Genomic DNA, 55,758 nt, shown 5'->3' on the forward strand with positions numbered 1-55,758 from the left:
GAAAATCCTCCCTGTCGCGAAGCGATGGGGAGGGGGACCGCCGACGCAGTCGGTGGTGGAGGGGAGAAGCCCCCTCCGTCAGCCCTGACGGGCTGCCACCTCCCCATCGCTGCGCGACAGGGAGGATAAGGCGTTACCCGAAGAGGTCCGCCTGCGCTTCCGCCGAAGGCCCCGCCAGCTGGCGATGCACCTGCGCGATCACCGCCACGAAATACACCGCCATTACCGTCGCCAGCACCGCCTCCACCGCCGCCGCGACGAAGCGTGCGACTTCGGCCGGAGCGAGCAGCGTGATCGGTATTGTCAGAACGTTGCCGAAGATCAGCAGCACGATCATGGCCGCCGCGAGCAGCGCGTAGAAGCCCAGCAGCCGCGCGGTATTGCCCTTGGTCAGCTTCCACGAGCGCACCAGTGCCGCGACCGGGTTGAACACGTTCTCCACCGCGATCACCGGCGCCGCCACCGACAGGCGCACGCCCATGACGATGGCGAAGAGCAGCACGATGGCCAGCCCGATCACCCCGCCGACGACGCCTCCGACGACGCCCAGCAGCCCCGCAACCACGAGCGCGATCAGCGCCAGCGCCATGCCGGTGAGGATCTGCGCGAGCAGATAAGGCACCACGCCCTTCAGCCCGTCGCGGATCGCACCGCCCACGGTCGGTCGCCGATCGCTGTCGAGCAGGCACAGGAGCGAAAGCGAGCCCAGCGCCTGGAACAGCGCCATCGGGATCAGCACCGGCGCGACCGAGAGATAGTAGGTGCGCAGCATGGTCATCATCTGCGTCTCGTTCATTCCCGCGCCGGTCTCAGGCGGCGGGAAAAAGATCGAGAACATCAGCTGCGGCAGGAGAAAGAACACCCCGGCCAGCGCCAGCACGACCTCGCGGTTGGCGGAAACGGCCTGGGACGCCTGGCTCCAGGCCCGGCTGCTGTCGAACTTCATCAAGGGTTCCATGATCTCGCCATAGACGCCGGTTGGCGCGTTTGCACTTGATAACCGCATGGAATGACGCCACGCAACGCGGCATGACTTCGCTACCCGGTGATATCGAACTGCGCATCTCCGCCGATCCGGTGCCCTACCGCGAGGCGCTGGAGGAGATGACCGCCCGCAACGCAGCCATCGCCGCCGGAGAGGCGCGCGAACTGGTCTGGCTGTTGGAGCATCCGCCGGTCTACACCGCCGGCACCAGCGCCGCCGTCGCCGAACTGCTCGACCCTCGCTTCGAGGTGGTCGAGGCCGGACGCGGCGGGCGCTATACCTACCACGGCCCCGGCCAGCGCATCGGCTATGTGCTGCTCGACCTCAAGAAGCGCGCCCGCGACGCGCGCGGCTTCGTCCACGGCCTCGAAGGCTGGGTTATCGAGACCTTGCGCGATTTCGGCGTCGAGACCTTCCGCTCCGAAGGTCGCATCGGCATCTGGACCACCGACGTCGATGGGCGCGAGGCGAAGATCGGCGCGATCGGCGTTCGCATCCGCAAGTGGGTGACGATGCACGGCTTCTCGGTGAACGTCGCGCCCGACCTTTCGCATTTCACCGGCATCGTGCCTTGCGGCATCGAGGAATTCGGCGTCACCAGCCTCAAGCGACTCGGCAAGGACGTGAACCTCGCCGCCTTCGACGCCGCGCTGATCGCACGCGCCCCGGCTTTCCTCGCCTCACTGGAAAGCCCCTGCCCGCCTTCCGCACCGGAGACCGCGTAAATGAAGTCCGCGCACCTGATCCTGCCCGTTGCCCTGACGGCGCTGGCGCTCGGCGGCTGCAGCAAGAAGGCGGACGACCAGCCCAAGGCGGCGGCGGGCGGCGAATTGCTGCCGCGCTCGGTCAGCGATGACATGCTGCCTTACGATACGGTGAAGTCGCAGGCCTCGCTTGTCGACCCGAACGCCGGGCTCGGCCTTCCGCGCGCGGGCGGCCCTGCGGTTCCGCCATCGGAAGTGGCGGATGATGTGGTCGAGGGCGACGAGCCCGCGACGGTGATCGAAGCCCCGCCGCCTCCGGCACCTTCCGCGACGCCGACGCAGCCTTAGGCAAAATCCTCCCTGTTGCGAAGCAATGGGGAGGTGGCAGCCCGCAGGGCTGACGGAGGGTTTCTACCCCCTCCACCACTCGCTCCGCGAGCGGTCCCCCTCCCCATCGCTTCGCGACGGGGAGGATGCCCCCCTTGCGCCCCAATCCCCATCAGGCGCATCATCGCTCCCAAACCGGAGCCACCCGCGATGCTGCCCACCCTCACCGTCTTCGAAACCTCGCCCGACCGCGGCCGCGGCCTTGCGCGGGACATGCCGGTTCGCTGGGCGCTGGAGGAAGTGGCACAGCCTTACACCGTACGCCTCGTCTCGTTCACGGCGATGAAGGAGGCCGCACACCGCGCCCGCAACCCTTTCGGCCAGATCCCGACGTATGAGGAAGGCGGCCTCGTGCTGTTCGAATCGGGCGCCATCGTGCTGCACCTCGCGCAGAGCCATACCGGGCTGCTGCCGGAGAACCCGGAAGCTCACACCCGCGCGGTCACATGGATGTTCGCCGCGCTCTCCACGCTGGAGCCGCCGATCGTCGAACGCTCGATGGCCGCCCTGTTCGAGAGCGACAAGCCCTGGCACGAGGAGCGCCTGACCATGCTCGACGCCCGTGTGCGCACCCGCCTGGGCGACTTCGCCGCGCGGCTGGGCGATACGGAATGGCTGGACGGCGCCTTCAGCGCGGGCGACCTGATGACGATCTCTGTACTGCGCCGCCTCGCAAGCTCGGGGCTGCTGGAGGACTTCCCAACGATCCGCGCCTACGTCGCACGCGGCGAGGCCCGCCCCGCCTTCCAGCGGGCTTTCGCCGCGCAACTGGCGGTGTTCGAACAGGCCGGGCGGTAAGCGATCGAATCCGCAGCTCTGAGCAGTATAGACAATGGATCGCCCCTCCCTTCGTCATTACAAGCGCAGCGAAGCAATCCAGTGCGGTTTGCGCGGCCCTGGATTGCTTCGCTGCGCTCGCAATGACGATTCAAGGTGAAGCTCGAAACCGTTTTCCTACAGCGTCAGCACGGCGGTATTCTCGCCCGATGCGCCCCCTGCCCCGCCTTCTCCGTGCACGATGTCCAGCCGGTTCATCGCGCAAGGTTACACTTTTCACGCACAAGGTGACACTTTCCGCGCGCAAAGTGACACATGGCGCCCCAAGGTGACACTCTCCCATGGAAAGGTGTCACCTTGTGACAGGCGCCTCGGCCAGAAAACCCCGGAAATCCGCCACTCACCCTCGCAAGCAGCGGCCTGGCAGATCCCCCTGGACCGTGTAAACCGTGTAAACCTCCGGCGCTCAGAGCGCCTTGTCGTAGATCACGTATTCGCGGTTGACGGTGCTGTCGATGGCGTCGGCGATAGCGACCATGCCCTGGTTGTCCTCGAGAACCCAGCCGATCTCACCGCGCTTGGCCCCGAATTTGGCGACGGCGGCGCGGCGGATGTACTCGATCATCATGAAGGCCAACTGGCTGGCGAGCCGCGAGGACTGCAGCTTCTTGCGCACGCCCATCAGCGGCACGCGCATGTCGGCGGGCCGGGGCTTACGCAACCAAAGGAGCAGCTTGAGCAAGCCGAGGATGGACGGCTTGCCGGTGCGCTTGTTGACCTTCATCTGGATACCGTTGAGGTCCGGCAGCGTCATCATGAACGCCACCGGCTCGCCCTCGTACTCGGCGATCATGATCAGTTCGGGATGCACCAGCGGCTTCAGCGCCTTTCCGGTATACTCGATTTCCTTGTCGGTGAAGGGCACAAAGCCCCAGTTGTCCGACCAGGCATCGTTCAGGATCTCGCAGATGATCGCGGCTTCGCGGTCGAAATGCTTCAGCTCTACGCCGCGCACGTTGATCTTGGCGTTCTTCTCGCCGGACGAGACGATGCGCTGGATCAGCGGCGGGAACTGCTTGGTGACGTCGAGTTCGTAGGTCTTCAGCGTCTTGACGGCGGTGTAGCCCTGGCTCTCGATCCAGCCCTGATAAGCGGCGTTGTGGTGCGCCATCATGACCATCGGCGCATGATCGTGGCCCACCGTCTGGATGCCGGGCTCTTCCCAGACCGACAGGTTCATGGGCGCCAGCACACGGATCATACCCTGCTCGCGCAGCCACTGCTCGGCCTGGGCGATGAGCGCGTGGGCGACTTCGGCGTCCTCCGCCTCGATCGCGCCCCAGTTGCCGGTGCCCGGCCCCATCCCCTGCTCAAGCGGCTGTTTCAGCGCCTGTTCATCGATATGCGCCGATATGCGGCCGACGATCTGGCCGTCCCGCTTCGCCAGGAAAAGCTGGACGCGGGCATGCTCGAAGAACGGGTTCTTGCCCGCTGTGAACTTAGAGATTTCCTCCGAGCGCAGATTCGGCACCCAGTTTTGATCTGACGCATTGAGTCGATAAGCGAGATCGACAAAAGCGGCGATGTCGGCCTTGCTGGAGATCGGAGTGATGACTAGTTCGGCCACGATGCTGCCTTTGTTCTGGCGTAACGGAATATGAGCGCGACGTGCTGCCGATGGCGGCAGGTTGTCAAGTCGGACCGCACGGCGAATTGCGGTGGAGCGCGGACCGGGCGGCCTTATGCCCGGAAACACTTTGGAAATCTTGCACGATGAATGCCCAGAATGCGATCGACCTGCCCCCCGCCGATGCGCGTAATTCCGCGCAGGGATCGACGTGGCACTCGCAGATGCCCGACGACAAGGCCATGCTGCGCGCCGCCGTCGAACTGACGCGCGACATCGCGGCGGCCCGCCCCGGCATCTACTGGCCGGACATGCTGGGCAGCGCCGCGCTCGGCTATGCGGCGTTGGCGGGGGCGATTCTGGCAGGCAATCCGGTGGTCGCGGTGCTGCTGGGCGTGGTCGCATCGCTGGCGCTCTACCGCGCGCTGCTGTTCATCCATGAACTGACGCACATCCACAAGGACGCCCTGCCCGGCTTCCGCTTCGGCTGGAACCTGCTGGTCGGCGTGCCAATGCTGATCCCCTCGTTCATGTACGAGGGCGTGCATACCCAGCACCACGCCCGCACCCGCTACGGCACGGTCGAGGACCCGGAATACCTGCCGCTGGCGCTGATGAAGCCGTGGAGCCTGCCGGTCTTCGCGCTCACCGCGATACTGCTGCCGCCCGCGCTGCTGATCCGCTCGGCGGTGCTCGTGCCGCTGGGCGCAATCGTGCCGCCGCTACGTACGCTGGTGTGGGAACGTGTCTCGGCGCTCGCCATCAACCCGCAGTACAAGCGCCGCAAGCCGGAGGGCGACTTCGCCCGCATGGTGTTCTGGCAGGAACTCACCTGCTCGGTCTGGGCGATCGGCCTCGTCGCCGCGAGCTTTGCCTGGGGCTGGAGGCCGCTTCTGATCGCGCTGTGCGTCGTCTCGTTCACCGCACTGCTCAACCAGGTCCGCACCCTTGTCGCCCACCTTTGGGAGAACGACGGCGAAGCGATGACCGTCACCGCGCAGTATCTCGATTCGGTGAACGTGCCGCCGCCCGGCTTCGTCGCGGCGATGTGGGCTCCGGTGGGTCTGCGCTATCATGCGCTGCACCATCTGCTGCCTTCGATGCCCTACCACTCGCTGGCAGAGGCGCACCGCCGCCTGACCGCTCATCTGGAAGAGGGTTCGACTTACGGCAAGGCCAGCTATCCCGGCCTTGCCCCGCTGCTCGGAAGGTTGGCGCGCAGCACGATGAAGGTCAGGTAACCCTTTACTCCTCGGTACGGATCAACACAGTCTCGCCGATGAGCGCGAACAGCAGGAAAGGCGCCCAGGCCGCAATCAGCGGCGGATAGCCGCCGAAATTGCCCATCGCCAATGCCGCGTTGTCGAACACGAAGTAGGCAAATCCCAGCGCCATGCCGGTCACCGCGCGAATCAGCAGTGCGCCGGAGCGGGCAAGACCGAACGCCGCGACCGCCCCGAGCAGCGGCATCAGCGCCGAGGACAGCGGCCCCGACAGCTTGTGCCACCACGCGGCATCAAGCTCGCTGGTCCGCTGCCCAGCCTCGCGCACAGCCTGGATCGAGCCGGTAAGCGTGAAGATATCCTCCGCATCGGCATCGACCTTGGAGATGAAGATCTTGGCCGGCGTGATGCCCGGCGCAACGGTGGCCGCGACCAGCTTTGTCGTCGTCGTATCGGAAACCTGGAACTTCGTCGGCTTGTCGAGCTTCCAGCCGGGATTCGCGTAAGTCGCAGTGCCGGCGCGCATCATCTCGACGATCATGTCGTTAGCGTCGCGGCGATAGTAGGTGACGCCGTGCAGCATCATGGCATTGCCCTCGCCGGAGAGCGACTGCGCCAGCAGCAGGTCGCTGCCTTCGGCAAGATAGAGGTTCGCCTTGGGGCTCGCGTTCTTCGGGATCGGCCCGTAGTCCACCGCCTGCCAGGAATCGAGCGTCCGCGCCGCGCGGGTGACGACACGCTCGTTGAAAGCGAAACTGAAGCCGGAGATCACCAGCGCGGTCAGAATCAGCGGCGCCAGCACCTGATGCGCCGACAGCCCCGCCGCCTTCATCGAGATGACCTCGCTGTTCTGGTTCAGGGTCGCCAGCGTGATGATCGTGGCGAGCAGCACCGAATAGGGGAGGAACCGCGCCACCAGTTGCGGCACGCGCAGAGAGACATAATAGAGCAACTGCATCTGCCCGTTGCCCTTGTAGGCTAGGATATCGCCGCTCTCGCCCAACAGATCGAGAACCTGCAGCACCAGCACCAGCATGATAAGCACGGCGACGATGCGCGTCAGGAACAGCCGTGCAAGATAGAGTGTCAGGGTGCGCGACGGGAAGAATTCGAGGTTCATGGATCAGCTCTGGTCCGCTGGCGTCGGCAGGATAGGCCCGCGCCGGTTACGACGCAGCAGCGACTTCAGGCGCTTGACCACCTTGTCGGACGCGGTCTCGAGCCAGCCGATCGCCTGACCGCCCGGTATGTAGGCCACACGCCAGTACATCCAGACGATGATCGCCGCAAAGCCGAAGAACGGCCCCCACAGCCCGATGATGGGGTTCATCTTGCCCAGCGAGGCGACGTCGTTCGCGTACTGATTGACCTTGTGGTAGGCCACGACCATCACGATCGACACGAACAGACCCAGCGCCGACGTGGAGCGCTTGGGCGGGATCGCCAACGCAACGCCAAGCAGCGGCAACAGCAGCATCATCACGACTTCGACCATGCGGTAGTTGAAATTCGCCTGACTGGATACGCGCTCGTCGCTTGGCGCATTCTTGTCCCAGCCGAGCTTCAGAAGTTCGGGCAGAAGGTATTCACGCTCCTGCCCGCCGCGCTGGCGGAACTTCTCGATTGCGGGAAGCTCGATCGGCAGGTCGTGGCGCGTGAAGGTCAGGACGCGCGACGGCTGCCCGGGCTCGTCCTGAATGATCTGGCCCTGCTCGAGTCGGAAGATGATCGTGTCGGGATTGTCCTTGAGCGCAAGAAAACGCCCCTCCCGCGCGGAGATCGAGAGCACCTGGCCCTTGTCGTTCGAAAGGCGCGCGAAGATGCCCATGAGCTTGCGCCCATCGTCACGGCTTTCGTCGATGCGCAGGGCGATGCGGTCTTTGAGGGCGGTAAACTCGCCAACCTTGATCGAGGCCCCGAGCGCGCCGGACTTGAGCTCGTAATTCAGCTCTTCGTAGTAATAGCGGGACAGCGGCTGAAGATAGCCGACGATCGCGAAATTGGCGATCACCAGCGCGATCGTGATCATGTAGGGCACGCGCAGCATGCGGGTATAGCTGAGCCCCACCGCGCGCATGACATCGAGTTCGCTGCTGGTCGCCAGCTTGCGGAAGGCAAGCAGGATGCCGAGCATCAGCCCAAGCGGGATCGCAAGGCTGGCGTATTCGGGCAGCATGTTCGCCAGCATCTTGAAGACGACGCCGATCGGCCCGCCTTCGGTCGCGACGAAGTCGAAAAGCCGGAGCATCTTGTCGAGCACGAGCAGCGATGCGGCGAGCAGGAATATGCCCAGCATCGGCATTAGCACGAGGCGCAGGATGTAGCGGTCTAGGGCGCTGATGAACTTCACTTAGGCGTCGTCACTCAACCGTTCTCCCCCGCCCTTAACGGCTCACGCCAGGAGGGCAAAGCGATTTGTCGCTGGCGATCCGACATCTTCCTGAAAGTGTCGGGTGAGCCGTTGAACGTCGCTGGAGCGGCAAGGTTTCCGGCTGGAGAAAGAATGCGCTCAGGCCTTTTCCAGCGTGCATTGTAGTGGGTGCTGGTTCTGACGGGCAAAATCCATCACCTGGTTTACCTTCGTCTCGGCAATCTCGTATGGGAAGATGCCACAGACGCCTACGCCCTTCTGATGGACATGCAGCATGACGCGCGTGGCCTGCTCGAGGTCCATATGGAAGAAGCGCTTGAGGACCAGCACCACGAATTCCATCGGGGTGTAGTCGTCATTGAGCATCAGTACCTTGAACTGGCTCGGCTTCTTCGGCTTAGCACGGGTCTTGGTGGCTATGCCGACCTGATGGTCGTCGCCAGTACCGTGATCGGTGTCGCCATCGTCCGCCATCACAACCGGAAGCGGCGCGAACGGAAAGGGCGACAGGTCAGAATCGGCGATCGGGGGAATCATGGTGCCCAGAATATCGTACCGAGGCGTCCGATAACAAGATGCCCCGGCCTATATTCTCGGTTCAGCGGCTCAATCGGCCGGATAACTGCGTCATCCGACCGGTCGAACCTGCCTTAGATCAGAACGGAGCAGCCGAGCGCGCCTTCTCGACGGCGATGCTCACGCGGCCCGAGATCGGTGCGAACGTGTCGCTCATCAGCTTGAGCATCGCTTCGCTGTTCTTCGAGCTGTAGGCAACAGCCGTGTCGAAGTTCTTGCGAACGAGATCGCTCTGCAGCTTGAAGAAGTCGGTCGGCGACTTTGCGGCAGCGAGTTCCTTGATGTCACCCGACATCTTCTCGAACGCGGCGCGGCTCTCCGAGACGAGTTCCGAACCCATGGCCTGCACGCCCTCGGCGTAGATCTTGCCCGATTCGACGGCGGCCTCGACGTTGCCCTTGGCGAAGTCGCTGACTTCGCCCAGCACGCTGGTGCTCTTCTCGAAAGCAGCCTTGGCCTTGGCCTGAGCTTCGGTGATGGCGTCCTGGAATCCGGTGAAGTTAGCGCTCATGTCCATTGTCGTTTCCTCGAGCATGAAATTGGAGAACAGTCCTGCGAAGACGGGCTTGCCCGAAACGGGCTTCGGTGCGGTCTTTGGTGCCGCCGTTGGAGTGGCCGCCTTCGGAACCGGAACGGCAGCAACCGTTTCCTTCACGTCCTTGGCAACCTTGATGGCCGGCTTGGCCGTAGCGACTTTTGCCGGAACAACTGGTAAGACCGGCTTCGGCTTCGCGAGTGCGACCGGGGCGGTCTTAATCTTGGGCTTCGGCGCTGCAACCTTCGCTGCCGGAGCCTTTGAAGCGGGAGCCTTGATCGGAGCCGCTTCGGCGACCGGCACCTTAGCGGGAGCCGAAGCCACCTTTGCCGCAACCGGCTTGGGGACCTCAACTTTCGCGGGCGCTTCCACCTTTACCGGTGCAGGCACCTCAGGCTTTGCCACCTTCGGCACGACAGCGGCTACTGCAGGCTTTGAAACTTCCGCCTTCGGCTTTTCCGGCACCGCAGCTTCCGGCGCCTTGACCTGGGCAGCCGGCTTGGCTTCCACGGGCTTGGGTGTCGTTACCGGAGCGATATTGCTCTTCGGGTCTTCATTGTCGGCCATCTGTGCATCCAGCCTTATTTGAAAACTTCGAGTAGGAGCCGGGCGTCACCCCGGGCAATTCATGCGAAACACGAGTCGCATCAACCTTTGCTGCGTTGCAAAATAGGTTTTTGCAGACGCGAAGTCAACACTTCTATGCTGCGATGCACAATTTATGCTGCACCGCACAAATTCGCCTTGCTTTTCAGGTCCACGCAGAGTGTCTGTCGCAGATTACAGCCGTGTGTCAGCACGCCCGCACTCGCAGGTCACGTGATTAAACAGCCGGAATGGACCTTGTTTAGCGTGCGGAGACGTAGCGCCCCGGAGCGTCCTCGACGATTTTGTCACCGCGCCCGCCAGGCTTGCGCCTGCCCCGTGCCGGAACTTCCGCCGGATCGAGATTGCGCAGCCACTCGGCCCAATGCGGCCACCATGACCCGGGATGCTCGGTCGCGCCCTCGACGAAATCGGCCAGCGATTCTGGTGACCCATCGTTGGTCCAGTATTGGTACTTGCCCGTCGAGGGCGGATTGACGACCCCCGCGATGTGACCGGAACCCGCAAGAAGGAACGCCCAGTTCCCGGCCAGATAGCGCGTCAGCTTCCATACGCTCGTCGGCGGGGCGATATGATCCTCTCGCCCGGCCTGGATGTAGCAGGGCGTGGCAATGCGATGGAGGTCGATCGGCACGCCGCAGGCCGATAGCGAATCCGCCACCGCCAGCCGGTTGTCACGATAGAGGTCGCGCAAGTAGTTGCGATGCCAGAGCGCCGGAAGGTTGGTGACATCGCCGTTCCAGTGCAACAGATCGAACGCCGGGTAGTCCTCTCCCTTGAGGTAATTACGCTCGACGTAATTCCAGATGAGGTCGTTACCGCGCAGGATATTGAACGTCGCGGCAAGATAGCGCCCGTCGAGGTAGCCTTCGGGAGACAGACGGCCGACGGTCTCGATCTGCTGGTCGTCGATGAAGTTCTTGAGGTCGCCCGCATCCTCGAAATCGACCTGCGCGGTAAAGAAGGTCGCGCTGGCGATCTTGTCCGCCTCGCCCTTGCGAGCCAGCACGGCGAGCGTGGCCGCCAGCGTCGTGCCGGCGACGCAATAGCCGATCGTGTGCGCCGAAGGCACACCAAGACGGTTGCGCGCAAAGTCCACGGCCTCGATCTGCGCTGCGATATAATCATCCCACAGAAGATCGGCCATCGAGGCGTCGGCCGACTTCCAGGAGACCATGAACACTGTCACGCCCTGCTCGACTGCCCAGCGCACGAAACTCTTCCGCGCATTAAGGTCGAGGATGTAGAAGCGGTTTATCCATGGTGGGAAGATCACCAAGGGAGTCTTCAGGACCTTGTCGGTGGTCGGAGTGTACTGGATGAGCTGGTAGAGCGGGGTTTCGAAGACCACCTTGCCAGGGGTCACAGCGATGTTCTCGCCCAGCACGAAGGCGCCGGGCCGGGTATGCGTCAGTTGCCCCTTACGCATGTCGTCGAGCAGGTTCTCGAACCCGCGCACCAGGCTTTCGCCGCGCGTCTCCGACGCTTTCGCGAGAGCGACCGGGTTTGTCAGCGGAAAGTTGGCGGGGCTCAGGGCATCCACTACGGTCCGGGTGGCGAACAGCAATTGCGCCTTGCGCGCAGGCTCCAGCCCCTCGATCGATTCCGCGAGGCCGGTGACCTGCTCGCTCATGAGCAGATAAAGCTGGTGCAGCATCGCGAAGAACGGCTGGCGGCGCCACTCCGGATCGGAGAAACGATGGTCGCGGCGCGGCAGCTCCGGCTGTTCCCGGATTTCCTCGCCGCGCGGTCCGATGCCATATTGCCCGAACACGGCATTCACCAACGCCAGCCCCTCGTTCCACAGCTTCTGCTGCATCTCGGGATTGGCGAGCGGAAGCTGGCGAAAGACGCCCTCAACCGTGGCGATCCATTTCATGGGGTCGGCGTAGTGCGGAGGCTTGTCTGCCGATGCCTTGTTCAGCTGCTCGACCTGAAACTCAGTCCATATCGAATGCAGCCGGCCGGCCACCTCGGCCCATTGCACCGTCGCTTCGGCTTCAGGAGTGCCCTCCGCCGGGACCATCTGGCCAAACAACGTCGTCAGGCTCTGAACCTGGGACTTCATGACGTCGCTGATGAGGTCGGCGTCGGTAGCCATCGGCAATCGCTCTCCTTGGGATTCGCACGCAGGTTGGCAACCCTGCGGACTCCTGTCGAGCCCCCTTCGCTCGCTTCAGCGTGACATTTCCTGCAATTATCTTTCGCCAGTCCCCATTTGCGCGGCAGCCCGAATCCCTTACAGGGGCCAGGCGGCGATCCTGCCGCCAACGCTACTGGATACCAGAGGTCATGGAAGACGAGTTCTACCGCATCAAGCGACTGCCGCCCTATGTCATCGCCGAAGTGAACGCGATGAGGCACGCAGCCCGCCAGGCCGGTAAGGACATCATCGACCTCGGCATGGGCAACCCCGACCTGCCCCCGCCCCAGCACGTGCTCGACAAGCTGTGCGAGGTGGCGCAGAAGCCCGACGCTCACGGCTATTCGCAGTCCAAGGGCATCCCCGGCCTGCGCCGCGCCCAGGCGAACTACTACGCCAACCGTTTCAACGTGGAACTGGACCCCGAGCGCGAGGTCGTGGTGACCATGGGCTCGAAGGAAGGCCTGGCCAGCCTGGCAACCGCGATCACGACGCCCGGCGACGTGGTGCTGGCGCCCAACCCGAGCTACCCGATCCATACGTTCGGCTTCATCATCGCCGGCGCCACGATCCGCTCGGTTCCGACCACGCCTGACGAGAACTACTGGCGCTCGCTCGACCGCGCGATGGCCTTCACGGTACCGCGGCCCTCGATCCTGATCGTCAACTACCCGTCGAACCCGACAGCCGAAACCGTGGACCTCGCGTTCTACGAGCGCCTCGTCGCCTGGGCCAAGGAGAACAAGGTCTGGATTCTGTCCGACCTTGCCTATTCGGAACTCTATTACGACGGCAACCCGACCCGCTCGATCCTCGAGGTGCCGGGCGCCAAGGACGTCGCGGTGGAATTCACCTCGATGAGCAAGACCTACTCGATGGCAGGCTGGCGCATCGGTTTTGCGGTGGGCAACCAGAAGCTGATCTCTGCGCTGACCCGCGTGAAGTCCTACCTCGACTACGGCGCCTTCACGCCGATCCAGGCCGCTGCTTGTGCCGCGCTGAACGGCCCGCAGGACATCGTCCAGCGCAACCGCGACCTCTACCAGAAGCGCCGCGACGTCATGGTCGAGGCATTCGGCCGAGCCGGATGGGACATTCCCGCACCAAAGGCCTCGATGTTCGCCTGGGCGCCCCTGCCACCGGCCCTCAAGGACATGGGCAGCCTGGAATTCTCGAAGCAGCTCCTGACCCACGCCGAAGTCGCCGTCGCTCCGGGCGTCGGCTACGGTGAAGACGGAGAAGGCTTCGTCAGAATCGCCATGGTGGAAAACGAACAACGCCTTCGACAAGCCGCGCGCAACGTGAAGCGTTACCTCAGCTCGATGGGGGTTAATACCCCTTCATCCTGAGCGCCTGTAACGGCAAAAATTCAGGATTTCTGCGGAATATCGAAGTTAACGCACGCGTAGTCCTGTAATAATATACGTGTTGTAACAGAGGGTAAAATTACGCCATCTCGCCCCTCGCATTGGAATACTGAGCTATTTGGGGGGCAGATGGCTAACCTTCTTTCACGGCGAGAATCGCCGTATCATTTTCGATGGCTCGGGTCTGACAGAATCCCGATCGACTTCGATCTCAGGGTTTGCGGCTGGACACTCGACTTTGGTGGAGAGCCCTCCAGCGACAGCATGGGGGTCATGCACGCAGGTCATCTCGATCCTGCCGGATGGGAAAGGCTGCTGGCCGTCCGCAACGACGTACGCCGTTTCGTGCTGGTGATCGGCCCCGCATCCGCAAGTGAGCGCGCTGAACTTTTGCAAGCCGGCTTCGGCGAAGCCGTGCCCGATACTGTCGATCCCAGCGAGTTCGAGGCCCGTGCCTGCAGGTTGGCCGAACTGACACGCTGGCTACCCCGCCACCGTCGCCTCGGCGATCTGGAACTCGATCTGCTGGCCCGCGAGGCTTATGGGCAGGGCAAGTCCCTCAACCTCAACCCCCGCGAATTCGCACTTATCTGGCGCTTGGCGGACACGCCCGGAGAGCCGGTGAGCAAGCAGGACCTGATTCAGGACGTCTGGCGGATGGGCTTTGTACCCGAAACCAACAGCATTGCCGTTCACATGTCCCGCCTGCGCCGCAAGCTGGGCTTCGTAGGCATGGCGGGCATCATCGCCACAGCCTCGGCAGGCGGCTATTGCCTGAGATCAACTGCCGAGGACGAGGCGCGGACGACGTTCGTCCCGAACGGCGGACCATATTCCCATCCGCAACAGGCTGTCGCCTGAAACACGAACCTCGATCAGGACAAGGGGCTGTCGGCGATCCGGGCGAGGTCATCGGGCGTATTGATATTGGCGATCGGCGTATCGATCTCGACGAGACGCGCGCCGATCATTTCCGCGAACCGGCGCATAGAATGACGCTCCGTGCTCTCCAGCAAGGTTTCAAGTTGCGGGGCGGCCGACGCAGGCCACAAGCCGATGACCGGCTGCATGGCAAGGCAGGCCGGCGCTCGCCCCAACAGCAAGGGCAAATCATCCGGTAGCGGCCCTGCATCGACGCCGCAACTCAACACAGCCTCGTAACCCTCGTCCAGGGCATGATGCAAGGCAGCCGCCAGCCCGCCAAGCGGCCCCATCCCAGCGCGCGGCCAGTCGGGGAGCGTCGGGGCGGGTGCGGTCTCGCGCCCGGTGACGACAACATGTTCGCACCAGCCCGACAGCGTATCGACCGCCAGCGAAATCAGCGTGCGCCCTTGGATTTCGGCCAGCGCCTTGTCGCTGCCGAAGCGGCTCGACAGCCCACCTGCAAGCACTGCTCCAAGAATCATGCCAAAACCCCTTCATGCAAGGAAACGGCTATTACAGCGCTCCGTCCGCGCTTTCGGCAAGGGAAGAAGCGCACGAAACGGGTATCGAGAGCGATGAGGCACAAACAAAATCCGGCCACTTGCGCGAATCCCGTTGCACTCCCAGCGATCGGTTGCTAGGCGCGCATTCCTCCACACGGATGGCCCGATGGCGGAGTGGTGACGCAGAGGACTGCAAATCCTTGCACGCCGGTTCGATTCCGGCTCGGGCCTCCATACAACCCTCGGAAATCTCAGGAAAACCAGCCCTTCGGGGCATCGTGCCGGGTGTCACATCCTGTAGAGGGGGTGCGCCTGTCACGTTCGGCACGATACTTCCACTAGATTGATGATCGTGCCAAAAGAGCTATTAGCACTCACCCTTGGGGGGAAGATATAGGGAAGGAGTAACCTAAGGATTACCTAAGGAGGACCTTAGGACATCCTCAAGTGAGCCCTAGGTCGACACCCTAGGAGCACCCCTCCTCCTATCCCCACTCAATTACCCCTCACCATTGGCGGAGGAACACTCCCGCCCTTCAGCACTACCTGCAGCCCATCCTGAGGACGATCCTCGGGCTGCTTTCGTGCGCCCTCAGGAGACGCATTCGGCGCTCCCTAATCCCTGACCCGGAAGGACCATCTATGAACGAAGATTTCCGTGCCCGTCTCCGTCGCCAGCTCGACCTGGAGGACGAGAGCCGAGCCCTTGGTGCCAAGCGCTACGCGAGTCGCGAGCTGCCTTGGAAGTTCGAGGCCGGCACGGCCGAGGAGGAAGCCAACCTGCCTCCAGGCAAGAAGCTGTTGAAGGCTGCTGTCATCCCGACCGCGGAAGCCATCAAAGCGTTCATCGACGGTGCCTGCTCCGGCAAGGCTGGTCGTCGCCACTCCGCTGCCGACCTGCTCCTGCTGGTCGAGCCGGAGGAGGCCGCCTACATCACCTGCCGTGTCCTCGTGAACTGTGCGGTCGCCAAGGTGCAGCTCCAGCGCGGCGCCGTGATGGTGGCCGAGGCTCTCGACGAGCACCTGTCGATGGAGTCCTTCCGCGACATCAACAAGAAGGGCTACAAGGGCTTCCTGAAGCAGCAGGAGCAGCGCGGCTACAGCCGGCAGCGCAAGTCGGCCGTGAAAAAGCTCCTCACCGAGGAGGGAGCGCTGGTAGATAGTTCCACTAGCGAGAAGGTCACGAAGGGGAACAAGCTGATTGAGCTGGCGATCGAGGCCACTGGTCTCTGGACGCTGGAGCGCGTGAGCCGTTCGCGCGGGTGGGCCTACACGGTGCAGGCAAGCGAAACCCTGCAGGGCTGGCTGGACAAGCAACACGCACGTTGCTCCATGCTCGACCCCATCCACATGCCGATGATCGTCCGCCCCCGCCGCTGGAGGTCGCCCACATACGGCGGCTACCTGACGCCCCGCCCGGGCAACCGCCTCATCAAGCAGCGCAACAAGGTCTATCACGAGGAACTGCGCAACATCGACCTCACGGAGGTCTTCGACGCGGTGAACCACATTCAGGACACCCCGTGGCAGATCAACAGCCGCATCCTCGACCTGATGACCGAGGTTTGGGATGGCGGAGGCAATCTTGGTGGTCTCCCTCCTCGCGAAGACGAGCCCCTGCCGGCGCGCCCGGAGGACATCGACTACAACGAGGAGGCCAAGACCGCATGGAAGCGGGAGGCCGCGTCAGTCTACGCCCGCAATGCTGACCTGGTCTCCGCCCGAGTCGCGGTGCAACAGGGGCTATGGGTTGGCCGCCGGTTCACCGACGAGCCCGAGCTGTATTACCCCCACGAAATGGACTTCCGGGGCCGCATCTACCCGATCCCGACCTTCGGCCCCTCGCCGCAAGGTTCGGACTGGCAGAAGGCTCTCCTCCAGTTCGCCCACGGGAAGCCTCTCGGGGACGAAGGGCGGCGCTGGCTCTACATCCATATCTCCAACCTGTTCGGCGTCGACAAGGTGCCGTTCGAGGAGCGTGTGGAGTGGACCCTCGCCCACGCCCGGGAGCTGATCGACAGTGCCATGAACCCGCTCGACGGGGAGCGCTTCTGGACCACTGCGGACAGCCCGTGGTGCGCCCTAGCAGCGTGCTTTGAGTTCGTCGGCGCGCTCGACCAGGGCGAGGACTTCGTGTCCTGCCTGCCGATTGCCCTCGACGGCTCCTGCTCTGGCCTGCAGCACTTCTCAGCGATGCTGCGGGACGCCGATGGCGGGGCTGCCGTAAACCTGATGCCCGCTGAGCGTCCGCAGGACGTCTATGGCCGGGTAAAGGACCGTGCGCAGGAAGTTGCCGACACCACGCCGACCTACACCTACGTCATCAAGACCAAGGACGAGAGCGGCGAGGAGCAGGAACAGTGCTTCACGGTCGACAACCCTTGGATCGGCGGGAAGATCACCCGTGCCATCGCGAAGCGTCCGACAATGACCTACTGCTACTCGGCCACCCGTTTCGGGATGCAGGGGATGATCCTTGAGACCCTTCGGGGGATCGATAAGGAGCTGACGGCCAAGGGCGAAGGCCCATACCTCGGCGGTGCGGACAATTACCAAGCCGCTAACTGGCTGTCGCACGTCCTCTATCGGGCGATCGGCGACACGGTGAAGGCCGCCGAAGCAGCAATGGACTGGCTCCGCACCGCTGCTTCGGTAGCATCGGAGGAAGACCTACCGCTGTGGTGGACGACCCCGATGGGGCTTCCGATCCTGCAGGAGTACAAGAGGCAGAAGGGCCAGCGGATCGAGGTCCATTGGGCCGGTCAGCGGGTGCAGCTCATGGTCAACGTGGACACGGAGGGTCTCGACAAGCGCGCGCAGTCCAACGGGGTTGCCCCGAACTTCGTCCATAGCCTCGACGCAGCACACCTTCAGGCGGTCGCACTGCGCTGCCGCCGGGAAGGTATTCGTCACCTTGCGATGATCCACGACAGCTTCGGCACTCATGCCGCAGACACCGACCGGATCGCTGCCATCCTCCGTGAGACCTTCGTTGAGCAGTACACGCCCGACGTCCTGCGCCGGCTCTACGACGAACTCGTGGACCAGCTCGGGGAGGACCTTGCGGCCAAGCTGCCGGAGCCCCCGGCGATGGGCACTCTGGACCTCGCTCAGGTCCTCGAAGCCCCTTTCACTTTCGCATAATAGTTCCACTAGATAGAATATCTCAATTGCCCCTCACCATTGGTGAAGTGAACACCCGGAGACAACCCATGACCAATTCCAATGAGACCCTTCAGCAGCGCTTGGCCCGCCAGATGGCGGAGAACCATCCGGGCTGCGCAGTCCGCGTCGGCAGTGCTTCGGCCCCGGCGCAGGGCGAAGGCTGGGGCGGCACCCGCTCCGAGCGCTGATGCGCTGTCGAGCCCTTCTCAAGGGAGGACCCGCAGACGGACAGAAGATGGCTTGGAGCGGTGGCGAATACATTCGCGTGGCCGGAGCGCCAAAGCCCCCTCCTGTAACCCGCAAGCCTCCCGCCGACCTCGCCACCAAGATCAGCATCGTGACCCACGACTACCGTTTCGAGCGGGAGATCGGTCGCGGCTGGTGCCTGTTCAGGTGGGTCGCCCCCGCCTGACGCCGATTACCCCTCACCATTGGTGAAGTGAACCAATCTCAGGAGAACCCCATGAATTTCAACCGCACCCACTACCGTCGCTCGGACGGCCTCCGGGCTCAGTTGCTCGGTCGCCGCGAGGGCCGTGTGGTCTACCGCATCCAGCTCCAGCAGGGCCGCAACACGATGGTATCGACGGTGGCCGCCAGCGAGGCTCACTTCGACGCCAAGTTCACTGAGGTGGCCGCATGAGCATTGCTCGCCAGATGCGCCGCCGCCGGGGCCTGACCGGCACCAAGCAGTTCTCGAAGCTCCAACCCGACGGCTCGATCCTGACGCTCCACCCGACGAAGGGCTGGCGCCGGACCTCGGCCGCCCGAGTGGCACTGCGGATCGATCAGGCCAAGCAGCAGGTCGCGTTTCAGGCTGCGGTGCAGGCGGTCCTTGAGGGGTCGTTCGGCTCCGTCGATACCCCGCTGATCGAGGTCGCTGTCACGGCATGAGCCCCGCAGCGACCCGCGACCGGACCCTCCTGGCCTCCGACGTCGCCTCCCTGAAGGTCCCCGCGTTCCTTGTGATCGACGCCCTTCAGCACTCTCCCAAGGACGTCCAGCTCCGCGCACTGGCACTGACCTTGGCCGCCCTGTGCCGGCCCCTCGGCCTCGACCCGCATGAGCTGGTCACCCGGGCCAACCGGCAGCTCGTCCACGCAGACGCAGTCCACAACCCACACATCGAGGCGATCAGTGAGTACGCCTCAGGAGAACTCGCATGACCAAGGCAATCGACATCAAGAAGCCGGTGCAGCTCGACGACGGCACCGTAGCGACCTTCATCCGCGAAGTCGCTGACCCGTACCCGACGACGTCCAAGCGCCCCACAGGGCTGTTCAAGGTCGAAGGTAGCTTCACCAACGAATACGACTCCGGCATCTCCGAGTGGAACTACTATCTCGATACGGGTGAGTGGGTCGGCAGCTATGGCACCGAGAAGCGCCTCCAGAACGTCCCCGAAGTCGCCCCGAAGATCGACTGGACGAAGCCGATCGAATACGTGGATGGCACCCCGGCGTTCGTAGCGATCGAGCAGAAGTACGCACGTCAGAACGACCTCGTTTCTGTTTCGCCGCGCGGAGTGAAGGAGTCCGCTTACAGCGGCAACCATTATGACGACGCAGGGAACCACGCCTACGGGAACTTCATGGCGATCCGCAACGTGGCCGAAGCCGCCCCCGTACTCGACTTCACGAAGCCCCTGAGCACCCGCGACGGACGCCCCGTCTCCCTGCTGACGACCGAAGGTCGCGGCTCGTACTCCGTCCTCGGCTACGTCGGTGACAACGACAGCCTCTACGCTTGGACTGCTGCGGGCAAGTATTTGTCCCACACTGCAGCGCCTCTCGACTCCGACCTCGTGAACGTTGAGCCGATCGAGGAACCGGACGTCGTCCACGCATCGATCTACCGCTGCGGGACCGTCAACAAGTGGGACGCCGAGTCTGCGGGCAGGTTCCCCAGCGAGGAAGGGCGCTCGACCGTCAAGATCACCTTCCCGAAGGCTGGCAAGCCGACCGTAGAGGTTCTGTGAACGACTACGAACGTCTCGTCGAAAAGGCGGCCGAGGGCATCCGTGAGAACGGAGTGATCGACCTCGTGACGCAGGCCGAAGCGGCCGACGCCGGTTATGACATCGGCATCCTCACCCGCGACGCCCAAGGTGCCGCTCAGCTCGGCTGATATTTCCACTAGAAGGACACTCCGCCTAATGGCTAACAACTTCCCCAAGCGCGTCACCCCCAAGGGTGTCGCCATCTACCCCCGCCTCAACACGCCGGACGACAAGTTCAACAAGGCCGGCCAGTACAAGGTCAAGCTCGCCATCGACGGTGATGACGAGGGCCTGGTGAAGCTCCGTGAGGAGGTCGAGGCACTCATCGACACCAAGTACGATGAGGTCATTGCCGAGATCACCGAGAACCTCACGAAGCAGGGCAAGAAGGGTCTCATCAAGAAGACCACCGAAGCCGTCTCGAAGGTCTCGCCGTTCTCCGCCGAGGAAGATGACGAGACCGGAGAAGAGACCGGCCGCGTCCTCATCAACGCTAAGATGACCGCCTCGGGCACCGGCAAGAAGGGTCCGTGGACCCGCAAGCCGGCGATCTTCTCGGCCACCGGCAAGAAGCTGGCGAACCCGCCAATGATCGGCAGCGGCTCGACCCTGAAGCTCAACGTCGAGCTGTTCCCGTACTTCGCGGCGAACGACAAGACCGTGGGCGTGAGCTTCCGTCTCGAAGCGGTGCAGGTCATCACGATCGTCTCGGGCGGTGCCCGCGATGCCGCCGGCTACGGCTTCGGCGCCGAGGAAGGCGACGACATCGACGACATGGACGTGGGCAACGACGCCCCGTTCAACACCGACGATGACGGAGACGACGGCCTGTGATCGTCGGTGCCCTGTGGGGGTTCGCGGCATGGTTCGGGATCATTATGATGGCTACGGTCCTTGTCGTCGCGAAAGGTATGCCGAGCCCCCGGATTACCGGCACGGGTCTTGTTAAAGCTGCCGGATTCGCCCTCGTTGGCGCGTTGATCGGGCACTACCTCTGACGCAGGCAGGCTCCTTCGTCCTCCCCCTCGACCCCATGCCAACCCCCCGCCCCCGAGCCCGCTGTATTGCGGTGCCCGGGAAGCGGCCCATGGCGTCCTTCTATTCCCCCAAGGAGTACAAGGATTGGCAGAAGCAGGCAGCCAGCCTGCTCTCCAAGGTCGAGGCCCCCGCGGCTCCTTTCGAGGGGCCGTTGGAGGTCGAGGTGCTGATCTTCGCGGAACGCCCGAAGACCACCAAGCTCCCCCACCCCAAGCCCGACATCGACAACTACGTGAAGGCCGTCCTCGACGCCATCACGGTCGACGGCCGGTTCTGGTCGGATGACACGCAGGTCGCCCACCTCGTCGCCACGAAGAGTTGGCACGAGAGCGGTCAGATCGAGGTCCGCATCCGACCCCTGTGAAGTACCTCCCGCTTACCCGCATCGATCTTCTCGTTGTCCATGCCTCCGGCGCGACTGACGGGGACATCGGTGCGGCCGAGCTTCGCCGCCGTCACCGTTCGCGGGGCTGGCGTCATATCGGCTACCATTTTGTCGTCCGGCGTGACGGCTCTCTCGAAGAGGGCCGACCCACCAACATGCCGGGCGGCCACGAGAACCGCGTCAACCGCCGATCCCTCGGCGTCTGCCTCGTCGGAGGCGGCAACGACGCGACCCCTGCGCAGCTCACCACCCTCGCCACACTCGCGACGGACCTGAAGACCTGGCTCCCGGAGCTTGAGGTCGTCGGTCACCGCGACGTTCCCGGCGTGAGGACATCATGCCCCGGCTTCTCAGTTCGAGACTGGTGGGATGGCCTCAGTCACTAAGCGATGTCGCAAGTGCGACACAGTGAAGGATTCGGGTGGCTTCTACCCCGATAAACGCCGCTCAGATGGCTTGGCGTCGTACTGCAAGCAGTGCCACGCAGACTACCATCAACAGGCAGTGAAGTGCCCCACCTACCGGCACCGTATGCGCGAACAGCGTCACCTCCTGAAGTACGGGATGACCTTCGAGCAACGTGCCCTACTCCGCAAACAGCAAGACGCGCGCTGCGCAATTTGTGCTGACCCACTGCAGGGTGGGCGGCGGGAGCACCTCGATCACTGCCACGCCACCGGCCGGGTCCGTGGCCTTCTCTGTTCCGAGTGCAACACTGGCATCGGAAAGTTGAAGGAGGACCCGGCCATCCTGAGGCGAGCGGTGGAATACCTGACACCCACCTAAGGAGAAGACCGTGACCGTCCAAGACAAGCCCCTGATCCGCCGCACCACCGCCATGACTGACGCCTTCGTGAAGGCAGCGCAGGACATCGGTGTCGACCTGACGGGCACCCGCCTGCCGATCAAGCGCGATGCTGCTTGGACGGTCACTCGGCGTGAGAAGAAGACCAAGGGCCGCCGATGAGCGCACCTCAAATCGCCATCAAGCAGGGCGACCGCGTCTCCCTGTGGTGCCGAGTGACCCGACGGCACAAGACTGGAACGATCAACTTCCTTGTCATCAATGGATACTGGAACGGGTCCATCAAAGCTGACGGCACCATCGCGATTGAAGGCGGCCGATACGGCGAAACACAAGGGGAGATTTGCTGGCAAGGCCACGCCCCCTTCGCCGAGAGCCGCTACAACGAGGCGATAGCCTGGATCGAGGAGCAACTCGCCCATGGCTGAGAGCGAGTTGCTCTACAAGACGAACTGCGAAGCCTGCGGTTCGTCTGACGCCAACGGCGTCTACGATGACGGACATACCTTCTGCCACAAGTGCGAAGCCTACGGGAAAGCCGAAGGCGACGAGCAGCAGTCCTCTGGTTCCTCCGGCGGTAAGGCCAAGGACCTCATCCGGGGCACCGTCGAGGCCATCCCGAGCCGCAAGCTGGACGACCGCACCTGCGAGAAGTTCGGCTATCAGGTCGGCGTCCTCAACGGCCGGAAGTGCCACGTCGCTCCCTACTTCGACGACACCGGCCGCATGGTCGCTCAGAAGGTCCGCCTTCCCAACAAGGACTTCACCGTCCTCGGTGACCTGAAGAAAGCCCTGCCGTTCTTCGGACAGCACCTCTGCCGGGATGGCGGCAAGATGATCGTCATCACCGAGGGCGAGATCGACGCCATGTCGGTAACGCAGGCGATGGGCCTTAGCTGGCCTGCCGTGTCCGTTCCGTCCGGAGCCAGCGGCGCCAAGAAGGCGATCGTCAAGGGCCTCCAGTGGCTCTCGAAGTTCGAGAAGATCGTCCTCCTGTTCGACGAAGACGAACCCGGCCGCGAGGCTCTGGAGGAATGCCTTCCGCTCCTGCCGGTCGGCAAGGCGTATGTCGCCGCGCTTCCGCTCAAGGATGCCAACGACATGGTCAAGGCCGGCCGTTCGAAGGAGCTGGTCGATGCCGTGTGGTCCGCCCGACAGTGGACTCCCGACATCCTCAACGAACTCGACGAGACAGCGATCGACGAGGCTTGCGAGGCTCCCGCGTGGGGCCTGCCGTGGCCTTGGCGCACGATGACGAAGGCTACCTATGGCGTCCAGCGCGGCGCCATTTATGGGTGGGGTGCAGGCACCGGCTCAGGAAAGACGACGCTGTTGAAGCAGGTTGTTCTCTGTGCCATGCGGCCGGACCTTGGAGAGGACCATTCGGACCTCATGCCGATGCCGCCACCCCGCCCCGTGGCGACGATCCTGTACGAGGAGCCGAAGAAGCGGACGCTTCAGACGCTCGGCGGCATGATCCTCCATAAGCGTGTCCACGTCCCCGGCACGGTTTACGACAAGGGAGAATTGAAGACTGCCATCCAGTCCTTCAGCGACCTCCTGTTCTCGGTGTCCCTCAAGGGGGCTCGGAATTGGGAGACCGTCAAGTCGACCCTCCGCTATCTCGCGGTCGCCCACGGCATCAAGGACTTCGTCATCGATCCGATGACCGCCTTGACCGCCACGGAGGAGGACGAACGCCGAGCCCTCGACGGCATCATGGCCGAGCTGGCCGAGCTGGCCGAGGAACTGGACATCACGATCCACATCATCTGCCACCTCGCGACCCCCGACGGGACCAGCCACGAGGACGGCGGGAGGGTGCAGGAGAAGCACTTCCGTGGCTCCCGCGCTATCGCCTTCTGGTCTCACTACCTCGTGGGCCTGGAGCGCAACAAGCAGGACGCCTCGTGCCCAACTGTGGTGCGCGGGCTGAAGGACCGCCTGACGGGTGATGCCGTCGGCCCCTTCATCGCCCTTCGATACGACAAAGACACCGGCCTGATGTTCGAGACCGAGCTGCCTGACAGCGACGGCAAGGCCCCGTTCAAGGATGAAACCGATGACGAACTCTAAGACGCCCGGGTGGGGCTGCGGTCATGACTGCCGTGACCTTGAGTGCACCGGCTGCAAGGTGCTCGACTGGGGATTGGCCGCCGTGAACCCGGCACCCTGCGACTGTCCTCCGGCCGGCTGCAAGAGCATGAGTGAGCCCACGCTTCCGGCCAACTGCCGGTTCGCCCCGGGCACCACTCAGGTTCTCTACGACACGCTGCCGCCGGAGCGCGCCAGCCCCGAGCGCCCGTCCCTGCCTGATGATGCCGGCGCGCGGCTTGAGTTCCCCATGGCAGACGGCCTGTTGGACTACTTCCCGAACGCATTGGCGGAGGTCTCGCGCCTCTCCCACGCCGCCACCAAACAGCACCACCCGGGCCAACCCATGCATTGGGACCGAGGGAAGTCGCTGGATCACCGCAACAAGATCATGCGACACCTCGTCGACACCGGCAAGCTGGACGACAAGGGCATGAGACATTCAGCGATGGTCGCATGGCGAGCCCTCGCACTGTTGCAGGAGGAACTGGAGCAGGACCTCGGGTTGCCCCCGAGCCGCGCATCCAAGGGCGCTCGCTTCTTCGACTAACACTTCCACAAGACGGAGCTTCGCTCATGCTGAACATACCTTCCGCTTGGGCGGAGACCCTCGCGCATGTCCGCAAGGTCTTCCCCGGCGCAATGCTTGCCGGTGGCTGCCTGCGTGACCTCGACAACGGCCGGCCGATCAAGGACGTCGACATCTTCGCGCCGAACTGCTCGGCCTCCTTCGACGACAACTACGAACTGGTCCGGCAGCACCTCCTGCCGTCGCCCAACATGCTCCACAACTCGCTCGGTCAGTACGGCGAATGGGCCACGAAGGAGTGCGTGGGTGTCTTCGACATCCTCGCCCCGACCCTCGACTACCAGCTCATCTGCCTGAGCACCGGCCCCGAGACGATCACCGGCCGGATGGACTTCGGGCTGTGCCGTATCTCCCACGACGGAACCGACGTGTTCCGCTCGGAGGAGTACTTGGCCGACCAGCAGCAACAGCGGTTCACCCTGCTTCGCTGCGAGGACGACAAGCAGCTCGACCGCAGCCGGCGGCGCTGGGAACGCTTCACGAAGAAGTACCCGGGCTGGCCCCTGCACCCGGCCGGTGACCTCCCCCTTTTCCTTTGAACTTCCACTAGACGGAGAACGTACATGATCCAGAAGACCACTCTCATTGCCGCCGCCAAGGCCATCTTCGCCGCCATCCTGCTCCGCTTTGCCGACGTCTTCGACCGCGGCCTCGACGGCGTCCTCGGGCAGTTCTCGAAGCTCGACGCCAAGCTGGACAAGCACATCGTCAAGAAGAAGGCCACGCTGAGCAGCCTCGCCGCTGCCCGCGAAGCTAGCCGCAATCGCGAAGAAGCTGTCTCGCTGCGAGAAGCCGACTTCCGCTTGTCGACCTTCAAGAAGGCGGATGCCGTGATCGGCGAGAAGACCCGTGCGGAGCGTGTCCGCAAGCGTCTGTCGACCCTGCTGGATTGAGCGAGGTTAGACCGGGTCGCTCCCGGCTGACCTGAGGAACGCGGCCACCCTCAGCAAGAGTGACAAAACGCCGCACATTGCCGGCCGATAGTTCAACGGCAGAACGCCACCGCCTCCCCTGCGGAGTCCCTTCTCGCAGCGAGAGGGCCGGAGGGTGGCACCGGAAGTCGGGGTTCAAATCCCTGGAGGCCGACTAAACCCAAGGAGACATCGCTGCTCATATTCGACCTGGAGTCCGACGGACTTCTGGATGAGCTTACGCGCATCCACACGTTGCACGTCATCGACCTCGACGATGGACGCGCATACCGATTCAACGAAGGCACATTCAGCGACGGCTCCCCGGCAGCCCGGGACGGTTCGATCAAGGACGGCCTTCGGATGCTTCAGGAAGCGGACGGACTGATCGGCCACAACGTCGTGGCGTTCGACATCCCCGCGATCCAGAAGCTCTACCCGCAGTTCTCCTACCCGATCGGCCAAGTCCACGACACGCTGCTCTACACGCGGCTCCTCTACCCGCACCTCTCCGACATCGACTCCGCAGCCATCCGTAAGCGCAAGCGGCCAGAAGGTTTCGGAAAGCTGGTCGGATCGCACAAGCTCGAAGCATGGGGCATTCGCCTCGGCGAGAACAAGGGCGATTATGGCGAGGTCCGCAAGGCTCAGGGCAAGGCCCTCGGGCTGACCGGCGACGCTCTCACGCAGTTCGTGTGGGGCAACTTCAACCCCGACATGGAAGAGTACGCGGCGCAGGACGTCGTGGTCACGGAGAAGCTCTGGAAGCTGGTGATCGGCAAGAACTATCCGACAGAGGCCCTGCGCCTCGAACACCGGGTAGCTCAAATCATCTTCTGGCAGGAGCGCCACGGGTTCGTCTTCGACGGCTTCGCGGCTGACGACCTCCTCCGAACCCTTGTGGGTCGGAAGGCGGAACTGGAGGATCAACTCCGGGCGACCTTCAAGCCGTGGTTCGAGCCCGTCCGCAAGGGCGGCAAGGTCGATGTCATCACGCCCAAGCGGGACAACCGCCGGTACGGCTACATCGCCGGCCATTCCTTCACGAAGGTCGTCCTGACGTCCTTCAACCCGGGCTCCCGAGATCACATCGCGAAGCGGATGATCGAGCTATTCGGGTGGCACCCGGTCGAGTTCACCGACACCGGCAAGCCGAAGGTGGACGAAACCACGCTGGCCGGCCTCGACTATCCTGAGGCCAAGCTGATCGTCGACTACCTGACCGTTGAGAAGCGGCTCGGGCAGCTCGCCGAGGGCAAGCAAGCGTGGCTCAAAGCCGTCCGCGAGGATGGCAGAGTGCACGGCCGAGTGAACACTCTCGGGGCGATCACCCGCCGTATGACGCACTCGACGCCGAACATGGCTCAGGTCCCGTCCTGCGGCGCGCCTTACGGCCCGGAATGCCGTGCCCTATTCACGGTCAAGAAGGGACGCAGGATCGTCGGCTGCGACGCCGAGGGCCTGGAGCTGCGCAAGCTCGCGCATTACATGGCGAAGTACGACGGCGGGGCGTATGCCGAGACCGTCATCAACGGCAAGCAGTCCGAAGGCACCGACGTTCACACCGTGAACCAGAAGGTCGTCGGGCTCAACAAGCGCAACTCCGCCAAGACCTACATCTACGCCTACCTCTACGGCGCGGGTAACCTCAAGCTCGGTACGATCATCTACGATGACATGACCGAGGAGAGGCGCACCCTCTTCAACGCCAAGCATCCGCCCGGGCCGGCGCGCGATAAGGCCCTCGCGAACCTCGGCGGGAAAGCCCGCAAGAGGACCGAGGAAGGGCTTCCGGCTCTCGGCAAGGTGCAGGAGAAGGTCAAGCAGCTCTCCGCTAAGGGCTACCTCAAGACCATCGACGGCGGCTTGCTGCGAGTCCGTTCGGCCCACGCTGCTCTCAACACGCTCCTTCAGGGCGGCGGCGCTGTCCTGATGAAGAAGGCTCTGGTCCTTCTGGTTGATGCACTCTTGGCTCAAGGCTGGACAGTACATCCACTAGACGGAGTGTTCACCTCCCCCACCGGCCACTACCTCGGCTTCGTCGCGAACATCCACGACGAATTCCAGATGGAGGTCGACGAGCCTGTTGCCGAGGAAATCGGCCAGCTCGCGGCATGGGCCATCGCCGAGGCCGGCCGCCAGTTCAACCTCAGGTGTCCCATGGCGGGCGCCTATCAAGTCGGCCTCAACTGGTCCGACAGTCACTAGGAGAACCCCATCAAACCAAAAACCACTACCTCCCGCGTCCTCGTGCTGGACATCGAAACCAAGCCGGCCACCGCATACGTGTGGGGCTTTTGGGATCAGCGGGTGGGTGCTGAACAGGTGATCGCCCCCGGCGGCACCATCTGTGTCGGCGCGAAGTTTGTGGGCGACAAGCAGTCGTTCCTGTTCTCCGAGTGGGAGCACGGCCACCAAGGAATGCTCGAAGGCATCCACGCCCTGATGGATCAGGCGGACGCTCTCATCACCTACAACGGTGACAAGTTCGACCTTCCGATCCTCAACGGCGAGTTCGCGCTGGCTGGCATGACGCCCCCGGCGCCGGCCACCTCCATCGACGTCTTCAAGTCCGTCCGCCGGCTCAAGCTCGGCATCCACAAGCTAGGCTACGTGGGTCCGCGGTTCGGCCTCGGCAACAAGCTGACGCATGAAGGCTTCGGGCTGTGGAAGGGCGTCATGAATGGCGACCCGAAGTCACAGAAGAAGATGGCCCGGTATTGCGTCCAAGACGTCAAGCTCTTGGAGAAGCTCTACCTCCGCGTCCTCCCGTACATCACGAACCACCCTCACCTAGTCGGCCAGCCCGCCCACACCTGTCCCGCTTGCTCGTCGACTAAGCTCCACAGCCGAGGCTGGCGCCGGACCCGCACCATGCAGGTCCAGAGGCTCCAGTGTCAGGACTGCGGAAGCTGGCACTACGGCAGCCGAAAGAAGGTCACCTAAGATGGACGACATCGAAACCATCTGCGCAAATAGTTATCGAAACTTTCACACGCGGGGTTTCGATTACCTCTGTCTCTCGCGCTCGGAGAAGCTGACTCGCAAGGTTTACTTCTTCGAGGGCGACCTCCACGACCTGCCTGAGCTGGTCATCCCTCACGACCACCGATATCCATTCGTGACCACCGTGCTTTCGGGCGCAGTGGCGAACCGAGTGTATGTCGGACTACCGAACGGCCCAGCCCCCGACGCTGCGGCGCAGTGGGAAGCCTGTACAGAACTTTTCGACCACTTCGAGTACCGCACCCCGCTCAACGGAGGTGACGGCTTCTCGTGGGTTGGAGAGCGACGGCTGTGGGGTCCGGAAAGCGCGCGAAACCGGAAGCGGGGAGACCATTGGCGTTCTTCGGAGCGGGATATCCATACCCTCGACATCCGCTGTGAAGGTACGGTTATCTTGCTGGAGCAACTGGCGGATGTCGTGCCCGAAGGTGTGCCCACCAACGCATACCGGCGGGTAGGCGATCGGACCCCTCCGTCGCTGGATGGCCTCTACGACAGGATGGACGCCGATCACGCGCGGCTGCGTATGGACCAGTTTCTCGACTTGGTCGGGAACCGGCGCCTGTGATCCGCACCGCTCTGCGGGTGATCCGACACCTGACCACCGGCAAGGACAACGCGACCCCTGACGTCATCCGTATCGGTGGCATCCTCATGGGGGCGCAGTTCCTCGCACTCGCCACCTACGACGTCATCGCCCTCGGCCACGCCTTCAGCCCCACCGACTACGGGGCTGGGGCGGCGGCCCTCCTCGCGGCGATCGGCACAGCACTGCGCATCAAGCAGTCCACCGAACCGGAGTGACCCCCATGAACTACCTGAAGCTCGCCCTGAAGATCGGGCCGTGGATCGCTATCGCCCTTCTCTCCGTCGGCTTGTGGTCATCCATCAACGCCGGGAAGGCGAAGGACATTGAGATCGAGGCACAAGCAGCAGGCATAAGCCTCCTGACCGAAGCCACGACCTATTACGCAGCGGCCGTCGACCAGCGAGACGAAGCCATCAAGCGCCAGTCCGCCAGCATCGACGCCCTACGCGCAGCGGCCGATGCCGACCGGACGGCCTACAATCAGCGCCTCGCAGCAGCACGGCAGGAAGCGTCCGTAGAGGCGGGCAAGGCTACCTCGCTACTCGCCCTCACAGCACCCGAGGGCGAGCTTGCGCAGTGCCGCGCGGCCCGTGACCTCCTTGAGAAGGAACTGGTGGAATGACCGAAGACCAGATTACCCGGGCGGCGACCCTCGTGTTCGCGCGGCAGGAGGTCCGCAAGCTGTTCCGCGACTGTATGGCCGTGACCATCACGGCCAAGGACGCGGCCGGCAAGTCCATTTCCATCCCCTGCGATCCACACATGACCAAGGCCGTCCTCAACGGGGCCGACGCCAGCCTGAGCGATCGGCTCGGTAAGATGGGAGTCTCCGAAGCATGAAGTTGCTCCGCTACTGGATCCTCAGGGGTCTGCTGTTCATCACGCCGGTCTTCGCGCTGACCGCCTGCGGTGACGAGAAGGTCTCCTCACTCCCCCCGCCCCCGGCTCCTCCAATCGAGGTGAAGGTTGCGGTGCCGGTGGCCTGTGAGATTGCTCAGGTGCCGGCCGCCGAAGACCCCGCAGTCCGTGCCCGCAAGGGCGACGACGTGTTCACCCTGGCGAAGATCGCCGCCGCCTCCCGCCACGTCCTGAAGGGCGAGGTAAAGGAGCTTCGTGCGGCGAACCTTACGCCCTGCCCGGGAGACACGCGGTGAGGTTCGTCCGTGTAAAGCGGTGGAACGCTTCCGCGACTAAGGACGCAGTGTCGATATACTTCGACTTCAAGCGTTTTGTACTGGTCTTCTGCGTAGCGATACCGTTCCGTTGAGGACCATCCTATTCGACGCCGACCTCCTCGCCTACCGCACGACCGCCGCCTTCCAAGACACGATCGACTGGAATGGAGACGGCTCCTGCGTGTCTGTTGACGGCAAGCTGGAGGAGGCCAAGCGGTACGTCCGAGACGAGATCGACGAGCTGATGGAAGACCTTAAGGGCCACGAGCTGATCGTGTGTCTGTCCGACGAGGTCATTAACTTCCGCAGCCAGCTAATCGATCCGACCTACAAGCAGAACCGCGCTGGCACCGAGCGGCCGGTCCACCTCTACGACCTGAAGGACTGGATCGCAGAGACCTACCCGTGCCGCGGGATGGCCCGTCTCGAAGCCGACGACGTACAAGGCATCATGGCAACGGAGCCTCACAAGGGCGACCGGATCATAGTCTCGGCCGACAAGGACATGAAGACGATCCCGGGTCTGCTCTGCAACCCGATGAAGGATCGTAAGAAGGTCGTCTCGATCAGCATGGAGGAGGCCGACAGGTTCCACCTGTGGCAGACCCTGTGCGGTGACTCGGTCGACGGATACCCCGGCTGCCCCGGCACCGGCCCCGCTGCGGCCGAAGACATCCTCAACGGACTCGGGTGGGAAAGCTACGAGCACGAACTGAAGTCGGGCAAGCGCAGGGGCGAGATCGAAATCCGCTGGCGCCGCGCAGATATGGACCAGTGGAGCGCGATCGTTTCGACCTTCGAGAAGGCGGGACAGGCGGAAGCCAACGCCCTCACACAGGCGCGCCTCGCGTTCATCCTGCGCCACGGGTACGTGGACGGCAGCAAGATCAAGATGTGGGAACCCACGCAAAACCGTTAGTTCCACTAGAGGGTCAATTAGCACTCACCCTTGGAGAAAAGAAAACTTCCGCCCCTCCGGTTGGAGATATGGAAGGACATTCTCCTAAGGTTCTCCTGTGGTTGTCTCTCGAGGGTCACTCGGTGCTTCGGCACAGGGTGGCCCTATTTTTTCACCTTCACCAAGGATGCCCATGGCTCAGTTCCCCTCCAGCGCTAGCGAGCTGGTAGACATGCTCGATCGCATGTTCCCCGAGAAGCCAGCGCGGCCGGAGGACGATCGAGACACCACCCTATTCTATGGCGGCAAGCGAGACCTCGTCCTCTTCCTGAAGGACTTGAGGGAGCGCAGTCGATCCAGTCGTCCGAAAGGATCATCCCTTGTGCGCTCCTAAGACGCCTAAGGTGAACAAGACGGAAGCGCCGAAGCCGGTCGTGATCCGCAACGAATACCTCGACGGCGGCGACCCCACGATGAAGGCGGCGCGCTCCGGCCGCAGCAGCCTTAAGATCGCCCCCGGCACGACACGCGCTGTGGCGGCTCCAGCTCCCGCCGCCGGCCCCATAGCATCCCGCCCGACGGCTCAGGCCACCCTGAACAGCATCATGGGTGGGCAGACCGGAATGGACGGGATGGCCACTGCGTTCGGCAAGATCAAGAAGGCGAAGGCCGCGGGGTAAGTGGTCGACACTCCCTCGACCCGCCCTCTCACGGCGAGCGCTAAGTCGCGCTTCACTGCCCTCTCCAATGCCCGCACCACTGCCCTCGATCGCGCTCGGGCCAACTCGAAGCTGACGATCCCGGGACTTGTCCCCGAGCAGGGGCAGAACTTCGGTGCCTCCTTCGAGCAGCCCTACCAGTCCCTTGGGGCTCGTGCGGTCAACAACCTCGCTGCTTGGCTGCTGGTTACGCTGTTCCCACCTGATCAGCAGTTCTTCCGCCTCAACATCCATGAGGATACCGCCCGAGAACTCGGGACGGACGCCTCTGAAGCTGAAGCTGCGCTGGCGCGTATCTCCTCCAAGGCACAGCTTCTTGTGGAGACCAGCGCCTCCCGCCCTGTCTTCATGGAGGTCATGCGGCACCTTGTGATTGCCGGCAATGCGCTCCTGTTCTTCCCGGCAGACGGCGGCCCTCCGCGTATGTACCGGCTGGACCAGTACGTCGTCTTGCGGGACGAACGCGGCCGGATCATTGAGGCCGTCATCCAAGAGCAGGTCTATCCCGCGACGCTCGACCCGAAGGTCCTTGCCGCCGCCAAGGTTGACCTGAAGGAGGGCGAAGGCACCTCCAAGACGCTGGACCTGTACACCCGTATCCGGGTGGAAGGGGACGACATCGTCCACCATCAAGAGATCAACGACATCCCCCTCCCCGGAACCGAAGGCCGAAGCCCTCGGGAGAAGAGTGGCTGGATGGCGCTTCGCTGGCAGTCCGTTCCGGGCAGCGACTATGGACGCGCTCACGTGTCCGAGTACATCGGCGACCTCCTGTCTCTGGAGGACCTCAACAAGGCGATCATTCAGTTCGCCGCGGTGGCGGCCCGCATCGTGTATCTGGTCGATCCCGGAGCAATGGTGGATGTCGACGACCTGGCCGGCGCGGCCACGGGCGACTTCCTCACCGGCTACGCCGACAAGGTGCAAGCTCTCCAGCTCGACAAGCAGATGGACTTCTCGGTAGCCAGTCAGGTCGCTGAGCGGATTGAACTGCGCCTGAGTCACGCCTTCATGCTGCAGTCCGGCACCGTCCGCAACGCTGAGCGCGTGACGGCGGAGGAAATTCGGGCGATGGCGGAAGAACTGGAGAACGTCCTTGGTGGCGTTTACACGGTCCTCTCGGCCGAGTTCCAGCTCCCGCTGGTGCATCGACTGCTCTACATCCTGCAGCGCGCCAACGAAGCCCCTGATCTCCCGAAGTCGGTCCTGCCGATGATCGTGACGGGCTTCGAGGCGATGGGTCGGAACCACTCCGCGAACAAGCTGAGGGCGTGGATGCAGGACATGTCTGGCATCTATGGGCCGGAAGTGCTCCGCAAGATCACGGACCCCTCAGAGGTCGGGCGACGGTTTGGTGTCAGCTACGGCATCGAAGACCTCACCTCCCTCATCAAGTCTCCTGAGGTCCTCCAGCAGGAGGCTCAGCAGGAAGCCATGCAGCAAGGCGTTATGGCGGCCCTCCCCAATGCGGCGAAGGGGGCCATGGACGTCGCTCGTGCGCAAGCCGAGCAGCAGCCACAGTAAGGAAGAACAATGACAGCTCCCAAGGCAAAGCCGGCCCCGGCTCCTGAAATCCCGGCCGCTCCTGAGAAGCCGGTCACGGAAGTCGTCCACAGCGAGACCGTCCTCGTGGACAACACCGAAGTGGTCGAAGAGGAAGTTGCTCCGCCGGAAACGAAGGAGACCGACCTCGGCAACGGCACCATCAAGGTGTCCTACATCTGATGGTCGACACCGTCGAAACTCCGGCAGCCCCCGAAGCGCCGGAGCTGAACGCTGCTGAACTGGCGGCGGTCGAGGTTGGGCAGCGCGGCTTCTCGGAGCCCGAGAACGTCAACGTCATTCCTCCGAGCGGCCCGCAGCGCCCCGAGTGGTGCCCGGAGCAGTTCTGGAAGGATGGCAAGGCGGACACCGAAGGGCTCGCCAAGAGCTACGCCGAACTCCGCTCGAAGATGGACAGCAAGCCCGCGGACACGCCTGCCGACCCGGCAGCCCCCGCGAGTCCTGAAGCTGCCCCCCGACCGGACGGCAAGATCGAGAAGGTTGAGGCTCCGGCCGAGCCGGTGGCTCCGCCCGCCGCTCCCCTGACGACCGCAATGGACGCTGCCCGCGACGAGTGGGCGGAGTCCGGCGAGCTGTCAGATGAGTCGTTCGCCAGCCTCGAAGCGGCGGGCCTCCCCCGCCCGATCGTCGAGCTGTATCTGGACGGCCTGAAGGCCAACGCCGAGAAGCTCATGGGCGAAATCCACGGCTATGCCGGCGGCACGGACGCCTACAACGCGATGGTCCAGTGGGCCGGTCAGAAGCTCTCGGCCGAAGAGATCGAGGCGTACAACACCGCCCTCGACAACCCGGCACTTCGCGAGACGGCGGTGATCGGACTTCAGGCCAAGTACACCCGTGCGGTTCCCTCGGAAGGAAGCCTCGTGATCCCCAATGATGGCGGCGCAGCCGCTTCGGATGTCTTCCGCAGTCGCGACGAACTCGTGGCCGCTCAGAAGGACCCCCGCTACTCGACGGACGCGGCTTACCGCCAGACCGTCGTGGACAAGCTCGCCCGTTCGCAGGGCGGCGGGTTCCAGGCATTCTCTCGACCGATGTTCGAGCAGCAGGTCTACTCCCGCTAATGAGCCTAATGCCGACCCAAGAGCAGGCCGGACTATCTGAAGACTTGAACGCCATGATGCGCGACCCCCGTTACCTAACTGATCCGGCTTTCCGGCAGCAGGTCATGGACAAGCTCATGGCGTCTTTTGGTTCTGACGGCGGCCCCCTCGGATCGGTATTCAAGCTCTCGGGGTCCGCTCCACAGTAATCCGGCCGCCCCCTCTGATGCCCTCCGGGTCTCAAGCGGTGTGCGCTGCTGAGACGTCCAGCCAGCCACGGTCCCGGGGGAGCCGGCCTTCATCCCCCACCTTTCCGCAGACATCCTGAAGACAACCCGTTGTCGACCCGAGGCCCTCCCGCAGGACAACCTCAGGATCGTTGGGCCTTTGCGAAGCGCGGCTGCAAATCCTTACCCGTTTCCCAAATCAAAGGCATAGATAGTGGTCAACTCCACCCCTTCGCGTCCCGGCCAGAACCTCGGCACCGGTGACGTTCGTGCGCTCATGCTCGACCTGTTCGGTGGCGAAGTCATCACCGCGTTCGAGACCGCGACCACGCTGCGTGACAAGCACCAGACCAAGACCCTCGCCAAGGGTAAGCAGTTCAAGTTCCCGGCCATCTGGCGCGCGGGCGGTGGCTACCACACCCCCGGCACCGAGATCACCGGCCGCACGATCCAGCACACCGAGATCGTGGTCGATCCCGATGACAAGCTGGTCTCGGACGTGTTCATCGCGGACATCGACGAGCTGCTGAACCACTTCGACGTCCGCGCTCCCTACACCAAGGAGCTGGGCGAGTTCCTGGCGCGTCACTACGACGCCAACGTCCTCCGCACGATCGTTCTTGCGGCTCGCGGCGGCGCCCTCTTCATGGGCGATCAGGGCGGCTCGGCCCTCCAGAATGCCAGCTTCGCTACCGACGGCACCGTCCTCATCGACGGCGTGGCCTCGGCAAAGCTGGCGATGGAAGAGAAGGACGTCCCGGTGAATTCGCAGCCGGTGCACTCCATGTTCAAGCCGGCACAGTGGAGCCTGATGGCCCGCACCGACAAGAACCTGAACCGTGACACCAATGGCAGCGACGCTTCGATCAAGCGCATGACCCTCGAAACCATCGACGGCGTCCTGATGCACAAGTCGAACATCGCGGCCGAGGTCTACGGCGTGGACTGCACGGCCGGCGACTACATCGACAACACCAAGGAGAAGTTCATCCCGGCGACCTACCGTGCCAAGTTCGGTACGACCGTAGGCACCGTGTGGACTCCGTGGGCTGCTTGCTCGGCAATCGTGCAGGATGTCGGGTTCGAGATCGAGCACCAGGCACGCAAGCAGGGCGACCTGCTGCTGGCCCGCATGATGGTCGGCACCCGCAAGCTGCGCACCAAGTGCGCGGTCGAGCTGCGTACCGGCGCGATCCCGACCTGATCGTAAAGTGGGGTCTCCTTCGGGAGGCCCCTTCTTTTTCCTACCCCGTATCTGGAGACGCCCGTGGCGGTCCTTTCGTTCACCACTGAGCTGGAGGCCGTTAACTCGATGCTCAGCAGCATCGGCCTCTCCCCTGTCCCGAGTATCGAGGACACCGGCATCGAAGACGCGGCACGAGCCCGCGACATCCTCCGAGCCACCACCCGCGGCGTCCTAGTTCGCGGCTATGATTTCAACACCGATGACGGTTACGAACTCGCGCCTGGCCCCGATGGCATCATTCGGGTTCCCGTAGGAGCGCTTGAGGTCGACGCATCGGATGCCTCCGTCCGTGTCGTGGTGCGCCGTCACCCGACGGTCGGCCTTGCCCTCTGGAACAAGTCCAGCATGGGCTGGCAGTTCACTGGCCCGGTCCCCTGCAAGATCGTGTGGGGATTCCCCTATGCGGACCTGCCGGAGACGGCGCGCGCATACATCGCGACCTCTGCTGGCCGGCAGTTCCAACAGGGCTCCGTCGGCGCCACTGTCCTCGATCGGTTCGAGGCCGAGGATGAGGAACGCCTTCTTCTCCTTCTGGAGAAGCGCGAAGCCAAGAGCCGAGGCGCAAACATCTTCCGCGATAACGCGGCCATCGCAAATACCGTGGGCAACCGGAGGTACTGAATGGCCCTAGTCCAGAGGACGCTCCCGTCCCTGTTCAATGGTGTCTCAAGACAACCTGCGATTTTACGCTCCTCCGACCAGACCGAAGATGAATTGAACACATGGGCGTCTCTGTCGTCCGGCGTCGGCAAGCGTCCCGGTACAGAGTACATTGCCCGTCTGGTCGATGCGCTCCCCGAAGGAGCCCACATACACGCCATCAACCGGGACAGCACGGAGCGCTACTTCGTCATTATCTCGGCCGGGTCGATCCGCGTGTTCGACTTCAGCGGCGCTGAGAAGACGGTCAATGCCCCCGGCGGCCTGACCTACCTATCCGGCTCGGAGTACGCAGCGGTCACGGTGGCGGACTACACGTTCATCGTGAACCGCAGCAAGACCGTCTCTCTGGCCATGCCGGTTGCGAGCACCACGCCGCCCCCGGAATACCTGCGATACCCTTCAAAGCAGTGGCCCAACGGTTCGCCTTTCGAACTGCCTGACGAGTACGCATCGGGCTACGCCACGCAGTACCCCGCGAACCCCGCAGGAACCTTGACGGGGACTGTGGGAAGCATGGAGGAGCTTCCGGTCGCAGACTCCACGACGAGTCCGCCTACCGCAGGTCCGGCCGTCGGCGCCATCTACAAGGTCTCCGGCAACGCATCCGGAACCGGCTTCATGAACTACTATGTTCGGTGGGACGGTTCCGTTTGGAATGAGACCGTGATGCCCGGATTGAGGAACTCCCTCGACGAGACCACGATGCCTCACTGCCTCATCCGTGAGGGTGACGGGACGTTCACGTTCGCGCCGTTCTCTTGGGCACCCAGGCGGGTGGGCGACGACACGACCAACCCCGCTCCGACTTTCGTAGGCCGGAAGATCAGGGACGTGGCCTTCTACCAGAACCGGCTCGTGTTCCTCGTGGACGAGAGTGTCGTGATGTCCTGCGCGGGCGACTTCGGAAACTTTTACCGATCAACCGTCCTTGACCTGATCGCGAGCGATTTAGTCGACGTGGCAGTCACCACGGCCAACGTTGCGATCCTCGACTTCATCACGCTGTTCAACGACGGCGCGCTGCTGTTCGCAGACCAGACGCAGTTCGCCCTGAGCAATGCGGAGGAGGGCGTTACTCCCGCCTCCATCGCGATCCGCCCTTTGACCAAGTACCCGCTCAGCCGGAAGGCACGGCCGGCCGTGGTCAACAGTGAGGTCTACTTTGCAGGCGAGAACGCCGGCTACTCCACGCTCTACGAATACACCCGCCAAGCTGATAGCGACGCCACGAGTGCGGCCGAGATCACTGCGCACGTCCCCGGGCTCATCCCCGCAGGACTTCCGCAGCTCGCCTCCGTGCCTCGCGGCCTCCTAGCGCTGACCGGCGGGACCGAAGCGTACTGCTACCAGCTCTACTGGAATGGCAACGAAAAGATCATGTCTGCGTGGCGCCCTTGGCGTTTCCGTGGGTCGATCCTTTCTGTGGCCCCGGTGGACAGCGTCATGTTCCTCCTGAGCAAGGAGGAGGATGGCGTCTACCTGCTGCGCATGGAACTGGCGGACGGCTATAAGCCAACCACGCAGAACTACCCGATCCACTTGGACAAGCGCGTGGACGTAGTTGGTGTGGAAGCTGAAGGGTCAACGACCATCACGCTGCCCTACGACGTGCCCACGGGCGCCCGATCGGGCTTCACGGCGATCGGCGGGAACAATGGCGAGTACAGCTATGGCAGCATCTCACTTGCCGATGCTGAGTGGGCGGCGGCGGATACGCTAGTGATCCCCCGTACCGGACTTGGCACCGTGTCCTGTGGGTTCTCCTACGACTTCCATGTCGTGCTCTCGCAGCAGTTCCAGCTCACTCCTCAGGGCGTCCCGGTCACTTCTGGCCGCCTCCTCCTACGACAGTTCATCCTGAACTACACGTCCACCCTCAACTTCACGGTCGAGGTGTGGCCCTACGGCAGGGCCTCCCACCCGTCCCTTGAGTCCGGCTTCCCCAAAAAGACGACGGTATTCACGGGGTCGGTCCTCGGCACCGGGTCCGCAGTGCTGGGCCAGCTCTCCCCTTCCAGCGGCAGCTTCCCCTTCACCGTGACCGGCGACGCCGCAAAGGCCGTCATCAAGGTCAGCGACCAAGGCCACGGCGGGGCGATCTTCAGCTCGGCCGAATGGGAAGGCTTCTACAACCGAAGGAGCTGACATGGTCCACCCTTTGAATGTGGGGGAGGTTGAGCCCGCGCGGCTCGCCTCCCTCCTGGCCCATATTGCAGCCAACCTGAGAGATCAGGACCGCCTTGAAATGGATGCCATGCACGGCCTAGCGCCGGAGCTGGTGATCCCTCAGGCGGTCCTGATGTCCTCCCACTGCTGGCTTGCGATGGATGGCGAAGAACCGATTGCGGTCTTCGGCGCTGCCCCCATGGCCCTTCCCGGCATCGGCTCCGTTTGGTTCCTCGGGACCGACGGCGTGGCGCGGTGTGGCAGGTCGGTGGCCCGACAGACCGTCCCCCTCCTCGACGTGATGCAGGAGACCTACTCGGTCCTCTGGAACCACATCGACGCGCGCAACACAGTTTCCCTCCGCTGGCTTCGCTGGTGCGGGTTCCGCCTCCTCGGCGAGCACCACCCGCCCTCGGGCCACCTCTTCCACCTCTTTGCAAGGAGTGCCGCACCGTGTGCGACCCTGTAACCGCCGCGATCGTGGTGGGCGTCACTGCTGTCGCCTCGACCGGCTACTCCATTTATGCGCAGGCCAAGTCGGCCAAGGCGCAGACGAAGGCGCTGCGTGAGCAGGAGTCCGCGGCCCGGGAGGAAACCCGCCGGGAGTCTTCGGCGGAAATCTTCGACAGCATGCGGCAGTCCCGCCGTGAGCAAGGGCAGCTCCGAGCGCAGGCCGGCGAGGCGGGTCTCTCTCTGACCTCCGGCAGCGTCGAAGCACTCCTCATGGATAGCGCAATGCAGGGCGAGCTACGGGAGCAGCGCACTCTGGCCAACGCCGAGAGCCGCAACCGATCGAACCAGGCCGAAGCCGCAAGCATCGCCTCCCGTATTTCCAAGCCCTCTGTGCTCGGAGCTGGTCTCCAGCTCGGGGCGTCCGCCGCTTCAGCGTGGTCGGGTGTGCAGGGTGCCAAGATCAAGGCCGGCTAACGGCTGACAAGAAGGACAACCCATGGCTGACCTGTCGAACATCGACCCACGGATCACTCAGCAGGAGCGCGTCACCCGGCGGCGAGATCGTATGTTCTCCCGCCAGAGCGCAGACGCGCCGACCCGCCGCTACCAGCAGGACATGCGCAACGCCTCTCGCGGGAACGGCGGCGCAGGCGAACTGATGCGCGCCCTCGGAATGGTCAAAGACGCGGCTTCCGATTTCCAGCACTACCAAGAAGGACGTGCGGAGAAGCAGAGGGAGGAGGATCAGTCCGCAGCCTTCATCGACGCAGCCACCGGCATGGTCGACGAGGCGCGCATGGCGAAGTCCAAGGCGTACCGCGAAGGTGCCCTCCTTTCCCGCACTCAGGCCGACTGGTCGAGCGGACTGCCGGACCTTGAAAGGGGCCTGCAAGAGCTGATCCAGAACCAGACCGACCCCGACCCCGCCAAGCGCGAGGCTGAGGTGTCGTCCTATCTGGAGCAGTACAACCGCACGTTCGCCGTCGACGAAGAAGGCGGCCTTAAGGACTTCGGATCGCCCGGAGCTAACCGTTGGCTGGCCGAGCAGATGGCAGGTCTCCGCTCCAACGCTATGTCGAAGGCTTCCGGCCTGATCGACAAGCGCATGGGCGAGGAGAGCTTGGCGAATATGGCTACCGTTGTGCGGGGCCAGATCGTCGCCGGACAGGACGTGGATTGGAACAAGGCTCTCGGCCTGCTGCTCCCCTCCGTCGATCCTAAGGCCGGCATGGACGAACTCGTTAAGGCGGCGAAGGGTGCCGTGGGTGAGCTGGAAGGCTCGGACCCCGTCCGTGGACGCCGGATCATCGACGGTCTGCTCGGATGGGCCAAGCAGAGCACTCCCGGCGCGGAAGCGACTCTCCCGAAGCCCATCATCTCGGGGAACTTGTCGGAAGCGATCCGCTTCCGGGTGAAGAACTCAGACGGCAGCGTGTCGACGGTTCGCACAATGAGTATCGGCACCGACAAGGGCGAAGTGCTCATTCCCACGGTAGTTGACGGGAAAGTTGTCTCGGATGAAGTAGCCATCGCTCATTACCGAAAGACCGGTGAGAACTTTGGGACCTTCAGCACTCCCGAGGAGGCGACTTCCTATGCGATGTCGCTTCACGAGAGACACGCAAAGCAGCTCACGCAAGAAAGCTCAGCCCCCACCGGCCTCCTTCAGCCCTTCCAAGGGTTCGTCGCAGGAGAGCGCACGGGGAAGATGGGCGATGCCCGCAGTGGCGGCAGCTCGCACAACGGCGAGGACTTCCCGGTCCCGGTCGGTACGCCAATCACCGCGCCCCTCGGCGGCGAGGTTATCTCATCGATGCGGAATGCTCGGGGCGGTAATCAGGTCCGCGTCCGTCTCGACAACGGAGCCATCGTCGGCTTCGCCCATCTGTCCTCGCGAGAGGTCCAGGTCGGCCAACGTGTCGAGGCCGGGGCTCAGCTCGGGCTCTCGGGAAACACAGGCAAGTCGACTGGCCCTCACGTCCACATGACCATGGAGGTTGGTGGCAAGAAGGTCTCCCCGTCAAGCTACTTCGCGGAGCAGCCTGTGGGAACTCCCGCCACACCCGCCGCCGTCGCCCAAACACCGCTCCCCTCAGAACAGGCCGACGTAGCCGGCGGAGTCCAGCTTACCCCGCCCACCGGAGCCCTCACGCTCTCGGCGGATCAGGTATTGGACCTGCAGGATTTCCGACGGACCTACTCAAACCGGATCGATGCGAAGGTTGAGCGGGACCGGGGAGAGGCGCAGGCCGCAACCTCGGCCGAATACCTCACTCGTCTCGCTGGTGTGGGTGCTTACCCCTCCCCCGTGGAGATCAGGCAGGCCCTTCAGGCCGGCCGCCTCAGTCCTCAGCAGGGCGTCCAGCTCCTCAATATCATCGACAGTGATCGCCGACAGGCGATGTCGGATGCGAGGCAGGCTGCGTCGTGGGCACGGGAAGACACCCGAGAGTCCAAAGAGGACTACCTCAAGGGCCGCATCGGTTCGATCCTCGGGCCGGTCTATGCGGGCCGCTCGACGATCACGGAGGCCACCGGCAAGCTGCTTGAGGTTGCCTCTCGCGAAGCCGACCCGGAAGTCCGGCAGGCCATCCTCAGAGAGGCCGGCGGGGAACTCGGGTCGGTCCAGTCCCTCCGCCTCAAAGGTCCTGAGTACCAGTCCGCAGACACCGACCTCAGCAGTTGGGAGGAGACCTATGCGTCTCAGCTCAGCAAGGTCCGACTACCCCGCGGCATGGATCAGACGAAGGCCCGAGCCCTCATCCGGTCGAAGATGGACACCTTCCGAACTGAACTCGGCCGAGGCAATTGGCCGTCCGACAAGGTCGGCGTCTTCATGAACAGTGCCGAGCGGCGACTCGATCAGTGGTTCACCACCACGTTCCCGCCGAGGCCCGCAGCACCCCGTAAGTAAATCCTAGGAGAGCCCATGCCGAGCAAGACCTTCATGGCGTCCTACGCCGAGGCAGAGGATGCGTCCGAGACCCGCGCCGCTCCCGGCCGAGACATTCGGACAACCCGCATTCATCGCGGAGAAGGCCCTGACACTGCCGGCAGTTTCATGCTTGGCGTGGGCGATACGGTGACCTTCGGCTTCCTCGACGAGGCTGGCGCGTTCGTGGACTCGATCGGTTTGACCGACGGACGCGAGAACGTGTGGAACAGTGATCGCGGCTTTGGGGAAATCCTTGATGCCAACATCGACGCCAACCGTTCGATCCTCCACCAAGCCGAAGAGGAACACGGGACTGCCTACCTAACCGGGCAGCTTGCCGGCGCTCTAGTTCCTGTCGGCAGCAAGCTGGCAGCCGGTAAGGGCATCAAAGGTGCTCTCACTTCCGGCGCCATCATGGGCGGGGCCTACGGGTTCGGCTCGGGCGAGGACGGGCTGGACAACCGCCTTGAAAGTGCAGCGGTCGGCGGCCTCCTCGGGGGTCTCGGCGGCTATGTGCTGGAGGGGATGGTCGTTCCGGCGGGTCGTTGGGGCCTCGACCGTGCCCGTCTGCTCCTTAAGAAGGGCAGCGCGGTTCGCATGGAGGAGGCTCTCATCCCTCCCACCCTCTCCCGCGAAGCTGCTGCCGCAGCCGACAATGTCCGCACCCCGTCTCCCCGACAGGACCCTCTCGGTCTCGACACGTCGGTAAAGCTCGGGGCTCGTGAGAGCGTCTCGGACACCATCGCAGACGGCGCGTTGATTTCCGCACGGGAGTTGCTGGGTGATCCCGGGGCTGCCCGTGCGTCGATCGCCAAGCGCCTAGGCAAGCTGTCTGGCGTGGAGGCTGAGAAGCTCTACAACCGGATCGCACAGGCTGAGGCCGACGGCACGGTCCTGACCGACCCTCACTATCGTTCCCTCCTCGGGATCGACCTGAGCGATACCTCCCTGACAACGGAAGAGGTCATTCAGGCGGCCGAGGCATTCGAATTCGCGACGTCCAAACTGGCCGAGCGGGCGGGCATCAAGCCACGCACCGTTGCTGGCATGGAGTCGGAGGTCGGGAAGGAGCTGAAGAAGGGCGTCACGCTGGGCGATCTTGAGGACGCCTACGACCTGAGCCAGAAGGGCTATGTGAAGGCGCGGATCGCGCAGCACGTGGTCCTCACCACTACCGCCAAGGTCATTCGCCTCCGTACAGAACTCTTGCCGGACGTCCTCAAGGGTGTTGACGGTGCCCGTGACCGGCTCGCGGAAGAACTCACGGACGCGGCCCACCGCTTCACTCTCGCCCGAGGCATCCTGTCCAACGCAGGCCGGACCCTTGGCATCCTATCGCATGGCACCCGAGCCCGGATGGTCGATGTAGCCGATGACATCTTCGAGCTGGAAAGCCGCGAGGCCATTCAGAAGCGCGTCAAGCAATCGCTGGGGGAACTTGGCGATGACGGATTGACGCATCTGCTCAGCCGCATTCGGACCCTGTCGGATAGCGACAAGCTGGCCGATGTCCTGATGAACCCCGCGGAGGCTGCTGCCGTTTCGACATGGCAGCGCACCCTCAACTCGGTTTCCCTGTTCCTCCGCTCCAACGCCCTCACTCCGGCAACCGGCCTGTTCAATACCGTTGGCTTTGTCCTCAATGACTTCTTCCGCAACGACCTGGCTAAGAGCTGGGCCGCGCGCGGATTGGTCAAGGCGGGCCGGGTCGAAGAAGGGCTGGCCCTGAAGCTGGAGCATGAGGCAGGCCGAGCGGTCTATTGGAAGGCGCACAAGGACGGCCTCAAGGCTCTCTTCAAGCGCGTCCAGTGGGAGTTCTGGACTGACGTTGAGCGGATCGCAGGGGTTGGCTGGGGCAACGGCGTCGTCGCTGCCAAGGCTGGACTGAAGCGAACTACGATGATGGCCGACGGCTTCGTACCGCCGGAGCTTCGCGAGTTCTCCGAACGCCTACGATTGAACGTCACCGATACGGCAGAGTTCAACACCCGGATCGACGCAGCACGGACGGAGGCCGGCGATACAGCTTTCGCCAATCTGATCTACCATCTGCAGCGTGCACGGGCCGTGACGGCCAACGTGGTCGACGCGGGCGGCTCCGCCGCCATGAAGCTCTTTACCGGTTCGATCGACGATTGGGGTCGGGAGTTCGTCAAGGTCAAGGAGACCTACTCGCAGGCCACCCGCTTCGCGATCCGCGAGGCTGTGGAGGCACGAGTGCCGCAGGAGAAGTTGACGGAGTACGTCCAGCGCCGCGCAACGGAGCTGTCCGAGCTTCCGACCTCAGACCTCCTGCAGCGTGTTGATGCGGCGCTCGTGGCATCTGACGGCCCTCTGCAGGGTGAAGCTGCGTTCCTCGTTGACCTCCAAAAGCTCGTGGAGAACGAGAGTGAGCGTGTCCTCTTCCTGGATGGCCCACAGTCGGCCCACGGAAAGGCGGCGGCGAACTTCCTTCAGAAGGTCCATCCCGTCCTTACGGCGGTCTTCGTCCCGTTCGTCCGCACGCCAATCCGCCTGTTCGAGCAGGGGGTGGTCAACTACGGCCCCCTCGCCTCCCGCAGTGCGGAAGTGCAGGGTATCCTAGCACGGGGGGCCCGTCCCGGAGCCACGGCCGACGAGAAGCTCGCAGCCAGCCTAGAGCAGGCCCGAGTGGAAATCGGCACGACGGTCTTTCAGATGGGGCTCGCGTTCGGCATGGCCGGCGCCGTGACCGCCACCAACGGCGGCTACGAGAACTCCGGCAACCTCGACGCAGGACCCGCGAACCGGATCAACCTGCCCGGAGGCGGCTTCTTCGAATTCGGCCGCGTCGACCCCTTCGCGTTCACCCTCGGGATGGGCGCAATGGTCGGGCAGGCGTATAAGGCCGGGTACGCGGATGGCACCGAATACGACCAGCACCAAGCCCTCATTACGGGCCTGAGCACGGCCTACCTCGCTGCTCGCGACAGCATCCTCGACAAGTCCTACCTCAAGGGACTGCAGGACCTCATGGAACTGGCTACGGCCGAGAACCTTGAAACTGCCCTCGGAACTCTTGAAAGGACCGCAGGCGGTGCCGTGGGACGCCTTGTCCCCCTCGGCGGCATCTCCCGACAGGTCAACGAGAGCTTCCGGTCGTCCTCCATGGAGGCGGTCGGTTTCATGGATCAGCTCCTCCGTCACATCCCCGGCGCAGGCTGGGGCATGAGTCCCCGGGTTGATCCGCTCGGTGATGAGGTGAAGGGCCGAACCCTCGGGATCAACTTCGGCAACTCCGAGCTGACCGAAGGACAGCCCATGTCGCCTGTGAAGGCGGAGCTGCGCCGGCTGGGGATCGACATCAACACGATCCGCAAGTCTGACCCCGACGGGTTCAACCTGACCAGCGAGGAGCTTTCGGAGGTCCGGCGGGTGCGGGGGAAGGAAGCGGTGAATGACCGCGGCCAGACCATGGAGGAAGCGCTTTCTGAGCTGTTCTCTGACCCGCGGTTTCAGTCCCTACCCTCGAAGGACCAAAAGCGCTCCGAGGTGGTCGACACCATGCGCGAATTCAACAAGCCCGCGTGGGCGATCCTGGCCGAGCGAAGCCCCGGCTTCGCCTCAAAGCAAACCTACACCAAATCGCTGGCCGACTACATGGCGCAGGGCATGGCCCGACGTGATGCAGAAGGCATGGCGAGAGAAGACGTGGCGGCCGACGGCCTGCCTGATCCTGACCTGTAAGCGGGGCTCCTGACGGGGCCTCGCGGTCTCCCAAGGAAGTCCCCACATGTCCACTATCTCGCCGTACACGGGCGACGGCGTAACGCGCCATTTCAACATCACGTTCGACTACCGACAGACGGAGACGATCCGCGCACGAGTTAACGGCGTAGACGTCCCTTCGGTCCTCTCTACAGGTTCGCAAATCGAACTTGAAATGGCGCCGCGCCCGGGCGACTACATCGAAGTGTATCGACACACTGATGTGTCGGAGCCTGAGATCACCTTCGCCGACAGTCAAATCGTCCGAGGAGCCGACCTGAACAATGCTTCCAGCCAGCCGCGCGATCGTGCGGAAGAGTTGGGGGATGAGGTAGGTACGCTCCGCAGTCGGTCGCTAACAGTGCCCTTCGGCGTCGTGGCCCCTCCGGTGGATGATTTGTCTGACGCTGACGGCAAGGTCCTCGCGGTCGTGGCAGGTAAAATCGTTGCGATCGAGAACGACCTCGCAACCGCAGAGGACGCTGTCGCTGCCGCAGAGGGAGCCCTCGCCGTCACGGAGGCTCTCAGGGATGAGACTGCGGCCATTCGGACAGTCGCGGGAGAGCATGAGAGGCTCGCGGGCGAGTCGGCAGCAGCCTCCAATATCTCGGCTCAAACGGCGGCTCTCCGCGCAACGGACGCAAGTGGTAAGTCCGCTGAAGCCGCGCTCTATGCTGCTGCAGCGCAGGCGTCGGTGAGCGGGTGGCTCTATGCCTCCACTGCAGCCGGCGTGGCCGCGAGAGCGGAGGGTGAGCCCTTCCTCGTACAAGGCGCAAGCGGTGGTTCGATATACGCCACCCTCTACCGCAAAGTCAGTGCCGCTGCGGCGGCACAGGGACTTGAGCTTGCCTCGAAGAAGGCTCTCGACGACGCAGTTGCGGCAGTTCCGCTGGCTACTCCTGTGTTCTGGAACTCGGCGCTCGATGATGGCCCAACACGCCCCTTCGATGGCGGCCTGCAGCGCATCACTACGCGTGAGGCGACGTCAGATACGGTATTCGTTAACGCTGGCTTCAACTACGTTATTCCGGTTGCGGCCGGTGCGCGCCAAGCGATCGAGCAGCAGTTCGACAAGCAAGTAGCGCCGGGTGACTGGATTGCAGTCTCGTGCGTTGTCGCCACTTCTGTTGCAGGACAGTGGCCGGCTTCCTCACCCGCTTCGAATTGTGCTCTGACGATTGGCGGAGGTAACGGTTTTGCTTCGCAGCTTACGTTCGCACTGAGCTACGAGGACATTGACACCACCCACCGTCGCTACTTTTTGATCGTTCAAAACGGTCTTGCTGTGGCCTCGGGGCGGATGTTCATCGCTTTCGTAGCTCCTGCAGGGGCGGCGCTGAAGCTCGGCGGGTTTGCCATTGCTACCTCGCAGAAACGCCCTCTCGGCGTCGATTGGCACAACCGCGACCCGCACGGGGTCGGCGGCCTCGCGGCTAAGGTGCAGAACATCCTTCCCACGATTTTCCTTAACAGCAACTTCGTGCCGGGTATTCCGCTCCCGCCAAGCCCATTCGCCGATGTCCCGGCTGTTGAAGGCACGGTCGACCCTGTATTCAACCAGTATAATTACACGCGATGTGCTCGGCTCGACGCGGGCGTAGTAAACACCATCGGGCTCGACTTCCCCCGCAACGTAAACCCAGGCGACTACGTAGCTTTCGCAGTCCTCGTCTCTACGTCGGTAGCAGGTCAGTGGCCTGTTGCGGCGAGCAATCGACAGGCTGCGCTAGGCCGCAACAGCGGCGGCGGGTCTTGGTCTCAGGGCCAGTACACGGCCATGAGCTTCAAGGACATTGATAGCACGCACCGGCTCTACTACCTCGTCGCGAGGAACAACCTCACGCAGGACGGCATTGCCCGCCGCGCTGAGAGAGGCTTCGTTCAACTTCGCAATGACACTGCCTCGGCGACCCTGAGGTATTGCGGTGTGTCGATCGCTTTCAGCGAGAGGCAGCCAGACGGAGTCGATTATTCCAATCCCGACCCGTTTGGGATTGGGGCGCTGGCTGCCGCAGTTGCGGCCGGCGGCGGAGGCGGTCCCGTCAACGTTATCGGCGACAGCCTTGCTGCTGCGCTGGTGGGGCCCTTGGCAACAGCCACCGGCCGCACCGTAGTGAACCTTTCGTTGGGCGGAAGGACCTCGGCGCAGTGCCTCAAGGAACTCGTAGGGGTTACGGCGCGAGTAGCCGGTGGGGTCATCAACAGCGGAGCAAATGTCGTCACGCACCTCGACGGAAATCCCGTTGCGAGCAGTACGACAATTGATCCGTGGATGTGGCTGTCCACGCCCTCCACGACGGCAGACGTCACCCGGCCTGTCTGGTTCGGGTCGGTGCGGGGTATCCTCCGCAGGTCTCAAATCAGCGGAGTGGAGCGTTACACATTCACTCCGGAGTCGGGCCAGATCGTTGGTAAGGCGTTCCCCGACGATACGCCTATCACCCCGATCGTGAACTTGAGCTACCCCTCTGTCATCTCGGCGGGGCGGAACAACTTCTACGTAAGCGGCTCGCGAACGGACTTCGGGCCAGACGCGGTTGTTCAGGACGTGACCACGATGATCCGGCTGCTTCCAAAGTCGATCCTCCTGACGATCCCAAACTCTGCCTCCGAAGGCACGTCCAGTGGGAACTATGCCACGATCCGTACGGTAAACCAGCGCACTGCAAAGTTGCTTGGAACCCGGCAGCTCGACAGTGTTCGCAGGGTCAAGGACACGGCCATGGAAAGGCTTGGCCTAACCCCGACCACCGATGAGCAGGCCCAAATAGCGAACGACGTGGCCCCCGCGCGTCTGCAACCGGACGGCCTGCACTGGTCCGCCTCAGTCCAGGCACTGATCGCCGCCGATGCACAGACCCGCTTCGTTGAGGTCGGGTTCACTTAAAGGAGACCAAGGCGTGAGCCTTTCCATTACCAGCGCCGACCTTCTCGCCGCTGCCGGCAAGGCTTCGCCGCCCCTCGCTGTCACCAGCGCGGCAGCGGTGGGGCTGACGCTTAACGAGTGGATGATCGTCTGCACCATCGTCTATACGATCCTACAGGCGGCCATCCTCATCTATAAGTTCGTCCGCGATTTCCGAAAGGACGCTGCATGAGTCGCGCCTCCGGCGACGTCCTCGACATGCTGCACGCACTCGTGGCCGGGTCACTCTCTGACGAGCTGGCCCGAGCTGCGCAGCGCGCCGCTCTCCCGCGGGACGACGAGAACTATGCCCCGCTTAACCCTCAGCTTATCGATAAGGCGCTGAAGTTCCTGAAGGACAACGGTGTCGATGCCCCGGCCAAGTCGGCGCGGGTGGATACGCTGGCAGCAACCTTGGGGGAGCTGGACCTAGACGACGTAGGACACGAGATCAGGACCTCTCACTGAGGTCGTCTCGCTTCTTGCTGAGCCACCAAATCCTCTCCCGCCGAACTCCCTCAGCGATCCCTTCCTTGAAGCCATCATCGTACCCGACCTTGTAGCCTAAACGGCAGAGGTAAGCCCCGACGGCGAGTAGCACGAGGATCACGAGATCGCGTGTGTGCATGTACCAAGCTCCGTCTTCCCTAAGGACACCTGCTGACCTCTAAAGACATCCTCCAAGGGAGCTTCCTAAAGTTCCTTTGGTATGTCTGGAAGCACGTTCTGCTCCTGCCGGAGCCCACGCGCATCCAGCTAGACATCGCGCGGTATCTGGTGACCGGCCCACGGCGGCGGTTCATTCAGGCGTTTCGCGGTGTCGGTAAGACCTTCATCACGGCGGCCTACGTTGTCTGGCGGCTGTGGAAGAACCCTGACCTCAAGATCGCGATCGTCTCCGCCAACGAGACCCTCGCTTCCGAAATCACGCAGTTCATCAAGCAGATCATCGACGCCCCTGAAGGCGACGACCTGTGGTCCGAGCTGCGCCCCCGTACCGGTCAGCGGCAGTCCGCCCTCGCATTCGACGTGGGCGCCGCCAAGCCCGACAAGTCCCCGTCGGTCAAAGCTATGTCGATCGTCGGGCAGCTCACGGGCTCCCGCGCCGACCTCACCATCTCCGATGACGTCGAAGTTCCGAAGAACTCGGAAACCGAGACGATGCGCGAGAAGCTGTCCGCCAAGACCACCGAGTACGCGGCTATCACGAAGCCCGAGGGCGAGATCGTCTACCTCGGAACTCCTCAGTCCGAGCAGTCGATTTACCGGGGCCTCCCGGAGCGCGGCTACGATGTCCGCATCTGGCCCGCGCGCTACCCGCTGTTGGATAAGCTGAGGAACTACGGCGATTTCCTGGCGCCGATCCTTAAGGCCGACATTGAGGCTGACCCTACACTGGTCCAGCCCCGCGGTTCCTCCTTAGGAGGCGCCCCGACGGACCCGAAGCGCTTCCACGACCTCGACCTGATCGAGCGTGAGAACGACTACCGCGCCGCCGGCTTCCTCCTGCAGTTCCAGCTCGACACCTCGCTCTCGGACGCCGAGCGCTTCCCGCTCAAGACTCGAGACCTCATGTGTCTCGATCTTGACCAGAAGGTCGCCCCTGCCCGCCTCGTGTGGGGTTCGGGACCGGAGCAGGTCATCAAGGACTTCGAGAACGTCGGCTTCGACGGCGACCGCCTCTACCGCCCTATGCACATCGGAGGGGAGTTCCTTCCCTACGGCGCCAGTGCCATGCACATCGACCCTTCCGGTCGCGGCCGAGATCGAACCACCTACTGTGTCACCAAGTTCCTCGCTGGGTACGTCTTCGTGACGGCTTGGGGCGGCTTTCAGGACGGCTATGGCGATCCAACGCTGGAGGCCCTTGCCCGTATCTCGAAGGAGCAGGCGGTCAACCTGATCGTCCCCGAGGACAACTTCGGGGACGGCATGTTCGGCAAGCTGCTCGAAACCCACGTCAACCGCGTCCGGCCCTGCCGCGTGGAAGGCATGAAGGTCCACGGCATGAAGGAGGAGCGGATCGTCCGATCCCTCGAACCCATCATGCGCCAGCACCGCCTGGTGTTCGACCTCGGCGTCCTGCGGGAGGACCTGAAGAACCCTTCGTCGATCCACCGAGGGCTGTTCCAGCTCACCCATATGTCGGCCGTCCGCGGCGCCCTGAAGCATGACGACATGGTCGACGTGCTCTCCATGGCTGTCTCGCATTGGTCCGACTACCTCAACGCCGATGCCATCAAGGCCGAAGAAGACCGGAAGCGGAAAGCGGAGGAAGAGTGGATGCGCTCCTTCTTCTCCCACACCGTCATGGGCAAGGTCGGCCGCCCCGCCCGGGGTGTCGCTGGCCGTCGTGGCCAAGGGCGTCGGTCCTGATCCTCCTTGAAGGAGACTGCCATGCGCAGGACCATCAACTCGGCCGGCAAGGCCATCGTAAAGCTCGCTGAGGGCCTCCGCCTCGTGGCTTATCTCTGCCCCGCGAATGTCTGGACGATCGGCTTCGGCTCGACCGAGGGCGTCCGCAAGGGCATGAAGATCACCAAGGAAGAGGCGGAGGTCCTCCTCGACAAGGACCTTGAGACCTTCGAGCGCGCCGTGGAGAAGCTGGTCCCTACCAGCACCACGGCCAACGAATTCTCCGCAATGGTCTCCCTCGCCTACAACATTGGCGTGGCGAACTTTAAGGGGTCCTCGGTACTCCGCGGGCATCTGGCCGGGAACAAGAAGGGAGCTGCCGCCTCCTTCACTCTATGGAACAAAGCTCGGGTGAAGGGGGTCCTGACGGTCCTCCCCGGGCTCGTCAAACGACGGGCCGAAGAGGCCAAGCTCTATTTGACTCCCTGAGCCCCTCTCAGCGCTTCTGAGCCCTCCCCGCACACTGACACCGGGGAGGGTCTTGGGGGAGTCCTGAGGGGCGTCCTAGGGCTTTCTGGAGGATGTCTTTGCCCGGGCCTGTAAGACCGCAGCAAAGGCAAGCGACCTCACGCCCTCGACCACGTTGTCCGTTCCGACATCGGCGAACTCCTTGGGCGTCATCCTCAAGATTCCCCCTTGGATTTCCTTCTCCTTCTCGGAGGCGAACCGGAAGAGGGCTAGCTTGACGTCTACCCGCTCTCCGTCGCAGAGGCCCTCGGCCGTCCGGACGATCACCTCCGCACTGTCCGGCCCTGTCGCCCACTCCGTTGCCTTCGGCACGACACAGTCCCGATAGGCGTCCTTCGAGACGTTGGGGTCCACGGTAGCTGCTGCAAGGATGAGAGGTAGGAGGATCATGAGGGAGGGATATCCCACACCTCTCCTCCCGTCCATCCTGAGCACAGCATAAGGATCACCCTAAGGTACTCCTAAGGTTACTTCCTTCCATATATCCTTCCCCCAAGGGTGAGTGCTAATTGGGGGTCTTCAGCAAGGCGTTAGTTTTGCTGCAAAATTCCGAAGTGCCATACGCACCCGACAGCAGCCGGCGCTACCCCCCGTGGGGGCCTGCCGTCGAGGCACTGCCTGGCATCGCCCGGTGCCCCTTCGCTCTCCACCCTGAGCACACCCTACATGGCATGATATGGGCGCACCTTATGGCGTACCCTCGGCAATCCGTGGCATCGGTGGAGTATAGGGGACTACTCGACCACGGCATGTCAGCCTGAGGAGGGCCTGAGGGCGTGGTGCTGGTGGTGTGTGCGCCCTTGCTTCCGCTTTGCCCTGCTTTTTTCATCCAGCCCACAACACTCCCGCAGCCCTCCCGCCGTTCTCCTGAGGCACTCCTGTGGTCCATCCTGAGGCCCTCCCACATCCCCTAACCTGAGGACGATGGCTAGAAGCCCTCCAGTTTGCCCTAGGAGAGTCGCTGAGAGTCTTTCCGGTCCTGAGGTGGGTAAGGGTGGCTCTCCACGGCCTGCCCTGCTCCTGAGGCTTCCCTGAGATCGTCCTGAGGATCGCCTGAGGCCCTGCACTTTTGGGCTACTTCCATTTTTATTTCGTCTTGTGGAACTTTTCCGCTTGCAGGATCATTTCACTTCCACTAGATGGATCAAACCGGAAGGGACACCAACCGGGAAATCGCGGCTCCGATAGCCGCAGCGGGGCAACCCGCAGGAGCATCCCAAAGGTCGAGAGGCCGAGCCAAGGGACTGGAGCCCGGGGAGAACCCGACGAGGCCGAGGCTTCTATCGAGTATGAGGGGGGTCCGCTCTCCTCCTGCTTGATTGCTTTAGCGTGACCCCCAACTCTCCTGACCCGATCGAGAGAACGCTAGGGCAATCAAGCAGCTAGCCTATACCAGTTCCACTAGAAGGATGTTCAATTATGGCGAAGGCACCGACGGATGCACAGGTCCGCGAATATATCACTGGCTACTATGAGAGCCGGGAGGACCTTGAGCGGTTCAAGATCAAGAGCATCGGCAGCAGCCGTGAAGGCCCTGAGTGCCGAGACGTATCGGTCTACACCGAGTGGGGTGGTTCCGATCCCTTTGTGGAGACCTGCACTTGGACCGTGTGGGTCGAGACCGATGGCACGGTCTACGGCGAACACTAACATTTCCACTAGAGGGGAGTTCACGCTTCCCTCCGGTATCCTGAGGATCGCCTAGCGCGGTCTTCTGGCAACTGAGGAGTGATCGCAATGCCGCACAACATTGAACGGAGCGCCTTCCGTAAGGGCGAATATGTGGGCTGGGATGCTGAGGGAGGGCTGTGGAACATCAAGCGGCATCCCGGCGGGTATTGGTATGCCACCGAGCGCGCCGGACACGGCACACTGACCGGCGACACCCTCCGCGCTTTGTCCACCAAACTCGCAGCCTGAGGAGCAACCTGCCATGCGCCGACAGAGCGTCGAACTGACAGCCGACACCATCCAGCGCACCCGCGCGCACTTCGCGGAAATCTGCCGGGGTTGCATTCAAGAGGCTCAAGAGGGGAAGGTCTATGTGAATGACTTGGCCCACTACATTCGATGGCAGACCGATAGCGAGGCTGAGTTTCTCGCCGGGCGCTGGGACCACACCTTTACGTTCCTGCAACGGGCTCACTGGCTGCAAACCGGCGAGTGCGTCGCGCTGCTTTCCTAACATTTCCACTAGATAGAGGAGTGAAAGCGATGCCCCGTTTTTCCGTTCCCATGACGATCCTCGTTACCCTTGAAATCGATGCACCGGACCAGCGCTCTGCAATTGAGGAGGCTATCCGCTTCAAGGAGGCGGTTGAGCCTTCGCAAGAACTCCTCGACGGATGGAGCTCGGTCTCCGCCAGCCACCCTGTGTGGCCGACAGCCATCCACCGTGTCGCTGAATTCTCCCTTGAGGACGTCGGAAGCGAGGCGGTGCAGGAAATCGACGGCTAACCCTTCCACTAGCGCGAACACCTGAGCGGGGCCTCACAGTCCCGCCAGTTTCCCGAGGGGCTCGCAAGGGCTCCTCCGATAACTGCAAGAGGATTTGACCTTATGGCCTTCACTCAAACCTATGACCGCCTGCATGTGGCCTGCCTGACGAAAGATCAGCATCGGCAGACGTGCGGCTATTGGTACACGGTCACTAGCAACTCGACGCCCCACACGGCCTTCAGGACCCCCGCAGCGCTCCTGCGGTGGCTTGAGGATCGCGGGCTTTCGCTTGCCTCGCCGCTTCCCGAAGACTGTGGAGTTCACGCCTCTATCAGCATCGACGGCGCGTACCGCACGGCGTCCCACATGTCCTACGATGAGTTTTACAGGACCGGAGGCTTTCACACCCGCCTCATGGACAACGCACGTTACACAAGGGCCATCATCTCCGAGGACGCGGACGGCCTTCGCACGGTCCATCACCTCAACTGCAACTGCCGAGAGCGGCCTGCATATGGCCACGAGGAAAGCCGCCAGCTTGAGGACATGGGAGCGCCTCCCTTCGCGTTCTATCCTGAAGCCTGACAGGTCCGCGAGAGCGCCGGGGGTTGTCCTCCGGCTCTCCTATCGGCCCTGCCGAATCACTCATCACTTCCCTTAGGGAGACATTCAATGCGCCAGAGCATCACCACGCGCTACCTAGGCCCGACCAACAGCCGGGGCAGCAGGATCAAGGCGACCGCCCGAAAGGCATCCCACGGCCTCCCCGCACAGGCCCTCACTGTGCCCTACGGATACGGCAGCACCGATGAGGAGCATTGCAAGGGCGCAAAGGCCCTCGCCGACAAGCTCGGCTGGTCCGGCCTGTGGGTCGGCGGCGGGAACGTCGACGAGAACGGCTATGTCTATGTGAACATCGCCAACCCCGAAAGCTGGGGCCTGATGGCCTCTAGCGGGTCGCTGGGCGTCGAGGGCCGCGACTGGTTCCACATTTCATCTAACAACTGAACTTCCACTAGAGAGAGAATGGAGTATCTTATGACCAGCATTATCAAGCTCGATACGCCCGCCTACGTCCTTCGCACCTGTCTTGCGGACATGCGCGCGCCGTCTCCTCACGCGAAGGGCTTCACATGGCCTGAGTCCGGTCACGTGATCGCCCCCGACTTCCGCGACGATACGAGGTGCGGCGGCGGCCTGCACGGCGCCCTTTGGGGTGCTGGGGATGCCAGCCTGTTCACTTGGTCCGCGGACGCGAAGTGGCTGGTGGTCGAGGTGGACCACTACGTCGAGTTGGACGGGAAGGTGAAGTTCCGCGAGGGCAACGTGGTCCACTGCGGCGACAAGGCTAGCGCCACCGGGTTCCTGCACAGCAAGTCCAACACCGCTGCGATCATCGGCCTGACGG

At 63.4% G+C, this 55,758-nt stretch carries 66 protein-coding genes and 2 tRNA genes; 59 read left to right on the forward strand and 9 right to left on the reverse strand.

The window, feature by feature from the left end:
* Nucleotides 1-133: 133 nt before the first annotated feature.
* The gene (locus HWN72_RS13185; protein WP_008832757.1) at nt 134-946 is read right to left on the reverse strand and encodes a hypothetical protein; all 813 of its coding nucleotides are present in this window, start codon (nt 944-946) and stop codon (nt 134-136) included.
* Between the two features lie 83 nt (nt 947-1,029).
* On the opposite strand from HWN72_RS13185, the gene lipB reads away from it, so the two are divergent.
* From lipB to HWN72_RS13200, 3 genes are all read left to right on the forward strand, one after another.
* Nucleotides 1,030-1,710, forward strand: a complete 681-nt coding sequence (gene lipB, locus HWN72_RS13190; protein WP_008832758.1) for a lipoyl(octanoyl) transferase LipB — start codon at nt 1,030-1,032, stop codon at nt 1,708-1,710.
* Nucleotides 1,711-2,037 carry a hypothetical protein gene (locus HWN72_RS13195; RefSeq protein WP_008832759.1) on the forward strand — a complete coding sequence of 109 codons (327 nt, stop codon included), beginning with the start codon at nt 1,711-1,713 and terminating at the stop codon, nt 2,035-2,037.
* Between the two features lie 189 nt (nt 2,038-2,226).
* Nucleotides 2,227-2,874, forward strand: a complete 648-nt coding sequence (locus tag HWN72_RS13200) for a glutathione S-transferase family protein (RefSeq protein WP_008832760.1) — start codon at nt 2,227-2,229, stop codon at nt 2,872-2,874.
* A gap of 445 nt (nt 2,875-3,319) precedes the next feature.
* On the opposite strand, the gene HWN72_RS13205 is transcribed toward HWN72_RS13200, so the two are convergent.
* Nucleotides 3,320-4,480 (reverse strand): GNAT family N-acetyltransferase, encoded by a 1,161-nt coding sequence (locus HWN72_RS13205; protein ID WP_008832761.1) that lies wholly within the window; start codon nt 4,478-4,480, stop codon nt 3,320-3,322.
* Between the two features lie 146 nt (nt 4,481-4,626).
* On the opposite strand from HWN72_RS13205, the gene HWN72_RS13210 reads away from it, so the two are divergent.
* Nucleotides 4,627-5,721 (forward strand): fatty acid desaturase, encoded by a 1,095-nt coding sequence (locus tag HWN72_RS13210; protein ID WP_008832762.1) that lies wholly within the window; start codon nt 4,627-4,629, stop codon nt 5,719-5,721.
* A 4-nt stretch (nt 5,722-5,725) separates the two neighbouring features.
* Here the strand turns inward: HWN72_RS13210 and lptG are convergent, their stop codons facing one another.
* From lptG to HWN72_RS31075, 4 genes are all read right to left on the reverse strand, one after another.
* A complete protein-coding gene (gene lptG / locus HWN72_RS13215; RefSeq protein ID WP_008832763.1) occupies nt 5,726-6,823 on the reverse strand; it encodes an LPS export ABC transporter permease LptG in 1,098 nt (365 codons plus the stop codon).
* Nucleotides 6,824-6,826: 3 nt separating this feature from the next.
* A complete protein-coding gene (lptF, locus tag HWN72_RS13220; RefSeq protein ID WP_008832764.1) occupies nt 6,827-8,053 on the reverse strand; it encodes an LPS export ABC transporter permease LptF in 1,227 nt (408 codons plus the stop codon).
* Between the two features lie 159 nt (nt 8,054-8,212).
* A complete protein-coding gene (clpS, locus tag HWN72_RS13225) occupies nt 8,213-8,548 on the reverse strand; it encodes an ATP-dependent Clp protease adapter ClpS (RefSeq protein ID WP_036526453.1) in 336 nt (111 codons plus the stop codon).
* Between the two features lie 181 nt (nt 8,549-8,729).
* Nucleotides 8,730-9,167, reverse strand: coding sequence for a phasin family protein (locus HWN72_RS31075; protein ID WP_236727362.1), 438 nt, complete (start codon nt 9,165-9,167; stop codon nt 8,730-8,732).
* On the opposite strand from HWN72_RS31075, the gene HWN72_RS31080 reads away from it, so the two are divergent.
* Entirely contained in the window at nt 9,160-9,774 is a 615-nt protein-coding gene (locus tag HWN72_RS31080) for a hypothetical protein (RefSeq protein ID WP_231957945.1), read from the forward strand. The genes HWN72_RS31075 and HWN72_RS31080 overlap by 8 nt on opposite strands.
* A gap of 258 nt (nt 9,775-10,032) precedes the next feature.
* Here HWN72_RS31080 and HWN72_RS13235 read toward each other — a convergent pair whose 3' ends face one another.
* Complete coding sequence (locus HWN72_RS13235) at nt 10,033-11,892, reverse strand: alpha/beta hydrolase (protein WP_008832767.1); 1,860 nt, start codon at nt 11,890-11,892, stop codon at nt 10,033-10,035.
* A gap of 191 nt (nt 11,893-12,083) precedes the next feature.
* On the opposite strand from HWN72_RS13235, the gene HWN72_RS13240 reads away from it, so the two are divergent.
* Nucleotides 12,084-13,283: an LL-diaminopimelate aminotransferase gene (locus HWN72_RS13240; RefSeq protein ID WP_008832768.1), complete on the forward strand. Its 1,200-nt coding sequence runs from the start codon at nt 12,084-12,086 to the stop codon at nt 13,281-13,283.
* A gap of 291 nt (nt 13,284-13,574) precedes the next feature.
* A complete protein-coding gene (locus tag HWN72_RS13245; RefSeq protein ID WP_008832769.1) occupies nt 13,575-14,162 on the forward strand; it encodes a winged helix-turn-helix domain-containing protein in 588 nt (195 codons plus the stop codon).
* 14 nt (nt 14,163-14,176) lie between these two features.
* Here HWN72_RS13245 and HWN72_RS13250 read toward each other — a convergent pair whose 3' ends face one another.
* Nucleotides 14,177-14,707 carry a molybdenum cofactor guanylyltransferase gene (locus HWN72_RS13250; RefSeq protein ID WP_008832770.1) on the reverse strand — a complete coding sequence of 177 codons (531 nt, stop codon included), beginning with the start codon at nt 14,705-14,707 and terminating at the stop codon, nt 14,177-14,179.
* Between the two features lie 181 nt (nt 14,708-14,888).
* Between HWN72_RS13250 and HWN72_RS13255 the strand changes: the two genes are divergently transcribed.
* The 45 genes from HWN72_RS13255 to HWN72_RS13470 all read left to right on the forward strand — a co-directional run bounded on the left by HWN72_RS13255 (nt 14,889) and on the right by HWN72_RS13470 (nt 51,872).
* Nucleotides 14,889-14,962: transfer RNA gene (locus tag HWN72_RS13255), tRNA-Cys, on the forward strand.
* Nucleotides 14,963-15,370: 408 nt separating this feature from the next.
* The gene (locus tag HWN72_RS13260; protein WP_211150416.1) at nt 15,371-17,872 is read left to right on the forward strand and encodes a DNA-directed RNA polymerase; all 2,502 of its coding nucleotides are present in this window, start codon (nt 15,371-15,373) and stop codon (nt 17,870-17,872) included.
* A gap of 68 nt (nt 17,873-17,940) precedes the next feature.
* The gene (locus HWN72_RS13265) at nt 17,941-18,081 is read left to right on the forward strand and encodes a hypothetical protein (RefSeq protein ID WP_211150417.1); all 141 of its coding nucleotides are present in this window, start codon (nt 17,941-17,943) and stop codon (nt 18,079-18,081) included.
* 47 nt (nt 18,082-18,128) lie between these two features.
* Nucleotides 18,129-18,305, forward strand: a complete 177-nt coding sequence (locus tag HWN72_RS13270; RefSeq protein WP_211150418.1) for a hypothetical protein — start codon at nt 18,129-18,131, stop codon at nt 18,303-18,305.
* A gap of 51 nt (nt 18,306-18,356) precedes the next feature.
* A complete protein-coding gene (locus HWN72_RS13275) occupies nt 18,357-18,536 on the forward strand; it encodes a hypothetical protein (RefSeq protein ID WP_211150419.1) in 180 nt (59 codons plus the stop codon).
* Nucleotides 18,533-18,787 carry a hypothetical protein gene (locus HWN72_RS13280; RefSeq protein WP_211150420.1) on the forward strand — a complete coding sequence of 85 codons (255 nt, stop codon included), beginning with the start codon at nt 18,533-18,535 and terminating at the stop codon, nt 18,785-18,787. The genes HWN72_RS13275 and HWN72_RS13280 overlap by 4 nt, the downstream gene beginning before the upstream one ends.
* Nucleotides 18,784-19,059 carry a hypothetical protein gene (locus HWN72_RS13285; protein WP_211150421.1) on the forward strand — a complete coding sequence of 92 codons (276 nt, stop codon included), beginning with the start codon at nt 18,784-18,786 and terminating at the stop codon, nt 19,057-19,059. The genes HWN72_RS13280 and HWN72_RS13285 overlap by 4 nt, the downstream gene beginning before the upstream one ends.
* A complete protein-coding gene (locus tag HWN72_RS13290) occupies nt 19,056-19,871 on the forward strand; it encodes a hypothetical protein (RefSeq protein WP_211150422.1) in 816 nt (271 codons plus the stop codon). Before HWN72_RS13285 ends, HWN72_RS13290 begins: the two co-directional genes overlap by 4 nt.
* On the forward strand, nt 19,868-20,020 hold the full coding sequence (locus tag HWN72_RS13295) for a hypothetical protein (protein WP_211150423.1): 153 nt from the start codon (nt 19,868-19,870) through the stop codon (nt 20,018-20,020). The genes HWN72_RS13290 and HWN72_RS13295 overlap by 4 nt, the downstream gene beginning before the upstream one ends.
* Nucleotides 20,021-20,048: 28 nt before the next feature.
* A complete protein-coding gene (locus HWN72_RS13300) occupies nt 20,049-20,726 on the forward strand; it encodes a hypothetical protein (RefSeq protein WP_211150424.1) in 678 nt (225 codons plus the stop codon).
* A 199-nt stretch (nt 20,727-20,925) separates the two neighbouring features.
* Nucleotides 20,926-21,294, forward strand: coding sequence for a RusA family crossover junction endodeoxyribonuclease (locus tag HWN72_RS13305; RefSeq protein WP_211150425.1), 369 nt, complete (start codon nt 20,926-20,928; stop codon nt 21,292-21,294).
* On the forward strand, nt 21,291-21,701 hold the full coding sequence (locus HWN72_RS13310; RefSeq protein ID WP_211150426.1) for an N-acetylmuramoyl-L-alanine amidase: 411 nt from the start codon (nt 21,291-21,293) through the stop codon (nt 21,699-21,701). Before HWN72_RS13305 ends, HWN72_RS13310 begins: the two co-directional genes overlap by 4 nt.
* Before the next feature lie 145 nt (nt 21,702-21,846).
* Nucleotides 21,847-22,101, forward strand: a complete 255-nt coding sequence (locus HWN72_RS31990) for an endonuclease VII domain-containing protein (RefSeq protein ID WP_353231257.1) — start codon at nt 21,847-21,849, stop codon at nt 22,099-22,101.
* 10 nt (nt 22,102-22,111) lie between these two features.
* Entirely contained in the window at nt 22,112-22,282 is a 171-nt protein-coding gene (locus tag HWN72_RS13320; RefSeq protein ID WP_211150428.1) for a hypothetical protein, read from the forward strand.
* The gene (locus HWN72_RS13325) at nt 22,279-22,548 is read left to right on the forward strand and encodes a hypothetical protein (protein WP_211150429.1); all 270 of its coding nucleotides are present in this window, start codon (nt 22,279-22,281) and stop codon (nt 22,546-22,548) included. The genes HWN72_RS13320 and HWN72_RS13325 overlap by 4 nt, the downstream gene beginning before the upstream one ends.
* Nucleotides 22,541-24,196, forward strand: coding sequence for a toprim domain-containing protein (locus HWN72_RS13330; protein WP_211150430.1), 1,656 nt, complete (start codon nt 22,541-22,543; stop codon nt 24,194-24,196). The genes HWN72_RS13325 and HWN72_RS13330 overlap by 8 nt, the downstream gene beginning before the upstream one ends.
* On the forward strand, nt 24,183-24,764 hold the full coding sequence (locus HWN72_RS13335) for a dATP/dGTP diphosphohydrolase domain-containing protein (RefSeq protein ID WP_211150431.1): 582 nt from the start codon (nt 24,183-24,185) through the stop codon (nt 24,762-24,764). Before HWN72_RS13330 ends, HWN72_RS13335 begins: the two co-directional genes overlap by 14 nt.
* A 26-nt stretch (nt 24,765-24,790) precedes the next feature.
* Nucleotides 24,791-25,342 (forward strand): hypothetical protein, encoded by a 552-nt coding sequence (locus HWN72_RS13340; protein WP_211150432.1) that lies wholly within the window; start codon nt 24,791-24,793, stop codon nt 25,340-25,342.
* Between the two features lie 24 nt (nt 25,343-25,366).
* Nucleotides 25,367-25,696, forward strand: a complete 330-nt coding sequence (locus HWN72_RS13345; RefSeq protein ID WP_211150433.1) for a hypothetical protein — start codon at nt 25,367-25,369, stop codon at nt 25,694-25,696.
* Nucleotides 25,697-25,777: 81 nt separating this feature from the next.
* A tRNA-OTHER gene (locus tag HWN72_RS13350) sits at nt 25,778-25,889 on the forward strand.
* Nucleotides 25,890-25,969: 80 nt separating this feature from the next.
* A complete protein-coding gene (locus HWN72_RS13355) occupies nt 25,970-27,922 on the forward strand; it encodes a DNA polymerase (protein ID WP_211150434.1) in 1,953 nt (650 codons plus the stop codon).
* Between the two features lie 42 nt (nt 27,923-27,964).
* Nucleotides 27,965-28,660 carry a ribonuclease H-like domain-containing protein gene (locus tag HWN72_RS13360; RefSeq protein ID WP_211150435.1) on the forward strand — a complete coding sequence of 232 codons (696 nt, stop codon included), beginning with the start codon at nt 27,965-27,967 and terminating at the stop codon, nt 28,658-28,660.
* A 1-nt stretch (nt 28,661) separates the two neighbouring features.
* Nucleotides 28,662-29,288, forward strand: coding sequence for a hypothetical protein (locus tag HWN72_RS13365; protein ID WP_211150436.1), 627 nt, complete (start codon nt 28,662-28,664; stop codon nt 29,286-29,288).
* Nucleotides 29,285-29,524, forward strand: a complete 240-nt coding sequence (locus HWN72_RS13370) for a hypothetical protein (RefSeq protein WP_211150437.1) — start codon at nt 29,285-29,287, stop codon at nt 29,522-29,524. The genes HWN72_RS13365 and HWN72_RS13370 overlap by 4 nt, the downstream gene beginning before the upstream one ends.
* A 5-nt stretch (nt 29,525-29,529) precedes the next feature.
* The gene (locus HWN72_RS13375) at nt 29,530-29,931 is read left to right on the forward strand and encodes a hypothetical protein (RefSeq protein ID WP_211150438.1); all 402 of its coding nucleotides are present in this window, start codon (nt 29,530-29,532) and stop codon (nt 29,929-29,931) included.
* The gene (locus tag HWN72_RS13380) at nt 29,928-30,149 is read left to right on the forward strand and encodes a hypothetical protein (protein WP_211150439.1); all 222 of its coding nucleotides are present in this window, start codon (nt 29,928-29,930) and stop codon (nt 30,147-30,149) included. The genes HWN72_RS13375 and HWN72_RS13380 overlap by 4 nt, the downstream gene beginning before the upstream one ends.
* Entirely contained in the window at nt 30,146-30,463 is a 318-nt protein-coding gene (locus HWN72_RS13385) for a hypothetical protein (protein WP_211150440.1), read from the forward strand. The genes HWN72_RS13380 and HWN72_RS13385 overlap by 4 nt, the downstream gene beginning before the upstream one ends.
* A 109-nt stretch (nt 30,464-30,572) precedes the next feature.
* On the forward strand, nt 30,573-31,403 hold the full coding sequence (locus HWN72_RS13390) for a hypothetical protein (protein ID WP_211150441.1): 831 nt from the start codon (nt 30,573-30,575) through the stop codon (nt 31,401-31,403).
* Between the two features lie 383 nt (nt 31,404-31,786).
* Nucleotides 31,787-32,062: a hypothetical protein gene (locus tag HWN72_RS13395; RefSeq protein WP_211150442.1), complete on the forward strand. Its 276-nt coding sequence runs from the start codon at nt 31,787-31,789 to the stop codon at nt 32,060-32,062.
* On the forward strand, nt 32,063-33,625 hold the full coding sequence (locus tag HWN72_RS13400; protein WP_211150443.1) for a portal protein: 1,563 nt from the start codon (nt 32,063-32,065) through the stop codon (nt 33,623-33,625).
* A 9-nt stretch (nt 33,626-33,634) separates the two neighbouring features.
* Entirely contained in the window at nt 33,635-33,826 is a 192-nt protein-coding gene (locus HWN72_RS13405) for a hypothetical protein (RefSeq protein ID WP_211150444.1), read from the forward strand.
* Nucleotides 33,826-34,728 carry a hypothetical protein gene (locus tag HWN72_RS13410; RefSeq protein WP_211150445.1) on the forward strand — a complete coding sequence of 301 codons (903 nt, stop codon included), beginning with the start codon at nt 33,826-33,828 and terminating at the stop codon, nt 34,726-34,728. The genes HWN72_RS13405 and HWN72_RS13410 overlap by 1 nt, the downstream gene beginning before the upstream one ends.
* A gap of 8 nt (nt 34,729-34,736) precedes the next feature.
* Nucleotides 34,737-34,916 carry a hypothetical protein gene (locus HWN72_RS31995; RefSeq protein ID WP_353231042.1) on the forward strand — a complete coding sequence of 60 codons (180 nt, stop codon included), beginning with the start codon at nt 34,737-34,739 and terminating at the stop codon, nt 34,914-34,916.
* 232 nt (nt 34,917-35,148) lie between these two features.
* Complete coding sequence (locus HWN72_RS13415; RefSeq protein WP_211150446.1) at nt 35,149-36,138, forward strand: hypothetical protein; 990 nt, start codon at nt 35,149-35,151, stop codon at nt 36,136-36,138.
* Nucleotides 36,139-36,201: 63 nt separating this feature from the next.
* A complete protein-coding gene (locus tag HWN72_RS13420; RefSeq protein ID WP_211150447.1) occupies nt 36,202-36,801 on the forward strand; it encodes a hypothetical protein in 600 nt (199 codons plus the stop codon).
* Nucleotides 36,802-38,988 (forward strand): hypothetical protein, encoded by a 2,187-nt coding sequence (locus tag HWN72_RS13425; RefSeq protein ID WP_211150448.1) that lies wholly within the window; start codon nt 36,802-36,804, stop codon nt 38,986-38,988.
* Between the two features lies 1 nt (nt 38,989).
* Entirely contained in the window at nt 38,990-39,478 is a 489-nt protein-coding gene (locus tag HWN72_RS13430) for a hypothetical protein (protein ID WP_211150449.1), read from the forward strand.
* Nucleotides 39,463-39,936 (forward strand): hypothetical protein, encoded by a 474-nt coding sequence (locus HWN72_RS13435; RefSeq protein ID WP_211150450.1) that lies wholly within the window; start codon nt 39,463-39,465, stop codon nt 39,934-39,936. Before HWN72_RS13430 ends, HWN72_RS13435 begins: the two co-directional genes overlap by 16 nt.
* Nucleotides 39,937-39,958: 22 nt before the next feature.
* Nucleotides 39,959-42,376, forward strand: coding sequence for a M23 family metallopeptidase (locus HWN72_RS13440; RefSeq protein ID WP_211150451.1), 2,418 nt, complete (start codon nt 39,959-39,961; stop codon nt 42,374-42,376).
* 15 nt (nt 42,377-42,391) lie between these two features.
* The gene (locus HWN72_RS13445; protein WP_211150452.1) at nt 42,392-46,102 is read left to right on the forward strand and encodes a hypothetical protein; all 3,711 of its coding nucleotides are present in this window, start codon (nt 42,392-42,394) and stop codon (nt 46,100-46,102) included.
* Nucleotides 46,103-46,148: 46 nt separating this feature from the next.
* Nucleotides 46,149-49,010, forward strand: a complete 2,862-nt coding sequence (locus tag HWN72_RS13450) for a phage tail fiber protein (RefSeq protein ID WP_211150453.1) — start codon at nt 46,149-46,151, stop codon at nt 49,008-49,010.
* Between the two features lie 13 nt (nt 49,011-49,023).
* A complete protein-coding gene (locus HWN72_RS13455) occupies nt 49,024-49,221 on the forward strand; it encodes a hypothetical protein (protein WP_211150454.1) in 198 nt (65 codons plus the stop codon).
* Entirely contained in the window at nt 49,218-49,496 is a 279-nt protein-coding gene (locus HWN72_RS13460; protein WP_211150455.1) for a hypothetical protein, read from the forward strand. Before HWN72_RS13455 ends, HWN72_RS13460 begins: the two co-directional genes overlap by 4 nt.
* 207 nt (nt 49,497-49,703) lie before the next feature.
* Nucleotides 49,704-51,404, forward strand: a complete 1,701-nt coding sequence (terL, locus tag HWN72_RS13465; RefSeq protein WP_289357667.1) for a phage terminase large subunit — start codon at nt 49,704-49,706, stop codon at nt 51,402-51,404.
* Between the two features lie 21 nt (nt 51,405-51,425).
* Nucleotides 51,426-51,872 (forward strand): lysozyme, encoded by a 447-nt coding sequence (locus HWN72_RS13470; RefSeq protein WP_211150456.1) that lies wholly within the window; start codon nt 51,426-51,428, stop codon nt 51,870-51,872.
* Between the two features lie 75 nt (nt 51,873-51,947).
* Here the strand turns inward: HWN72_RS13470 and HWN72_RS13475 are convergent, their stop codons facing one another.
* Complete coding sequence (locus tag HWN72_RS13475; RefSeq protein WP_211150457.1) at nt 51,948-52,301, reverse strand: hypothetical protein; 354 nt, start codon at nt 52,299-52,301, stop codon at nt 51,948-51,950.
* Nucleotides 52,302-53,330: 1,029 nt separating this feature from the next.
* Here HWN72_RS13475 and HWN72_RS13480 point away from each other — a divergent pair.
* From HWN72_RS13480 to HWN72_RS13510, 7 genes are all read left to right on the forward strand, one after another.
* Entirely contained in the window at nt 53,331-53,561 is a 231-nt protein-coding gene (locus HWN72_RS13480) for a hypothetical protein (protein WP_211150458.1), read from the forward strand.
* Nucleotides 53,562-53,648: 87 nt separating this feature from the next.
* Nucleotides 53,649-53,831 (forward strand): hypothetical protein, encoded by a 183-nt coding sequence (locus tag HWN72_RS13485; RefSeq protein WP_211150459.1) that lies wholly within the window; start codon nt 53,649-53,651, stop codon nt 53,829-53,831.
* 13 nt (nt 53,832-53,844) lie between these two features.
* Complete coding sequence (locus HWN72_RS13490) at nt 53,845-54,096, forward strand: hypothetical protein (protein ID WP_211150460.1); 252 nt, start codon at nt 53,845-53,847, stop codon at nt 54,094-54,096.
* Nucleotides 54,097-54,125: 29 nt separating this feature from the next.
* Nucleotides 54,126-54,368, forward strand: coding sequence for a hypothetical protein (locus HWN72_RS13495; RefSeq protein WP_211150461.1), 243 nt, complete (start codon nt 54,126-54,128; stop codon nt 54,366-54,368).
* A 102-nt stretch (nt 54,369-54,470) separates the two neighbouring features.
* On the forward strand, nt 54,471-54,935 hold the full coding sequence (locus HWN72_RS13500) for a hypothetical protein (RefSeq protein WP_211150462.1): 465 nt from the start codon (nt 54,471-54,473) through the stop codon (nt 54,933-54,935).
* Nucleotides 54,936-55,022: 87 nt separating this feature from the next.
* Complete coding sequence (locus HWN72_RS13505; protein WP_211150463.1) at nt 55,023-55,358, forward strand: hypothetical protein; 336 nt, start codon at nt 55,023-55,025, stop codon at nt 55,356-55,358.
* Between the two features lie 30 nt (nt 55,359-55,388).
* Nucleotides 55,389-55,758: hypothetical protein (locus tag HWN72_RS13510; protein WP_211150464.1), on the forward strand; the 370-nt coding region annotated here is incomplete at its 3' end.

Origin of the sequence: Novosphingobium sp. HR1a (assembly GCF_015594425.1) — a bacterium.
In the GTDB taxonomy this organism is placed as follows: domain Bacteria; phylum Pseudomonadota; class Alphaproteobacteria; order Sphingomonadales; family Sphingomonadaceae; genus Novosphingobium; species Novosphingobium resinovorum_A.

Coding starts and splice junctions, on each gene's coding strand:
- HWN72_RS13275 (WP_211150419.1), top strand. CDS start 18,357: ATGAATTTCAACCGCACCCACTACCGTCGCTCGGACGGCCTCCGGGCT.
- HWN72_RS13280 (WP_211150420.1), top strand. CDS start 18,533: ATGAGCATTGCTCGCCAGATGCGCCGCCGCCGGGGCCTGACCGGCACC.
- HWN72_RS31075 (WP_236727362.1), bottom strand. CDS start 9,167: ATGGACATGAGCGCTAACTTCACCGGATTCCAGGACGCCATCACCGAA.
- HWN72_RS13430 (WP_211150449.1), top strand. CDS start 38,990: ATGGTCCACCCTTTGAATGTGGGGGAGGTTGAGCCCGCGCGGCTCGCC.
- HWN72_RS13490 (WP_211150460.1), top strand. CDS start 53,845: ATGCGCCGACAGAGCGTCGAACTGACAGCCGACACCATCCAGCGCACC.
- HWN72_RS13475 (WP_211150457.1), bottom strand. CDS start 52,301: ATGATCCTCCTACCTCTCATCCTTGCAGCAGCTACCGTGGACCCCAAC.
- HWN72_RS13335 (WP_211150431.1), top strand. CDS start 24,183: ATGACGAACTCTAAGACGCCCGGGTGGGGCTGCGGTCATGACTGCCGT.
- HWN72_RS13340 (WP_211150432.1), top strand. CDS start 24,791: ATGCTGAACATACCTTCCGCTTGGGCGGAGACCCTCGCGCATGTCCGC.
- HWN72_RS31080 (WP_231957945.1), top strand. CDS start 9,160: ATGTCCATTGTCGTTTCCTCGAGCATGAAATTGGAGAACAGTCCTGCG.
- HWN72_RS13460 (WP_211150455.1), top strand. CDS start 49,218: ATGAGTCGCGCCTCCGGCGACGTCCTCGACATGCTGCACGCACTCGTG.
- HWN72_RS13195 (WP_008832759.1), top strand. CDS start 1,711: ATGAAGTCCGCGCACCTGATCCTGCCCGTTGCCCTGACGGCGCTGGCG.
- HWN72_RS13250 (WP_008832770.1), bottom strand. CDS start 14,707: ATGATTCTTGGAGCAGTGCTTGCAGGTGGGCTGTCGAGCCGCTTCGGC.
- HWN72_RS13380 (WP_211150439.1), top strand. CDS start 29,928: ATGACCGAAGACCAGATTACCCGGGCGGCGACCCTCGTGTTCGCGCGG.
- HWN72_RS13405 (WP_211150444.1), top strand. CDS start 33,635: ATGACAGCTCCCAAGGCAAAGCCGGCCCCGGCTCCTGAAATCCCGGCC.
- HWN72_RS13290 (WP_211150422.1), top strand. CDS start 19,056: ATGACCAAGGCAATCGACATCAAGAAGCCGGTGCAGCTCGACGACGGC.
- HWN72_RS13485 (WP_211150459.1), top strand. CDS start 53,649: ATGCCGCACAACATTGAACGGAGCGCCTTCCGTAAGGGCGAATATGTG.
- HWN72_RS31995 (WP_353231042.1), top strand. CDS start 34,737: ATGCCGACCCAAGAGCAGGCCGGACTATCTGAAGACTTGAACGCCATG.
- HWN72_RS13445 (WP_211150452.1), top strand. CDS start 42,392: ATGCCGAGCAAGACCTTCATGGCGTCCTACGCCGAGGCAGAGGATGCG.
- lipB (WP_008832758.1), top strand. CDS start 1,030: ATGACTTCGCTACCCGGTGATATCGAACTGCGCATCTCCGCCGATCCG.
- HWN72_RS13265 (WP_211150417.1), top strand. CDS start 17,941: ATGACCAATTCCAATGAGACCCTTCAGCAGCGCTTGGCCCGCCAGATG.
- HWN72_RS13305 (WP_211150425.1), top strand. CDS start 20,926: ATGCCAACCCCCCGCCCCCGAGCCCGCTGTATTGCGGTGCCCGGGAAG.
- HWN72_RS13480 (WP_211150458.1), top strand. CDS start 53,331: ATGGCGAAGGCACCGACGGATGCACAGGTCCGCGAATATATCACTGGC.
- HWN72_RS13470 (WP_211150456.1), top strand. CDS start 51,426: ATGCGCAGGACCATCAACTCGGCCGGCAAGGCCATCGTAAAGCTCGCT.
- HWN72_RS13425 (WP_211150448.1), top strand. CDS start 36,802: ATGGCCCTAGTCCAGAGGACGCTCCCGTCCCTGTTCAATGGTGTCTCA.
- HWN72_RS13500 (WP_211150462.1), top strand. CDS start 54,471: ATGGCCTTCACTCAAACCTATGACCGCCTGCATGTGGCCTGCCTGACG.
- HWN72_RS13450 (WP_211150453.1), top strand. CDS start 46,149: ATGTCCACTATCTCGCCGTACACGGGCGACGGCGTAACGCGCCATTTC.
- lptG (WP_008832763.1), bottom strand. CDS start 6,823: ATGAACCTCGAATTCTTCCCGTCGCGCACCCTGACACTCTATCTTGCA.
- HWN72_RS13285 (WP_211150421.1), top strand. CDS start 18,784: ATGAGCCCCGCAGCGACCCGCGACCGGACCCTCCTGGCCTCCGACGTC.
- HWN72_RS13365 (WP_211150436.1), top strand. CDS start 28,662: ATGGACGACATCGAAACCATCTGCGCAAATAGTTATCGAAACTTTCAC.
- HWN72_RS13260 (WP_211150416.1), top strand. CDS start 15,371: ATGAACGAAGATTTCCGTGCCCGTCTCCGTCGCCAGCTCGACCTGGAG.
- HWN72_RS31990 (WP_353231257.1), top strand. CDS start 21,847: ATGCGCGAACAGCGTCACCTCCTGAAGTACGGGATGACCTTCGAGCAA.
- HWN72_RS13410 (WP_211150445.1), top strand. CDS start 33,826: ATGGTCGACACCGTCGAAACTCCGGCAGCCCCCGAAGCGCCGGAGCTG.
- HWN72_RS13210 (WP_008832762.1), top strand. CDS start 4,627: ATGAATGCCCAGAATGCGATCGACCTGCCCCCCGCCGATGCGCGTAAT.
- HWN72_RS13235 (WP_008832767.1), bottom strand. CDS start 11,892: ATGGCTACCGACGCCGACCTCATCAGCGACGTCATGAAGTCCCAGGTT.
- HWN72_RS13300 (WP_211150424.1), top strand. CDS start 20,049: ATGGCTAACAACTTCCCCAAGCGCGTCACCCCCAAGGGTGTCGCCATC.
- HWN72_RS13330 (WP_211150430.1), top strand. CDS start 22,541: ATGGCTGAGAGCGAGTTGCTCTACAAGACGAACTGCGAAGCCTGCGGT.
- HWN72_RS13440 (WP_211150451.1), top strand. CDS start 39,959: ATGGCTGACCTGTCGAACATCGACCCACGGATCACTCAGCAGGAGCGC.
- HWN72_RS13325 (WP_211150429.1), top strand. CDS start 22,279: ATGAGCGCACCTCAAATCGCCATCAAGCAGGGCGACCGCGTCTCCCTG.
- HWN72_RS13200 (WP_008832760.1), top strand. CDS start 2,227: ATGCTGCCCACCCTCACCGTCTTCGAAACCTCGCCCGACCGCGGCCGC.
- HWN72_RS13245 (WP_008832769.1), top strand. CDS start 13,575: ATGCACGCAGGTCATCTCGATCCTGCCGGATGGGAAAGGCTGCTGGCC.
- HWN72_RS13345 (WP_211150433.1), top strand. CDS start 25,367: ATGATCCAGAAGACCACTCTCATTGCCGCCGCCAAGGCCATCTTCGCC.
- HWN72_RS13240 (WP_008832768.1), top strand. CDS start 12,084: ATGGAAGACGAGTTCTACCGCATCAAGCGACTGCCGCCCTATGTCATC.
- HWN72_RS13495 (WP_211150461.1), top strand. CDS start 54,126: ATGCCCCGTTTTTCCGTTCCCATGACGATCCTCGTTACCCTTGAAATC.
- HWN72_RS13375 (WP_211150438.1), top strand. CDS start 29,530: ATGAACTACCTGAAGCTCGCCCTGAAGATCGGGCCGTGGATCGCTATC.
- HWN72_RS13505 (WP_211150463.1), top strand. CDS start 55,023: ATGCGCCAGAGCATCACCACGCGCTACCTAGGCCCGACCAACAGCCGG.
- HWN72_RS13185 (WP_008832757.1), bottom strand. CDS start 946: ATGAAGTTCGACAGCAGCCGGGCCTGGAGCCAGGCGTCCCAGGCCGTT.
- clpS (WP_036526453.1), bottom strand. CDS start 8,548: ATGGCGGACGATGGCGACACCGATCACGGTACTGGCGACGACCATCAG.
- HWN72_RS13270 (WP_211150418.1), top strand. CDS start 18,129: ATGGCTTGGAGCGGTGGCGAATACATTCGCGTGGCCGGAGCGCCAAAG.
- HWN72_RS13385 (WP_211150440.1), top strand. CDS start 30,146: ATGAAGTTGCTCCGCTACTGGATCCTCAGGGGTCTGCTGTTCATCACG.